We start from the raw sequence: 56,782 nt of genomic DNA on the forward strand, positions 1-56,782 counted from the left end.
GTACTTGAAGGGCTCACCCAGAGGCGCAGGCTTGTTCCTATCGTCGGTCTAGCCAGATGCATTCTTTATCGGCGCTTGGGTGAAAGGAGGAGGGGCGAAATCTCCCACGGTCTGTACTGCGTCAACAGTCAGAATCGAGCCTTGTCCCTCCTCCTCCCTTCAAGTCCTACCATACAAGCGAGCCTGCTCGCGAATGGCTGCGCAGCAGCCCCGAACCCGATGGCGTATATTCGGCAAATCTCCTTTGCCCGTGCAGCCCTCGACCATGAAGCAGACCCCCACCGATCTCGAACAGATCACCGCCACCACCCTCGGCCATTACAACTCAGTGGCCGAAGACTTCCGCGAAGGCACCCGCGATCACGATGTCAGCCAGAACATCGATGCGTTGCTACGGCATATTCAGGGCACGGCGCCATTCACGATTCTGGATTTTGGCTGCGGCCCAGGGCGGGATCTGCAAACGTTTACGCGCATGGGGCATGTCGCTGTAGGGCTCGACGGCTCTCAAGAGTTTGCGCGAATGGCCCGTGAAGACAGTGGCTGCGAGGTGCTGCAACAGGACTTTCTGAAGCTGGATCTGCCGGCCGAACGCTTCGACGGCATCTTCGCCAACGCGGTGTTGTTTCATGTGCCTTTGCAGGAATTGCCACGGGTGCTCAAGCAATTGCATGGCGCCCTGAAGCCCGGTGGTGTGCTCTTCAGCTCGAATCCACGCGGGGATAACCGTGAGGGCTGGAACGGGCCGCGCTATGGCTCGTATCACGATCTTGAGGCGTGGCAGGAGTTGCTGACGGCGGCAGGGTTTGTCGAGCTTGAGCATTACTATCGGCCGGCCGGGCTGCCGCGTGAGCAGCAGCCTTGGTTGGCCAGCGTTTGGCGTAAGGCTTGAGTCGAGTCAGAGACAAGTCCCTCACCCCCAGCCCTCTCCCAGAGCAGATTGGGGGAGATTGTAGAAGTACACCGACTTGATCGAACTTCGCTGAACCCATAATCGACCCGATCCTTCAGGTCGATGGATAGCGTCAGACACCTCGGTCAGTCCCCTCTCCCCCCGGGAGAGGGTTAGGGTGAGGGTCGTTGTTGACTTGATCCTTCTTCGGCTCGCGAATCTTGTACCAGGCCACATACAGCGCCGGCAGGAACAGCAACGTCAGCAACGTCGCCACCACGATCCCGCCAATCATTGCGTAAGCCATCGGTCCCCAGAACACTTCCCGGGCAATCGGGATCATGCCCATGCTCGCCGCTGCCGCGGTCAACAGGATCGGCCGGCGCCGGTGCTCGGTCGCTTCCACCACCGCATCCCACGGCGCATAGCCTTTCTGCTCGAACTCATCGATCTGCGTCACGAGGATCACCGAGTTACGGATGATGATGCCGATCAGCGCGAGAATCCCCAGGATCGCCACGAAGCCCATCGGCGTGCCGGTCGGCACCAGCGCCAGCACTACGCCGATCAGCCCCAGCGGCGCGACACTGGCGACGAGGAACATCTTCTGCACGCTGTGCAACTGGATCATCAGGAAGGTCGCCATCAAAAACAGCATCAACGGCAAAACCTTGGCAATCGGCCCTTGGGCCTTGCCGCTTTCCTCGACCGTACCGCCAGTGGCGACCTTGTAGCCCACTGGCAGTTTGTCAGCGAAGGCATCAATCGACGGCTTGAGCAGTTTCACCAGATCGGTCGGCTGGATCTCGTCGCGCACCGAAGCCTTGATGGTGATGGTCGGCAAGCGGTCACGACGCCACACCAGCGGCTGCTCCAGTTCATAACGCACGGTGGCGAACGCCAGCAGCGGAATCGACGTGCCGTTGGGCGTAACGATCTGCAGATTCTGCAGGGTTTCCGGCGTACCGCGCTCCGAATTCACCGCCCGGCCGACCACATTGATCAGGTAGATGTCGTCGTTGACCTGGGTCAGCGGCGCGCCGCTGACGATGCTGTTCATCAGGTTCGCCACGTCTTCGGAGGACAACCCGAGCTGCCGCGCCTTGTCCTGGGCGATGTCGATGCGCAGGACTTTGCCCGGCTCGTTCCAGTCGTAAATGATCTCGCCGATGTGCGGGTTCTTGTCCAGTTCGGTGGCCAGGTCGATGGCGTGCTTGCGCACCTGATCGATGTCCTTGCCACTGACCCGGTACTGGATCGGACGCCCCACCGGCGGGCCCATTTCCAGCGCCTGGACGTAACTGCCGATGCCGACGAAGTCTTTGTGCAAGCGCTCACGCAGGCGTTGGCTCAGGGCCTCGCGGGCTTCGAAGTCTTTGCTGACAATCACCAGTTGTGCGTAGTACGGGTTTTGCAATTGCTGGTCGAGCGGCAGGTAGAAACGGATCGCGCCCTGACCGATGTAGGTGCTCCAACGCACAATGTCCGCGTCGCCTTTGAGGGTTTCTTCCAACTTGTCGACGGCTTTGCGGGTTTCGTCGATCGAGGCGTTTTGCGGCAGGTTCAGGTCGACGAGAATTTCCGGCCGGTCCGAGGAAGGGAAGAACTGGTTCTGCACAAAGCGCATGCAAAACACTGCCAGCACGAACAGCAGCACGGTAATGCCGATGGCCCACCAGCGATTGCGCATCGCCCACAGCAGACCGCCATTGAACGCACGCCCGACGCGGCCCGGCTCGGCTTCATGGGGTTTCACGTTGGCGCTGAGAATGTGCACGCCGATCACCGGAGCGAAGAACACCGCCACCACCCACGAAACCAGCATCGCCACAGCAATCACCGCAAACAGCGTGTAGGTGTACTCACCGGCGGAACTGGCGTTGAGGCCGATGGGCACGAAACCGGCGACCGTCACCAGCGTCCCGGTGAGCATCGGGAACGCCGTCGAGGTGTAGGCGAACGTCGCGGCCTGCTCGCGGGTCTCGCCCATTTCCAGGCGCGTGACCATCATCTCCACGGTAATCATCGCATCGTCGACCAACAGACCGAGGGCGATGATCAAGGCACCGAGCGAAATCCGCTGCATGGTGATGCCACTGTATTCCATGAATACGAACACCATCGCCAGCACCAGCGGAATCGAGCACGCCACCACCAGGCCGGCGCGTACGCCGAGGCTGATGAAGCTGACCACCAGCACGATGATCACCGCCTCGAACAGGGCACTGGTAAAGCCACCGACCGCTTCTTCTACCACCACCGCCTGATCGGACACGGTGTGTACACCCACGCCAACCGGCAAGTCTGCGGTCAGTTCATCGATGCGTTGGTGCAACGCCTTGCCGAACTCCTGAACGTTGCCGCCCTTCTGCATGGCAATCGCCAGACCGATGGCCGGTTTGCCGTCGAAGCGGAATTCCGGGGTAGCCGGATCGGTGTAACCGCGAGTGATGTCGGCGATGTCAGCCAAGCGATAGAAACGGTCGTTGAGCTTGAGATTGACCTCGGCCAGATCTTTCTCCGAGGCGAACTGCCCCGAAGTGCGCACGGAAATCCGCTCAGGGCCGGCCTCGATCACACCGGCCGGGGTCACGGCGTTCTGCGATTGCAGGCTCTGCACAACCTGACGCTGATCGATACCCAACGCCGCCAGTTTGCGGGTGGAGAAGTTCAGATAAATCACTTCGTCCTGCTGGCCGATCATTTCGATCTTGCCCAGCCCCGGTACATTGCGGATCTCGGCCCGCGCCTGTTCTACGTAATCGCGCAACTGGCGCATGGTCAGGCCGTCGGCGGTGAAGGCGTAGACCGAGCCGAACACATCACCGAACTCGTCGTTGAACCCGGGCCCTTGAATACCTTTGGGGAACTGCCCGCGAATATCGTCGATCTTCTTGCGCACCTGGTACCAGATTTCCGGGATGTCCTTGGCGCTGGTGGTGTCGCGCAGGTACACGTACACCGTCGATTCGCCGGGGCGCGTGTAACTTTTCACGTAGTCGAGGGAGTCGAGTTCCTCGAGTTTTTTCTCGATGCGGTCGGTGACCTGTGCGAGGGTTTCTTCCTGGGTCGCGCCCGGCCATTTGGTCTGGATCACCATGGTCTTGATGGTGAACGACGGATCTTCTTCGCGGCCCAGATTGAAGTACGAGAACACGCCCATCAGCAACGCGACGAACATCAGGTACCAGACGAATGACTGATGCTTGAGGGCCCATTCGGAGAGGTTGAAAGAGCCTTTCATTGACTGTCCTCGTCAAGTTTTACCGATTGTCCGGGTTTGAGGCTGTTGACGCCGGCGCTGACCACGCGCTCGCCGTTCTTCACGCCGCCCGCGAGCACTACGCTGCTGTCGGTGCGGCTGATCACGCTGACGTCGCGGGGGCTGACGGTTTTGCTCTGGGTGTCGATGACCCAGATCCGTGGTTTGCCGTCGACCTCCTGCAAAGCGGTAGCCGGCAATTCGATGCGCGGTTTGATCGCCGAACTGAGGGTCACGCTGATCGCCGTGCCGAGGCGGAAACCGTCCGGTGTCTCGGCCAGTGTCAGGCGTGCCCGACGAGTACGCGTGGCGCTTTGCGCCTGCGGTTCGATCTCGCGAAGGGTTGCCGTGGTGTTGATGCTCGGGTCGAGTTGCCCGGCCACCAGAAACACCACGTCGGAAGGAATCTGATCGACCAGGGTGTCGGGCAGATCGATCACCGCTTCCTTGATGTCCGGTTGCGCCAGAGTCACGACCTGCTGGCCCGCCGTCACCACTTGCCCGGCTTCGGCGTTCCACGCGGTGACCACGGCTTTATGGTCGGAACGCAGTTCGGTATAGCCAAGCTGGTCCTTGCTTTGATTGACCGCCGCCCGTGCCTGGTCCAGCGAGGCCTGGGTGGTTTTCAAGTCCGTGGTGGCGATGTCCAGTTGTGCCTGCGCCCCTACGCCACGATCGAACAGCGCCTGCTGACGGCGGGCATTGGCCTGGGCATTGATCAGTTGCGCCTGAACCCTGGCCAGGTCGCCTTGGGCCGAACGCAATTGGTTCTGCTGATCAGACGGATCGAGGGTGGCGAGCAGCGTGCCCTTTTGCACTTCGGTTCCGACATCGACGTTGCGGCTGGCGATGCGGCCACCGACGCGGAAACCGGTGTTGCTTTCATAACGCGCCTGGATGCTGCCGGCGAAACGCCCGAGGCTTTCCTCGCTCAACGCTTGAACTTTGACCGATAGCACCGGACGTACCGGCTCCGGAGGTGGCTCGCTTTTCGAGCAGGCCGCCAGCAACACACCCACGGATAACAGCCCCAGACGCTTCATGGCTGTGCTCCCGGTTGCAGATCCTTGTAGGTGTTTTCAGCGATTTCGACTTTCATGCCGGGATGCAACAACTGTCCTCCGGCGACAATGACTTTCTCCCCGCCCTTGAGGCCTTCGCTGATGATGACCTTGCCGATCAGGTAGCGGCCGACGGTCACGTTGTGCAACTGCGCTTCACCTTTATCGTCGACCATCCACACCGCCGGATCACTGATGTTTTTGGTCAGCGCCGACCATGGCAATTCGACTGCCGACTTGCCGCTGCCCTTGGCGGTGGCGCTGACCACCGAGCCCAGCTGCATCCCTTGTGGCAGGCTGTCGAGGCTGACTTTGACTTGCACCGTACCGGACTGCGCCGACACCGCCGGGGTGATTTCACGCACCGTGCCGGTGGTTTTGATGGCAGGGTTATCGAGCAGGCTGACGACGATCGAGGGGTCCGCAGGACGCTCGGCCAGCAGTGATTCGTAGACATTGAACACCGCGTCACGGTCGCCATCGCGGGCCAACGAAAAAATCGGTGCCGTGGCCTGTACCACCTGGCCGACTTCGGCCTGACGCTCAGTGATCACGCCCGGGGCGTCGGAGATCAGTGCGGTGTAGCTGAGCTGATCTTTAGCGTTGGCCAATTGCGCCTGCGCCGCGCTCAAGGCGCTCTGGCTGCTGCGCAACGCGGCTTGGGCGGAATCGTATTCGCTCTGGCTGGTGTAACCCTTGGGCAGGAGTTTTTGCTGGCGCACGAAAGCGGCCGCGCTCTGTTTCACCCGGGCTTGTTCAGCGACGACTTGGGCCTGGGCCGAATCGACGTTGGTCTGCAAATCCTTGGGGTCGAGCTTGGCCAGCACTTGTTTGGCGGTGACCCGGTCGCCGACATCAACCATACGCTGGATGATCTTGCCGCCGACGCGGAACGACAGTTCGGTCTGCACGCGCGCCTGCACGTCACCGGTCAATGTCACCGCAGCGGCGTAATCCGTGGGTTTGACCTCTTGTACAAAAACCCGTGGCAGGTACTCAGCGGGAGCTTTTTTCTCGCCACAAGCGGTCACCAACGTGAGCAGACTCAGCATGACCGCTGTTTTCAAACCGGGACTCGCCATGCAGACTCCTTCCTGTGTACGAACGTGCAAGTGACGATACGACTGTGAGCTTAGAACAGGGTTCAACGTTCGCCCGTTCGTCCCCCATATTTCCTGAAGGAGCTGCCGTAGGCTGCGATCTTTTGATCTTTTAAAAACAACATCAAAAGATCGCAACCTTCGGCAGCTCCTGCAATGGGCGCCTCAAGAGAAGGAATTCCATGCTCAATACTCTCGCGGTGGCCAATTACCGCTCGATCAACAAACTGGTGATCCCGCTCGGCCGGCTGAACCTGATCACCGGTCCCAACGGCAGCGGCAAGTCCAATCTCTACCGGGCCTTGCGCCTGCTAGCGGAAACCGCTCAGGGCGGGGTGGTCAATGCGCTGGCCCGTGAGGGTGGGCTAGAGTCGACCTTCTGGGCCGGGCCGCAAACCATCAGCCGACGCATGCGCAATGGTGAGGTGCCGATCCAGTCGACGGTACGCCAAGGCGTGAAGCGACTGCGCCTGGGGTTCGCCGGGGAAGATTTCAGCTACTCGATCAGCCTCGGCCTGCCCGACTCCAACGGGCACTTCATGCTGCCCGAGCATTCGCACCCGATTCCCTCGCGCTTCAGCCTCGACCCGCAGATCAAGCGCGAGTGCATCTGGGCCGGCCCGCTCTACCGCCCCGCCAGCCTGCTGGTGGATCGTGACGGCCCGATGATCCGCACACGCAACGAGCACCAATGGGATGTGCTGGCGCAACACACGCCGAACTTCGACAGCCTGTTCGATCAGGTCGGCAGCCTGCGCAGCTCGCCGGAAGTGTTCCAGATGCGCGAGTTCATTCGCCGCTGGCGCTTTTACGATCACTTTCGCAGCGATGCCGATGCACCGGTGCGCCAGCCGCAATTGGGCACACGCACGCCGGTGCTGCATCACGACGGCCGGGATCTGGCGGCGGCGTTGCAGACCATCATCGAGATTGGTGATGGCGATGCGATGCGTGCGGCGATTACCGATGCGTTTCCTGGCGCGCGGGTGCATATCGAAGCGCAGGCCGGTGGACGTTTTGCCATCGAGTTTTATCAGGAAGGCTTGTTGCGGCCGTTATCGGCGGCGGAGCTGTCGGACGGCACGTTGCGTTATTTGCTGTTGGTTGCGGCGCTACTGACGCCGAGGCCGCCGTCGCTGATGGTGCTGAACGAACCGGAGACCAGCCTGCACCCGGATCTGTTGCCGGCACTGGCGCGGTTGATTATCCGTGCCTCGGAGCAGTGTCAGGTGTGGGTGGTGTCGCATGCGCGGCGGTTGATTTCGGCGTTGCAGGAAGACCCGGAGTGCAATTGTATTGTGTTGGAGAAAACCCTGGGACAGACCGGGATTGTCGGCCAGCGGGTGCTGGATGAGCCGGCGTGGAACTGGCCGGATTGAGCGTTCAAGCCAAAAGCCCCTCACCCTAACCCTCTCCCAGAGGGAGAGGGAACTGACCGAGTTGTTCTTTCGAGTTACGCCGGCGTGAAATTCCTGAGCTGAACTCAAGTTTTGAAAGGCATGAGGATCGGCTCCCTCTCCCTCGGGAGAGGGCTGGGGTGAGGGGCAGGCCTCACCCCCGACTCAACAGGCAATCACCCCTGCCACTTGCCACCCTCGACAATCACGCTCTCAGGCTTGGTGTCATCACTCAGCTCTTTACGCACATACTGGTCGTACAGCTTGAGCAGATACTTCTCTTCACCCAGCTTGGTCAGCTCAGTATTCACCCAGTCACGCAACTCGAGATTGCCCTTCTTCACCGCCGGCGCGATCGGCGCTTCAGCCCCCAGTTTTTCATCCAGCACGCGATAGCCCGGGTTCTGCTTGGCCCAGCTGAACAACACCAGGTTGTCCTGTGCGTACGCATCGCCACGACCATTGGCCAGGGCTTGCAGCGATTCGGAGTTTTTCTCGAACTTGAGCAATTTCCAGTCCGGATGATTCTTGGTCAGCCAGATATCAGCGGTGGTGCCAGTGGTGACGATGGTGGTGCGGGTTGCCAAGTCATCAAGGCTTTTCACCGAGCTGCTTTGCGGTACCAGCGCCTGCACCGCGACCTTGAGATTCGGGTTAGTAAACTCCACCGCTTCCTTGCGCTCAGGCGTGACGGTCATGTTGGCGAGGATCAGGTCGACCTTGTCGCTTTGCAGAAATGGAATGCGACTCGCCGGTTCCACGGCGACGAACTCGACCTTGTTTTCATCGCCAAGCAGATCCTTGGCGAAACGGCGGCCGATGTCGGTATCGAAACCGACGTAGCGCCCCGCTTCGTCGACAAAACCGAATGGTGGTTTATCGGTGAAGACACCGACAATCAACTTGTCGCGGCCCTTGATCTTGTCCAGATAACCGGCCGGCGCAGTGCTTTCGCTGGCGACTTTCGGCTTCGGTGGTTCTTCGGTTTTGCTGCAACCGGCAAGCAAGACGAGGCTGAGCAGAGGCAGTAAAAAAGCGGCAGTTTTCATAACAGTTCCAGTTCCTTTGTCGGATTCGTTTTTGGCAGTGTTGCCACGAAGGAGAACTTCTCCAGAAACTGCTGCGCGCGTGCGGTTTGCGGGTTCGTAAAGAAAATCTCGGGCGGGTTCTGTTCAAGGATGCGCCCGGCATCCATGAACACGATGCGATCGGCCACCGCGCGAGCGAAGGCCATTTCATGGGTGACGATCAACAGGGTCATGCCTTCGCGGGCCAGGCCCTGAATGACCTGCAAAACTTCCTTGACCATTTCCGGGTCGAGGGCGGCGGTGACTTCGTCGAAGAGCATCACCCGTGGGTTCATGCACAGCGAGCGGACGATGGCGATGCGTTGCTGCTGGCCGCCAGAGAGCTGACGCGGGAAGGCATCGCGCTTGTCCGCCAGGCCAACGCGTTCGAGCAGCGCTTCGGCTTGCTGCTGCGCTTCGCGGCGCTGACGTTTTTGCACCTTCAGCGGACCGAGCAGCAAATTGTCGAGCACACTCATGTGCGGGAACAGGTGATAACTCTGGAACACCATGCCGATCTGCTGGCGGATCTCGCGCCAGTCGGTGGACTTGTCCAGCAGCTCGCGGCCGACAAATTTCAGGCTGCCGCTGTGGGCTTCTTCCAGACCATTGAGGCAACGCAGCAAGGTGCTTTTGCCGCAACCGCTGGGGCCGAGGATGACGATCACTTCGCCACTCTGCACTTGCAGGTCGATGCCGTTGAGCACCTGCTGCTCGCCGTAGAATTTGTTGAAACCGTAAAACTCGATCAATGCGCTCATGCTTGCGTCCAGCGCCGCTCCAGCACGCGCGAAGCGGCCGAGAGCGGGTAGCAGATGAAAAAGAAAAACAGGAACAGCGCGCCGTAGATCAGCACCGACTCGTAGGTGCGCTCGATGATCTGCTGGCCGACCTTGATCACATCGACCACACCGATCAGCACCGCCAATGAGCTGGTCTTGATGATCCGCGTGTAGACGTTGATGGTCGGCGGCGTCATGCGCTTCAACGCTTGCGGCAGCAGTACGTAGCCATAAAGTTGTGCGGCGTTTAGGCCGATCGACAGCCCCGCTTCACGCTGCCCGCGCGGCAACGAATGCAGCGCACCGCGCGCCACTTCGCCCACCTCGCTGGCGCCCCACAGCGACAGCACCAGCACCGCGCACCAGAAACTCGGCAGGCTCAGGCCTAAAAAGATCGGTAAGCCGAAGAACAGCAGGTACAACCAGACCAGCACCGGAATCGCCCGGAACAACTCCAGATAGCCCCGCAGGATCGCGTTCAGCCACCTCACGTTGAGCGTTCGCAGCACACCGTAGAGCACGCCGCCGACAGTGCTGATGGCGATGCTCAGGAACGAGATCGACAAAGTTTGCCCGGCGCCTTTGGCCAGTTGCGGCAACGACACCCAGAGCAGTTCAAGACCCGAACTGGCCATGCTGGAGCCTCCTTTCCAGACGGCTGAGCAGCAGCGACAGCGGCAAGAACAGCAGCACGCAGATCAGCGTCAGCACGGCGAGCATTTCGTAGGTTTTGTAGTAGAGCGCGATGTAGCTCTTGGTGGTGTAGAGGATTTCCGGCACGGCCACCGCCGAAACCACGGTGGTTTCCTTGAGCAGGAAAATGAAATTGGCGAACAACGACGGCAGGCTGAGAATCCCCGCTTGCGGCAGGATCACGTAGCGTAGCAACTGGCCATGGGACAGGCCGATTGAGCGCCCTGATTCCAGTTGCGCTTGGGGCACCGCATCGACGCCGGCGCGCAGCACTTCGGTAAGGTAAGCGCCGCCGAGAAAGGTCATGGTGATGATCGCGGCAGTGAAACCAGAGACTTTGATCCCCAACGCCGGCAAGGCGAAGTAGACGAAGAACAACTGAATCAGCAACGGCGTGTTGCGTGCCAGTTCCACATACAGGCCCACCAGTCTTTGCAGGTACGGCGTGCGGAACACCAGAATCGTCGCGTTGAGCAGCGCCACCAGCAGCGAGGTGCCAATGGCGATAAAACCGACCTGCAGCGTTACGCCCACGGCTTTGAGAAACGCCGGCAGGGTGCTGAGGATAAATGCGTAATCGAAGGTCATGAAACGTCCTGAACGCCGCTCGGTAAGCGACGGTGGTGCAGTCCATGGGCAGCGGATGGCTGTCCGGCAGACACCGACTTTATAGGTATAAAAACAAGAATTTAAATACCGTTAAAGCATATTGATATCACCCAAAAAACTATCTTGTGGGTTTGCCGGGAAGGAATAAGAAGGCTATTTTTCTTTGCGCTGTAGGAAGGATCTTTTTTTCATGAAAGCCCTCCAAGGACGAACAGCTTTTGGCCAGACTCCCCCGGCCAACCTCATAACAAGGAAGAGAACATGGACGTAAAAGTGCCGCAGCGACTGGATCCGCAGGAAATTTTGAAATTGTTGGTGGCGTTGAGGCGGGCATTGAAGGCCCAAGTGGCCTGAGCTCAAGATCAAAAGCACCCTCACCCCAGCCCTCTCCCAGGGGGAGAGGGAGCCGACCGAGGTGTCTGGCGAATTACGTCGACCTGAATCATCGAGTCGATTATGGATTCAGCAGAGATCTTTCAGGTCGGCGACTTCTACAGCATCCCCCAATCAGTCCCCTCTCCCTCTGGGCGGTCCGACGTTTCGGGAGGGCTAGGGTGAGGGGCTTTTCAACGCACACACAAAAACGCCGATGCCCATCACTGGCCATCGGCGTTTTCACACCTTGAAGGGGGTGGTTCAAGCGTCAGATCAGAACGCCGGCAGTACCGCGCCGTTGTACTTCTTCTCGATGAACGCTTTGACTTCCGGGCTGGTCAGGGCTTTGGCCAGTTTCTGGATCGCGTCGCTGTTCTTGTTGTCCTCACGGGCCACCAGGAAGTTCACGTACGGCGAATCAGCACCTTCAATCACCAGCGCATCTTTTTGCGGGTTCAACTTGGCTTCCAGTGCGTAGTTGGTGTTGATCATGTCCAGATCAACTTCTTTCAGAACGCGTGGCAGCAGGGCCGACTCCAGTTCCTTGAACTTGAAGTTGTGCGGGTTCTTCGCGATGTCTTTTGGCGTTGCCAGCGCGTTCTTCGGGTCTTTCAGCTCGATCAGGCCAGCCTTCTGCAGCAGGATCAGTGCGCGGCCACTGTTGCTGCCTTCGTTCGGGATGGCGATGGTGGCGCCGTCCGGCAGTTCAGCCAGGGTCTTGTACTTGCTCGAGTAACCACCGAACGGTTCAACGTGCACGCCCTGCACGGTCACCAGGTACTTGGACTTGTCGTCCTTGTATTTGCCCTGGTTGAAGCTGTTCAGGTACGGCAGGGTCTGGAAGTAGTTGGCGTCCAGACGCTTCTCGCCCACCTGTACGTTCGGCTGAACGTAGTCGGTGAACACTTTGATTTCCAGATCCACGCCTTCTTTGGCCAGGGTCGGTTTGATCAGCTCAAGGATTTCAGCGTGCGGAACCGGGGTCGCGGCAACCACCAGTTTTTCGCCAGCATTGGCCAGGGAAGCAGTCAGAGCAGCCGCCAATGCGGTAAACAACAGAACCTTTTTCATGCAGTGTCCTTATCGAAAATCACGGTCGTCATCGACGACGGCATTAATACGTGTGCCAGTGAAGTGATATCGCTGGCGTGGGGCGGACAATACCGGGATTTTTTATTCCCGGACAATAACGTTTATTCAGCTTCATATTCCATTTTGTTCATGTTGAACGAAACGGTTACAAACCCTCACTCAAACGAATCAGCAAATCTTTCAATGCCTTACGCTCGGCGACGCTGCCGCCGATGTTGATTTGTGTCACTAGCCGTTCGATCTGAAGCTGCGGCCCAGACGCCTCGGGCAGGTTCAGGTGCTCCGGCAGAATCTCGTCACCGGTACTCACCAGCAAGGCAAAGTGAATGACGTTTTCCAGCTCGCGGGTGTTGCCCGGCCAACTGTGTTGTTCGAGCACGTGCTGCGCCGCTTCGCTGATCAGCGGCACAGGAAGGTCGAGACGCTGGCTGTAGATGCCGAGGAAATACTCGGCCAGCGACAGGATATCGCCGGTACGCGCACGTAACGCCGGCAATTCGAGGTGGCCCTCGCTGAGGTAGTGATAAAGGCGCTCGTGGAATTTCCCGGCGTCCACCGCTTGCGCCAGATCGATGCTGGTGGCCGCGACCAGGCGCACATCCACGGGACTTGGCTGATGCGCACCGACACGAGTGACTTCGTGATTCTCCAGGGCAGCGAGCAATTTGATTTGAATCGGCAGCGGCAGATCGCCGATTTCATCCAGATACAAGGTGCCGCCGTTGGCCGAACCGAACCAGCCTGCACGGCTGCTGGCTGAACCGCTGTAACTGCCGGCAGCGTAGCCGAACAGCTCGGCATCAGCGTAGGTCGGGCTGATCGCCCCGCAATTGACCGAAACGAACAGACCGCTGCGGTCACTGGCGCGATGGATGTGCCGGGCGAGCAATTCTTTACCCGTACCGGTCTCGCCACGGATCAATACCGAAGTCGAGCGCGGCGCCAGTTGCTCAAGCTCCTCACGCAGTTGACGCGAGCGCGGATCGACGAACACCAGCGCCTTGGCGCGAATGCTCAGGGGGCTTTTTTCCGCATCGGGAAAGGTCAGCAACGGCTGACCGAAGGTTTCGAAACTCATGGCAGGCTCCCGCCCAAAACCGCCGGCAGACGGGGGCGTTGAAAGAAAAAAGGTCAGGCGCGGCGGCGGGCGTGGTGTTCCATACGGTTTTGCAGGCGATAGAGATAAGCAAAACCCTGCTCCCAACGCTGATGCCCGGACTTGACGTTGATGTGTCCGGCACCGGCGAGAATTCCCGCCTCGGCGCCCCAGTTGCGCGCCAGCTCCAGTGCGCGCGGCGCACTCACGGCGGCGTCGTTGTCGGAGCTGACGACCTGGCTCGAAAACGGCAGCAGATCAGTCGGAATCGGCGCGAAATTGCGCAGCGCCGATGCACACGCCGGACGCTCGACATCTGCCGGCGCGACCAACAAGGCACCACGCACCTGACGCAGGTATTGCAGCGGCGCAGTGGCTGCCCAATGGGCAACGGTGATGCAGCCGAGGCTGTGGGCGATAAGGATGACAGGCGTGCTATCGGCGGCAATCGCCTCGGCCAGTGCCGCCACCCAGTCTTCACGACGCGGCGTCAGCCAATCGGCCTGCTCGACCCGCGCACTGTTTGGCAGGCTGTTCTGCCAGTGGCTTTGCCAATGATCATCTGGCGATCCTTGCCAGCCCGGCACAATCAGGTAGCGGATTGATTCGTTGCGCATGGGGAGATCTCCTGCGTCGTGTCTGTTCCTGGACGAGTATAGGGAGCGGATTTATATTCGTTAAGGAATAAGAAGCTATTTATTAAGACCTGAATTGAATATGAGATGTGTGCCTGGCTGGAAATCTTTTCCCCCTCACCCCAGCCCTCTCCCCCATGGGGGCGAGGGGGAAAGGGAGCCGATCTTCATGCCGTTCAAATCCTGAGTTCGACTGGGTATTTCAGGTCGGTGTAACTCGTGAGAACAACCGAGATCAGTTCCCTCTCCCTATGGGCGGTCCGACGTTTCGGGAGGGCTAGGGTGAGGGTTCTGCTTCTAATGCCAGAAATAAAAAAAGGGCCGCACCCTGCCAAGGAGACGGCCCCGGAAAAACGTAAAATCTGTCACCGCGCGGTAATCACCGATAACTTGGTATTCCCCGCCCGTTCAATCGAAGCCATCGCCCGCGCCACTTCGCCGTAGTTCACTCCGTCATCGGCCTGCAATTGCACGCGCACTTCCGGGTCTTTGGCCTTGGCCGACTTGAGGTTGAATTCCAGCAAGTCCGGCTGAATCTCGTCCTTGTTGATAAACAGCTTGCCGGCACCATCGATGCTCACCACCAGCGGGTCCTTCTGCTCGACCGGCGCCACCGCTTCGGTTTTCGGCAGGTTGATCGGGATCGCGTTGGTCAGCAACGGCGCGGTGACGATAAACACCACCAGCAGCACCAGCATCACGTCCACCAGCGGGGTCACGTTGATCTCGCTGAGTACCTCATCACTGTCTTGCGTGGAGAAGGCCATATCAGGACGCCTCCTTCACTTTTGCTGCGTTGCCCGGCGTTGCGACCTTGTGCGCCGTCGGGTGGATCAACACGCGGAACGCACTCTTCTGCGCCAGGCTGTAGAAGTCGTGGGCGAAGTCATCCAGATCCGCCGCCGTCAGTTTCAACCGACGCAAAAAGTAGTTGTAAACCAGCACTGCCGGCACCGCGACGGCGATTCCCACACCCGTGGCGACCAGTGCCGCCCCGATTGGCCCGGCGACCGTTTCCAGGCTCGCCGAACCTGCGGCGCTGATGCCTTTCAACGCTTCCATGATTCCCCACACCGTGCCGAACAAACCAATGAACGGCGAGGTGCTACCAATACTTGCGACCACTGCAAGGCCCGTTTCCAGCGAACGCCGTTCGCGGACGATCTGCTGACGCAATGCGCGCTCGAGGCGATCCTGATGGTTGATCGCCTGGCTCAAATCATTCGCCTGTGGCGTCTCGCCCACCTGAATCGCCGCATAACCGGCCTGTGCCACCCGCGCTGCGGCGCCGGGTTGGGTCTCGCTCAATTCAGCGGCTGAATCCAGACTCGACGCCGCCCAGAAACGCTTATGAAAACGCCGATCCTGCGCCTTCAGCCGCCCGAACTGCACAGCCTTGAGCAGTGCCAGGCCCCAGGTGGCGACGGAAAAAACCACCAGCAGCCAGATCACCGCGCTTTCGATGGATTCCAGTGGAGATGCCAGTAACGTCATGATGATTCCCTCGTGTAAACGTTTCGCGCGAATTTGGTTTCGGTTTAATGAATCTTGAAATCGATGGGCACGCTGACCCAGCCGTCCTGGGCGACATCACCCTGCTTGGCCGGGACGAAACTCCAACGTTTGACGGCGTTCAGCGCCGCGTCGTCGAGCTGTTGCCGGCCGCTGCTTTTGGCTATCTGGATCTCACCCGGTTTGCCGCTGGCCAACACATGCACGCGCAGCAACACCGTGCCTTCCCAACCGCGACGCTGAGCCAGCGACGGGTATTCCGGTGCCGGGTTTTTCAGGTACGCGGCGTTCGCTGAGGCCGGGGTTACCGGTGCCGGCGCGGGGGGAGCAGGTGGCGCTGGCGCTGCAACCGGAACTGCCGGTTGTGGCGGCGCGGGTGGTTGCTCGACGGCTTTCGGCGCTGGTTTGGGGGCCTGTTTAACCACCGGTTTGGGTTTCGGAACGGGTTTTGGCGGCGGTGGTTTTACTGCCAGTTCGTCTTCTACCGGCGGCGGTGGCTCAACCACAGGCGCAGGTGGTGGCGGCTCGACAACCGGTGGTGCTGGTGGTGCCGGGCGCGAGAATTCGATAGTCATCGGCGGAATTTCCGGCGGCACGATCGGCAGCACCGGCGTCGGCTTCTGGCTGATCCAGTAGATCACCGCGCCATGCACCACCAATGCGAGCACGCCGAGCAGAAGGGTTTCGCGCCGACTCAAAATTCCTTTGGGCGCACGCTGCAAACGCAGCTGTCCCAACGGCACACGATGCGGCCGGCCGAGATCGACCAACTCGCCACCCGGCGTCTGACGCCACAGCAATTCCTCTGCGCTGGCGGCGGTCTGGACATTGCCCATTGATTCACTCCCTGCGGTCTTTTTGCGTTCTCTACAAAAACTGCCGATCAACCGTTTGTTGAATCCCCCACGGCGAATCGATGGATGAATCATTGGGCTTGGCGCTTATCTCCGAAAGTAATCTTTAACGTTATGCATAGGCTTTTATGGAATATATGAATTGATCAATTCCGCCAAAGCCACGTGCCACGTGGGCTGTAGCGATACGGGAAAATTCGCATGCTTTTCAGGCATTGAAAGTATTCACGCAACGCATCAAATTCGCCTGACCCGGTTTTGCGGGACAACTAATACCAAGTAGATAGTTGATTATTATTTTGCTGGAACAATAAAAAAGGCCGACGTACTTTCGTGCGTCGGCCTTTATCAATTGCGCGCGGATTATTGTTTGACGAATTCCCCTGCCAGGGTCACTACTTCACCGTCAAAATTAGTACGGGAACCGGCCGCACGGACTTTCGCGTAATTGTGATCAGGAGAAAACAATGACCACGCTTGAAATCCGCTATTACCATTCAGACCGACAAATGTGATGGTGGTAGGTTGTCCGGTGCTGTTCTGGAAATGGTAATGCCCGTAGCTGACGTCATAGTTAACGCCGCCCTGGCTGAACGTGCCACTGAATGTACCGTTGGAATCGTTGCCATCGGTAATCGTCAGTTTGGCGCCAGCGTTAGCGTTCACATAAGTGCCATTAATGCTCGACATGATTCGATTTCCTTTATCGTTGGGATAAGTATCTTCCGATGAGAGCAAGTTTCCTCCTGGAAACTCACGACAGTCAGGATGGTTGCACATTCAATTATTGTCCACGCGACTTACTAACGAATTTGCAATAAGCACCCTTCAACCCGCTCATAACTTATCGCCGTTCGTTCGAACACTAATTCCAATTCAACTAACGACTGGCATTGGTTTGTTGCGCGCCGACAACCGGGGCATTAACCGCCGTCTCGGAGCGTGGCGTACCGGTTGGCACCCAGTCATAACTCACAGGCAACGCCCGATAGACCCAATTGCTGATCGCGTCGCTGCCCGGCGCCTTACCGAGATACGGGCTGACGTATTCCCAGACATTTTCACCACTGGCCGTCACCTGGAAAAACCGTCCGTTCATGCCTTCGTCGATCAGCGTGTTGCCGTTGGGCAAGCGCCGCACGCTGCTGATAAACGAGCTGTAGAACGCCCACCCCGGTTGCTTCGAATTGGCCGCGCTGTACTGCCAGACGATCTCACTTTTCACCGGATCGATTTCCAGTACCCGCGAGCCGGAAATCAGCCCGAGGGTAACGTTCGGATAACCCGCCGATCCCTGGTTATCGAACACCAGCAAATTGCCGGCACCTGGCAATCCGGCCGGAATGATGTGTGCATCATGCTGACCGACGAACTGATCCACCGGGCGCGGCAATTTTTGCGCAGTTTTCGGGTTGATCAGCGGCAGGTTCGGGCCGAGACGCCAGACCACTTTGCCGCTGTTCTTGTCGATGATCGCGATGAAGTTGGCGTTGCGTGAATCGATCAGCAGGTTGTCCGGATTGAAGCGCTTGTCACCGGCATCGAACCACTTGTTCGGCCCCACCAGACTGAGGTTGTTGATGTGCAGGTAGTCCGGATTTTCACTGGCGCGCACCAGCTTCAACTGCTCGGCGGTGAAGCCGAATTCATTCAGATGCTCCGAGGCCAGCCACTGCCATTTCAGCGCGCCGTCGGGGCTGACTTCATAGATCGCATCGTCAATCACCTCGGGCACTTTAAAGCCTTTGACCTTGTGCACCTTGTTCGCCAGCACCACGGTGTTGCCGTTGCTCAAACGGCGCTGATCATGGTGTTGTTGCGCTGCGCCACCGGGCGCCTTGTCGCCCCACTGCCAGACGACTTTGCCATTCCAGTCCAGCTCGCCGACGCTCTGATTGCCCAACCCGTTGCCGGCCGAACCGAGTTTACCGGGATCCTTTTCACTCAGTTGCAACAGCACATGGCCGCGCTCGCCGCCGACCAGTTTCGGGTCGATGATCGCTGACGGGAAACCTGCCTGTGGCCAGGTTTTCACCTCGTTGCCGTTCATGTCGATCAGGTGCGTCTGCTTGTCGGCGCCGCTGAAAATCACGTACTGATTGAAAGCCTGGTTCGGGTCATAACGGGTCACTCCGGTCGGGTAAACACTCGGTGCGGCGAAGGCGCCGGCACTGAGCACTGCGCCGGACAGCAACACCGGCAAAGCGGTTTTGATACGCAACATGATGCAGTTCCTTGAGTGACGAATCAGAAGTCGTAGCGACCGGTGACGCCGAGGGTGCGAGGTGTGCCGAGCAAGCCTTCATAGCCGCCGTTGCCGCCCGTCCACAGGGTCGTGTAGTAGGTTTTGTCGAAAGCGTTTTTCAGCCACAGCGACACGTCCCACTGGCCCTGATTGAAATCGCCGCGCAGGCCGGTGGAAAAGTTGACCACGGCGTAACTCGGGATCTGTCCGAAGTCGGAATCCTCGACGGTACCGACGGCTTTCGAGCGAAACGCATAGCTCGCGGTGACGTAAGGTTCGAAGCCGTTACCCAGATTCCATTTGTATTCACCGTTGGCGTTGCCGATCCATTTCGAGGCGCCGACCACTTGATGGCCGCTGAGGTCGCAGGACGCTGGAGCACCTGGCGCCTGACTGACTTCCGGCGGGCACGGGGCATCTTTGTACGAGAGGTAACTGACGTCGTTGTAGGAGCCGTTGATGTTCAGGGTCAGGCCGCGCAGCGGGATCACCGTGCTTTCGAACTCGACCCCGCGTGAACGTACGGAACCGGCGTTGGTCAGGTACTGCACACGGTTTTCCGCGTCGTAGGCGTTGGTCTGGTAAGCGTTGACCTGAGTCCAGAAGACGTTGGCGTTGAGTTGCAGACGGTGATCCCACAGCGTGCTTTTGAAACCGAGTTCGGCGTTGTTCGCGCGCTCGGTGCCGATCAGCAGCGAATCGGCACCCGCTACCGGTGCGGAACCGACGGCGAGGTTGACCCCGCCGGACTTCTCGCCGTGGGATAACGTGGCGTAACCGAGCACATCATCAGTGATGCGATAGCTGAGGTTGAGCAGCCCGGAAGGACTCGAGCTGTACTGATTCAGATCGCCGGAATCGTAAGCGCCGGCACGACCGCGCCGCGCCGTGGCCGCAGCGCCCGTAACGGCGGCGCCACCGAGCGGCGCATCGCGAGTGACCCAGGCTGATTTCTCTTCATACGTGCCACGCACCCCGGCGGTGAAGTCCAGTCGCTCGGTGAGGTGCCAGGTGCCTTGGGCGAACAATGCAAAACTGTCGGTCTTGATATGACCGTTGCCGACACTGGTGACGTTGGCCAGCGCACCGGGCGCCGTACCATTCCAGATATCCGCTTGCGGGCCGTAATAAGCGAAGGATTTATTGTCCAGATCCGAGCCGAAGTAGTACGCGCCTACGACGTAATCGAAGAACTCGCCCTTGGGCGAGGCCAGGCGAAATTCCTGCGAGTACTGTTTGTCTTCCACCGACACCCCGGCGTTGTAGCTCGCCGGCACGTTGAGGCCGTCGTCGTTGCGCGGGGTGAAATTCCAGAAGCGATAGGAGCTGATCGAGGTCAGCGTGAAGTCGCTCGGAAGCGCCCAGTTAGCCTCCACCGAGGTGCCGCCCTGATGCACGGTGACATGCTGATCGTTGTCCAGATTGACCTTGCGGTGCGAGCCATTGACCAGCGTTGCGCCGGCGGCATTGGCGCGCGACTGGTACAGGTTGACGCCGTTGATGGTCGGCCCGGTGTTGTACAACACGCGGGTGCCGGCGCTGGAATCTTCTTCGTTGTAGTCGCCGATCCAGCGCAGGTTGAAATCTTCGTTGGGCTTGAACAGCAGCTGCGCGCGGAAGCCCTCGCGCGAGCCGCCGTTGAGATCATGGCCGTCGTATTCGTTTTTGATGTCACCGTCGCTACGGGTTCGATAAGCCGAAAAACGCCCGGCCAGTTGATCGTTGAGCGGGCCGGAAATGGTGCCCTTGGTCTGGAAGTAACCGTCCTCACCCACCGAGGTTTCGATGCTGCGCTCAGGGGTGAAGGTTGGCGCGCGGGTGCTGATGTTGATCACCCCGGCAGTGGTGTTTTTGCCGAACAACGTCCCCTGCGGCCCACGCAAGACTTCGAGCTGTTCGATATCCATCAGGTCAAACACCGCCATCCCCGGGCGGCCCAGATAGACGTTGTCGATGTACAGGCCAACGCTGCCTTCCAGGCCATCGCTGGCCGGGTTATTACCGAGACCGCGGATCGATACGCTGGACTGCCGCGCGTGCATGTAGGCGACGTTGACGCTGGGCACCAGTTGCTGCAAATCCTGAATCCGGTAAACCCGTTGCGTCTCCAGATTCTGCCCGCTGACCACGCTCATTGGCGTCGGTACGTCCTGCGAACTTTCTTCGCGGCGGCGGGTAGTGACGGTCACGGTTTCCAGTTGCGAACTGTTGGCGGCAGGCTTGCCGGCCGGCACCGGCGCCGGGGTTTCGGAGTCGGCAGCGTAACCGTGAGTCCAGCTCGCGCTCCCTGCCAGCAACAGGGCCAGAGGCAGGCGTTTGAGCCGTCGTGGCGTTAGGGGTGACGCAAGGTTCAACGGACTCATGGCGCGGCTCCTGGTCAAAAAACACACAGACATCATCAGCGCTGCATATTCTTTTAAGTTATTTATTTATGGATTTACAAATATTTACTGCATAAGAGATTGCCTTTATAAGGAGTCGACCTAATGCATATCCAATGCATTTCCCGGATATTTTTTATGTGAAAAATGCATATCGACTTGCGCCAACTTCGTCACTTCATCGCCCTGGCTGAACAACGCAGCTTCGTCGCCGGCGCGCAGGCGGTGAACCTGTCGCAGTCGGCGTTCAGCCGCAGCATTCAGGCGCTCGAGCACAGCGTCGGCTGCCAGTTGGTTGATCGCGGGCGCAAGGAATTACCGCCGACCAAACAGGGCCAGGTCCTGCTTGAGCACGCGCGGCGACTGGTCAGTGGCGCGCAGCAGATGGCCAACGAGATCAGTCAGTTCAATGGGCTGGAAGCGGGGGAATTACGCTTCGGTTGTGGGCCGGCGCCGGCGGCGGGTTTGATCCCTCGGGCGATTGGCAGCTTCATCGGCCGCTATCCGAAAGCGCGGGTGCAGTTTCAGGTCGATGACTGGCAGAGTCTGAGCAAGCGGTTACTCAGCGAAGAGTTTGAATTTTTCGTCGCGGACACTCGGCACTTCGAGGCAGATCCGGATTACCTGACCTACCGGTTGCGACCGCGCAAATGGCATTTCTGCTGCCGTGCCGGCCACCCTTTGGCCGGGTTTGAGCGGGTCACCGCCGAGCAATTGATGAGCTATCCCTTGGCGGTAAGTATTCGTCCGCCGAACCTGCGCAAAGTCATAGTCGACCTCAGTGGGCGGCCGGATTTCACACCCAATGTGGAGTGTGAAAACAGCTCGAGCCTGCTCAGCGTGGTGCTGCGTTCGGATGCGATCGGGATTGTCGGGGCGTATTCCGACGCGCTGCATCAGGCCAAAGGTGAGTTGGTGTGCTTGCGCATCGAAGGACTGGCGGATGATCTTGAGGAGCTGTACACCCGCTACGGGATTGTCAGCCGCGCAGGGTATCGGTTGTCGCCGTTGGCGGAGGCGATGATTGAGCAGATCAAGGCGATTGATGCGGTGGTTGAAGAAGTCTGTTCACTGGAGAATTTTGCTGTCTGAATTGACGCTTTCGCGAGCAGGCTCGCTCCCACAATGGATTGTGGTGAATACAGAATGTGTGATCGCCACCAACCCTGTGGGAGCGAGCCTGCTCGCGAAGAGGCCGGCACAGGCACCGATGCATTTCCTGCATAAAACCCATTCCCCAAATGCACTTGCCGAACACCCCCACTGAAAGCGAAAAACCCCACCTGTCTCTCTGACCGGTGAAACCATGTCCAACTCGCCAAACCCCGTGCGCAACGTGCTGTACATCATGTGCGATCAACTGCGCCGCGATTACCTGTCCTGCTACGGCCATCCGCATCTGCACACGCCGAATATCGATCGCCTGGCTGCAGCCGGCGTGCGTTTCAGCCGCGCCTACACCCAAGGCACGATTTGTGGCCCGTCGCGGATGTCGGCCTACACCGGACGCTATGTCAGCAGCCATCAAGTGGCGTGGAACGCCGTGCCGTTGCCGCTGGAAGAACTGACCATCGGCGATTACCTGCGCCCGCACGGCATTCGTACTGCGCTGGTCGGCAAGACCCACGCGACGGCGAATGTCGATGCCTTGCAACGCCTGGCAATCAATCCCGAAAGCGAACAGGCCGAAATCCTCAACGAAGTCGGTTTCGAACCTTACATGCGCCACGACGGCATCTACCCCGACGACCCGCTGTTCGACGACAAACGCGAATCCGCGCCCTACACCCATTATCTGCGCGAGCAGGGGTTCGACGGCAAAATCCCTTGGCACGACTGGGCCAACGCCGCCGAAGGCGAGCACGGTGAAATCCTCAGCGGCTGGCAAATGCGTCATGCGAATTTGCCAGCACGAATTCCCGAGCAACACTCAGAGACTGTCTACACTACAAATCGAGCCATCGACTTCATCACCGAGCAAGGCGAGAAATCGTGGTGTTTACACCTTTCCTATATCAAACCGCACTGGCCGTACATCGTGCCATCGCCGTACCACGCATTGTACAGTACGAAATCGATTCTCGAAGCGGTCCGCCCGACGCCCTCCAAAGCCAGCAAACACCCCGTATACACTGCCTTTCGCCAGCATGAGGAAAGCCTCAACTTTTCCCGCGATTCAGTACGATTGACTGTAATCCCTACGTACATGGGTCTGATCAAGCAGGTGGATGATCAACTCGGACGGCTGTTCGACTTTTTGCAGAGCAACGGTCGCTGGGATGACACGCTGATCGTGTTCACCAGCGATCACGGCGACTTTTTGGGCGATCACTGGCTCGGTGAGAAGGAGTTTTTGCTGGAGCAGGCGGTGGGCGTGCCGTTGATCGTGCGTGATCCTCGGGCGGCGGCGGATGTCACGCGCGGCACGGTGGATGATCGACTCGCGGAAACCATCGATGCGTTGCCGACCTTTCTTGAAGCACTGGGATTGCCGGGGGCAGAGCATCGGCTTGAAGGGCGTTCGTTGATCCCGCTTCTGCACGGCGAAAATCCGGATTGGCGCCACTATGCAATCAGCGAATACGACTACGCCTTCCAGGCGCCGGCGCGTGAGCGTCTGGGCCAGCCGATTGATCGTTGCCGGATGACCATGGTGCGTAGCGAGCGCTGGAAATACCTGGCGTACGACGGTTTTCGGCCGCAGCTGTTTGATTTGCTGAATGATCCGCAGGAGTTGCGGGATTTGGGTGATGACCCGGAATTCGCGGCGGTGCGCGAGGAGCATGCGGGGTATTTGCTTGAGTGGGTGCGGGGGTTGAAGCGGCGTACGACGATCAGTCATCAGGAGATTGATTTGCGGGGGCAGCGGTTTCGCTACGGAGAGCCGGAGATCGAGAAGGTTGTGCAGATTGGTGTTTGGTAGCGGGAAGAGCCCCTCACCCTAACCCTCTCCCAGAGGGAGAGGGGACTGATTGGGGGATATTGCAGAGATACACCGACCTGATCCAGCTTCACCGAATCCATAATCAATAAGGTGGTTCAGGTCGATGCATCCCGAAAGACAACTCGGTCAGCTCCCTCTCCCTCTCCCTCTCCCTCGGGGAGAGGGCTGGGGTGAGGGGCTTTTGATCTTCAATCACGCCCCTTAATTGTCTGACTGCGCTGCCCTGAAGCCCCAACCGGCACTTCCCCCTTGAGCGTCACCCGACGCACCACCCGATCCTGCGTACCGTAATCATCAATCGCATAATGCTGCGTCGAACGGTTATCCCAGATCGCCACATCACCGGCCTTCCAGCGCCAGCGCACGGTATTTTCCTGACGGATCACATGACTCTGCAACAGCCCGAACAGATGCGCTGAATCCGCTTGCGAGTAACCCTTGATGCGTTTGACGAAATGCCCCAGCAGCAAGCTCTTCTCGCCGCTGATCGGGTGCACGCGCACCACCGGATGCTCAGTCTCGTAAACGGTCGACGTGAAGACCTTGCGATAACGCTCAAGCTTCTCCGCCGAGACGTCCGGCTTGGCGCTGGCGTAGTCGTATTCGTTGCTGTGCACGGCGACCAGTTTGTCGGCCAGTTCACGCAGCTCGGTCGGCAAGCCGTTGTACGCCGTCGCGGTGTTGGCCCACAGGGTGTCGCCGCCGAATGCCGGCGCGACGACCGAGCGCAGGATCGAGGCTTTCGGGTAGGCGTCGACGAAAGTCACGTCGGTGTGCCAGGAGTTGGCGCGCTGACCTTCAGCACCGTCCAGCTCCAGCAGATAACGCGTGCCTTCACGCGACGGCACGGTCGGGTGCGCCACCGGCTCGCCGAGCAAATGGGCGAAGGCTTCCTGACGCTGATCGTCGAGTTGGGTCTGCTCACGGAAGAACACGACTTTGTACTGAACCAGCGCCTGTTGAATGGCTTCGACGGTGGCGGCGTCCAGCTCACCGGACAGGTGCACGCCACGGATCTCGGCGCCGATACGACCGGCGACCGGATGAATCTCCAGCGCGTGGACAGCGGGTTTTACTGCGAGTGCGGCATTGCTCATGGGTAGACCCTCATCGACTGCTTACGGTTGGACGGCAGCGAAACAACGCTCTATCTATATTCCTTTTACATCTAATAGATATTCACATGCTTCGTTGACGGAATAAGAGCTTGCATTTAAAACCTCTAGCAACCCTCGTCGCAAATGCCTTCGAGCTATTTTTAGGATGCCGGAAAAGCATATGGATCTTCGCCAGTTGCGTTACTTCATCGCCCTCAACGAACACCGCAGTTTTGTCCGCGCGGCCGACGCGATGGGCATCACTCAACCGGCGTTCAGCCGCAGCATTCAAGGGCTCGAGCAGGAGTTCGGCTGCGTGCTGGTGGATCGCGGCAACAAGGATCTGCGCCCCACGCCCGAAGGCCAAGTGGTGCTGCAACACGCCCTGAGCCTGGTGCAGGGTGCCGCGCTGCTCAGTGCCGAGGTGACGCAGATGACCAAGCTCGATGCCGGCGAAGTGCACTTCGGTTGCGGCCCGGCGCCAGCAGTGAAACTGGTGCCGGACGCCGTGGCGCAATTCATCAACGCGCACCCGAAAGTGCGCACCTGTTTTCAGGTGGATAACTGGGAAAAACTCAGCCGCGCGTTGAGCCGTGAAGAGATCGAATTCTTCATCGCCGACATCCGCCATTTCGAGTCCGATCCGAACTTCCAGACCCAGGCACTGACACCCAAACGCGGGGTATTTTTCTGCCGCCCGGGACACCCGTTGCTGGCCAAGGAAAGCCTGTCGACCAACGACATGTTCGACTATCCGCTGGCGACCACGCTGATCCCGCCGGGGATTCGCAAATTATTGGCGAACCTCAGCGGCCGCATCGATTTTTCCCCGACCATCGAGACCGAGCATTTTCCGGCGCTGGTGAAGGTGGTGCTGCAATCGAATGCGATTGGCGTCGGTACGGAAGAGGCGTTTGTCGAGGACATTGCCAAGGGTTCGCTGGTGTTGCTGCACTGGCGCAATCTGCCGCAGAACCTGGAGAGCATGAATGCGCGTTGCGGGATTGTCAGTCGTACCGGGTTTCGCCTGTCGCCGGCGGCACGGGCGATGATCGAGACGTTGGTGGCGGTGGATCGGCAGGAGATCAGCGTCGCTGTTTGAAGAGATCGTTCCCCCGCTCTGCGTGGGAATGCAGCCCGGGACGCTCCGCGTCCCAAAGCGGACGCAGAGCGTCCATTGATGCGTTCCCACGCAGAGCGTGGGAACGATCGGCGTACTTTAGAGCTTGGCCGCTGCCAACTCAGGCGCCACCCAATCATTCACCTTGAACGGCTTGCGAATCAGCTTCTGCTGCGCCGCCAGATCAACTTTGTCCTGCAAGCTGCCAAGGAACACCGGATCCAGCGTCGACGGGAACACTTCGCTCAACTTCTGATCCTGCAGATCCTGGGTCAGGATCACCGGCGGATAGCTGGCCAAACCCGAGACCAGTTGCACGTATGCGGCCTTGTTGCCGTCCTGCGTCAACCACTCCACGGCCTGTTGTTGCGCCTTGAGCAACTTGGCCACCGCCTCCGGGTGCGCGTCGACAAACTTGCCCGTGCCGACCAATACCGACTGAACGCTGCCTGCGCCACCGAGATCTTTGGTGTTCAGCGGCAACTCGGCCAGCCCCTTGGCCTGCAATGCGCTCAACCCGGAGCTGCCCCATGACGCATCGATCTGCTTGGCTGCCAACGCCGCGACCGCTGCATTGAAATCCAGATTGATCACTTTCAGATCCTTCTCGCTCAGGCCCTGACTTGCCAGCGCCGCATCAAACGACAACTGCGTCGCGGTGCCACGGAAGATCGCCACGCGCTTGCCCTTGAGATCCTGCAACGTCTTGATCCCCGAACCCGGTACCACCCCCAGATACTGCTTCACCCCACGCGCACTGGCGCTGAGCAAGCGAGTATCCAGGCCATTGGACTTACCGATGATTGCCGCCAGATCGCCGAGATACGCCAGATCAACCTGACCGTTGGCAAACGCTTCATTGATCACCGGTCCCGCACCCTTGAAGAAACTCCACTGAATCTTGATGCCCTGATCGGCAAAGGCCTTTTCGAAGATCTGCTGATCGCGCAGCACGTCGACCACACCGCCGCCGCTGTGTTGAGTCCCCGCGCTCAGGTCGGGCACGGCGATTCTGATTTCCTTGAGTTCGTCGGCATGCGCGGTAAACGCCAGCAGGCCCACCAGAGCAGGAACGGCAAACAGACTGAAAACATGTTTGAAGGGGAGGTTCATGGGTGCTGCTCCTTGATCACGACGGGCGTTGAGGAGCCGAAAGTAGGCCGAATGACTACCTACGCTTAAATACTATAAATGCACATTTTTATAGCTTTTAACGCTAAGCGAGCAGCGCCGGGGCTCGTAGCGGCGTATGCATTAACAGCATCGAAAATATTCTTCGAATGCATTGGATGCGTTTGGGTTGGAAGCCTTAAATGGCCTCGCTTATCCCTTAAAAGAATCTATATCGATGTTTTTATAACTTTTTGTTTTTAGCTAATACCGCTAAAGATCTTGAGCCAACCCGACAACGGAGGTCACCCATGGCCCGCCAATCCTTGCTCAGTTTTCCACTCTCCGCGCCGCCGCTGAAAAGCCGCCGTACCTGGCCCAGCCTGAACCAGCGCCTGTTGTCGTGGCTGCTGCCGCTCAGCCTGTTCGCCCTATGGTGGCTGGCCGCACGCAATGAATGGATGAGCGAGCAGATCTTGCCGGCGCCGTCGCTGGTCTGGAACAGCGCTGTCGAGCTGTCTCAAGGCGAGTTATGGAGCCATTTGTGGATCAGCCTGCAGCGTTTGTTCTGGGGCCTGCTTGCCGGGGTTTCGGCCGGTGCATTGCTCGGCGCAGCACTGGGCTTCAGCCGGCGTCTTGAACGTTTGATCTTCCCGACCTTCGCCGGCCTGTCGCAAATACCGACGCTGGCGTGGATTCCATTGTTCATGGTGTTTTTCGGCATCGGCGAAGTGCTGAAACTGGTGGTGCTGATCAAAGCCATCGTGGTGCCGGTGACCCTGCACACCTTGGTCGGCGTAAGAGATGCCCAGCCGAAACTGCGTGAAGCCGCCGCTGTTCTGCGCCTGCCGCCGCGCCTGCTGATTCGGCGCTTGGTATTGCCCGCCGCCCTCCCCGCGTTCATGGCTGGCGTGCGTCTGGCGCTGGCCGCCGGATGGACGTCGTTGCTGGCCGTCGAACTACTCGCCTCGAGCGAAGGCATCGGTTACCTGATGGTCTGGGCGCGGCAACTGTTCATGCTCGACATCGTGTTCGTCTGCATCGTCGTCATCGGTTTGATCGGCATGGCGATGGATCGCGGCATCGGTCTGCTGGACAAAAAACTGGTGCACTGGCCGCACCCCGCCACCGCCGAAATTCGTCGCGGCCCGCGTTATGACGGCTGGCAGCGGCTGCAACCGTGGCTGCTACCGCTGGGCTTGTTGGCGCTGTGGCAATTGGCGAGTGACCAGCAGTGGGTCGACGCCAATATTCTGGTCAGCCCGTTGGCCGTTTTGAGCACGGCATGGGCTGGCGTGCTCGACGGCACGTTGATCAGCGCCATGGCCCTCAGTCTTGGTCGCACACTCGGTGGCCTGTTGCTCGGCGGCGGTCTCGGATTTGCCTTGGGCCTGCTGCTGGGCCTGTCGAACATCAGCGAACGCCTGCTCGGCCCGACCCTCGCGGCCATCCGCCAGATCGCCATTTTCGCCTGGGTGCCGCTGCTCACCGCATGGTTCGGTCTCGGCGAATTGGCCAAGTGGGTGTTCGTCGCCCTTGCCGCTTTCTTCCCGCTGTTTATCGCCACGCAACGCAGCGTCGCCAATCTCTCACCGCAACTCAACGAAGCCGCACAAGTGCTGCGCCTGAGCCTCGGCCAGCGTCTGCGTCGACTGGTACTGCCGGGCGCCGCGCCGGGGATTTTCGCCGGGCTCAGACTGAGCCTGATCTACGCCTGGCTCGGCACCATCGGCGCCGAATACTTCATGCCGTCGAACGGCGGCATCGGCAGCCAGATGATCGGCGCGCAACAGCTGCTGCGCATGGACCTGATCATGGCCGGCATGCTTTTCGTCGGCATCACCGGCGCCCTGCTCAACCTCATTGGCCAACGCCTGGAAATTCGCGCGACCCGCTGGAGACACGCATGAACGCACCGATTGTCAGCTTCAATCACGTAGGCAAATCCTTCGACGTCGACGGTTTCGAACTGGAGGCGATTCGCGAATTCAACCTGGACATCGCCGAGGGCGAGTTCGTCGCCATTGTCGGTTCCAGCGGCTGTGGTAAATCGACGTTGCTGCGCTTGTTGGTGGGCCTTGATACGCAGTTTCGCGGGCAGATTACCGTGGATGGCAAAGCCGTCAGCGGCATCGGTGGCGAGCGTGGCATTGTCTTTCAGGAACACCGTTTGTTCCCGTGGCTGACCGTTGCCGACAACATCGGTCTGGGCTTGGTCAACGAACCGCTGACTGCTGCGCAGAAACAAAAGCGAATCAACGATTTCATTGACCTGGTCGGCCTGCGCGATTTCACCCGTGCCTACCCGCACCAGCTGTCCGGCGGCATGGCCCAGCGTGTGGCGATCGCTCGCGGTCTGGTCGCCAGTCCACGCATTCTGCTGCTTGATGAACCCTTCGGTGCCCTTGATGCACTCACCCGCCAGCAGATGCAGGATGAGCTGTTGGCGATCCGCGAGCGCGCAAAAATCACCACGATCCTCGTCACCCATGACGTCGAAGAAGCGATCTTCCTCGCCGACCGCGTGGTGGTGATGGAGCCGCGTCCGGGACGGATCAAGCAGGTGGTCGACATCGCCCTGCCCCATCCGCGCCAGCGCAGCAGTTTCGACTTCCATCAGTTGCGTGAAGAGCTGCTGCACGAGCTGACCAGTGACGACCATTACCAACCGAGCGTGCCGGTGCAGATCCGCGATCTGCCGCTGACGTTCATTGCCTGCTGAACAGGAGTTTTGCGATGCCGCAACGTCCCAACTTTCTGGTGATTCTGGCCGACGATTTAGGCTTCTCCGACATCGGCGCGTTCGGCGGCGAAATCGCCACGCCGCACCTTGATGCCCTGGCCAACAATGGCCTGCGCCTGACCGATTTTCATACCGCACCGACCTGCTCGCCGACCCGCTCGATGCTGCTGACCGGCACCGACCACCACATCGCAGGGATCGGCACCATGGCCGAAACGCTGACGCCGGAACTGATCGGTAAACCGGGTTACGAGGGTTATCTCAATGACCGCGTCGTCTCACTGCCCGAGCTGTTACGCGAGGCCGGTTATCAAACCTTGATGAGTGGCAAATGGCACTTGGGTTTGAAGGCTGAACTGGCGCCCCATGCACGAGGTTTCGAGCGCTCGTTTTCGCTGCTGCCCGGCGCGGCGAACCATTACGGTTTCGAACCGACCTACGATGAGCAAACGCCAGACCTGCTGAAATCCACGCCGGCGCTGTACATTGAAGACGATACGTTTCTCGACGAATTGCCGAAGGATTTCTATTCCTCCGATGCCTTCGGCGACAAGTTGCTGCAGTACCTCAAGGAACGTGACCAGACCCGGCCGTTCTTCGCTTACCTGCCGTTCTCCGCACCGCACTGGCCGTTGCAGGCACCGGCCGAGATCGTCGAGAAATACCGTGGCCGCTATGACGCTGGCCCCGAAGTGCTGCGTCTGGAGCGTCTGGAAAAGCTCAAAGAACTCGGCCTGATCGAGCCGGACGTCGAGCCGCATCCACTGATTCAGTTGACCCAGCAGTGGGACGCGTTGAGCGAGGAGCAAAAACAGATTTCCGCGCGGGCCATGGAGGTTTACGCGGCGATGGTCGAGCGCATGGACTGGAACATCGGTCGGGTTGTCGATTATCTGCGCCAGCAGGGGCAGCTCGACAACACGTTCATCCTGTTCATGTCCGACAACGGTGCCGAAGGCGCGCTGCTTGAAGCATTTCCGAAATTCGGCCCGGAACTGGTGACGTACCTCAGCCAGCATTACGACAACAGCCTCGACAACATTGGCCGGGCTAACTCCTATGTCTGGTACGGGCCGAACTGGGCACAGGTGGCGACCGCACCATCACGGTTGTTCAAGGCGTTTACCACTGAAGGCGGGATCCGGGTGCCGGCGCTGTTGCACTATCCGCAATTGGCGATCAAAGGGCAGATCAGCCATGGTTTCGGCACGGTGATGGACGTCACACCGACGATTCTCGATCTGGCGGGTGTGCGGCATCCGGGCAAGTTGTGGCACGGAAAACCGGTCGCACCGTTACGTGGCAAATCGTGGCTGGGGTTCTTGTCGGGTGAGACTGCGCAGGTGCATGACGAGCACACGGTGACAGGGTGGGAATTGTTCGGGCGTCGGGCGATTCGCCAGGGGTCGTGGAAAGCGGTGTGGATCCCCGGGCCGGTCGGGCCGGCGACCTGGCAGCTGTATGATTTGAGCAGTGATCCGGGGGAGATTCATGATCTGGCGGTGAGCCGGCCGGAGAAGCTCAGCGCGTTGATCGGGCATTGGCAGCAGTATGTCGAGGAGACTGGGGTGATCTTGAGTGAGTCGCCGTTTCAGCCGGACTGAGGGCAAGATCAAAAACACCCTCACCCCAGCCCTCTCCCGGAGGGAGAGGGGGCCGACCGAGGTGTCTTTCGTCAAACATCGACCTGAAAAATCGGGTCGATTATGGATTCGACAAAGCTCTTTCACTTCGGTGTAACTCCTCAATATCCCCGGGTCGGTCCCCTCTCCCTCCGGGAGAGGGTTAGGGTGAGGGCAGCTTGTCACGCCTCCACCGCCTCCCCAGACACCGCAACTTCATCCCGACGAACAAACCGGTTCGCCCGCCCAAACGTCCCAAAATCATTAAACCGAACCCCCATCTCACGCATCACCTTATGCGCCACCGGCACCGTCATTTGGCGAATATAAAACGGCTCCTTCACGACAAAATGATGAATCCCGTGGCTGCTGCCAAAGTTGAAGCAAAACGCCTGCAACGGCCACAACCACCAAGGGTTCAGCACCTGGCATTGCTGCAGCACATTGCCCAGCTCGACATCGCCGTAGTAATGCATGTTCGAGCTGATGAAGTGCAGGCAAAAGGTGCGCAACACGTTCGGGCCGATGATCACCACGGCGGCGATATCGATCACCTGCATCACCGACAACGTGGTTGCTGACCAGTCGATCGGCGCACCCAGCAGGTAAGCAATGCCATTGGCCGCATGAAAGCCGAGAAACACATACCACGCCCCCCAATGCACCAGCGCCAGCGGCGCGTAGACCTTCAGCGTGCGCTTGATGATGCTGAACTTGTGCGCCCAGGTCTTGGCTCGCAGCATGCGGATGAACGCCGACATGACGTTGTCGCCAACCATCAGCAAACGTGCAAAACCCCACGGCTCGCCGTTGGTGATCGCGCGCTCTTCCATATCGGTTTCAGTGCCGGAGACCTTGTGGTGATTGAGGTGCAGGTGCCGACGGATCCACGGGTTGATCGTGCTCGGCCGCGCCAGCCACACCAGGCCCATCATCAGGTTGTGCGGCACGCGCTGCTTGCGGAAATACATGCTGTGGATCAGGTCGTGCTCAAGCTCATGGGTCAACGAAGCAAAAAACGCGTTGAGCAACAGACAAACCCACCACGCCATATGGCCGGTGATGTACAGCGTCGCCGAGCCGATCATCCCGATCAGGGCAAAGGCCAGAATCCCCGCGCCCAGCGCATCCTGATGCTGGAGAATCGGGTAGCGCTCGCGCAATTCGACGCCTTTGGCCAGCACCACTTGGCGAATATGCGCTGATCGCTGGGCCGCATTGTGTCGCTGGGGACTTGCAGAAGTACCGTCCATGCTTCCATCCTCGGGTTTATGATGTTCGCATCGTGCCTCGCCAAGGCTTCAATTGCGGTAGCCGAGAACGCCAACCTGTTGACCGGAAGCGCCAATCAGCATGAAGGAACCGACCTCCCTCGCCAGCTGGACCCGTGCCTTGCGCAAGCAACTCGATGCGCTGGGACTGGACAGCATTGCCCTGTGTCAACAGGCCGGGCTCGATCCGAGCTTGATGGATGATCCCAACGCGCGCTATCCACTGTCCGGCACCACGCGCCTGTGGGAAATTGCCGTGCAGGTCAGTGGCGACCCGGCGATTGGTCTGCGCGTGTCGCGCTTCGTCAGCCCGACCACGTTCCATGCCCTCGGTTATGCGCTGGTCGCCAGCGGCAGTTTGCGCGAGGTGTTCGAGCGCATCGTGCGCTATCACCCGGTGGTCAGCGATGCGCTGGAACTGGAGCTGAGTCGTGGCGACGACCGCTATCAATTTCGTCTGAAAATTCCGTCAGGCAATCCCGCACCAGCCTTCGAAGCCATCGACGCGTTCACCGCGATCTACGTGCGTACCTGCCGCAATCGTCTCGGCCGTGATTACGCACCGCTGGCGGTTTATCTGCGCCGCCCGGAGCCGAGCGATGCGCACCAGTGGCACAAAGTCTTCCGCGCTCCGGTGCATTTCGGTTGTGTCGAGGATCGTCTGGAATTCGCCCTCGCCGACTTCGACAGCCACCTCGACGACGCCAATCCGGAACTCGCCGAACACAATGAAGCGGTGCTCAAACGCACCATGGCCCAGCTCCAGCCGCTGACCTGGGAACGCAAAGTGCGCGATGCGATTGAAGAACAATTACCGGAAGGTGAACCAAGTGCAGAGCGCATTGCCCAGGCCTTGCACCTGAGTTTGCGCAGCCTGCAAAGGCACTTGGCGGATGAGGGTTGTCGCTTCGACACATTGCTCAATGAGAGCCGTGAGAATCTGGCGCTGCTGCACCTGCGCGATCCGCAGTGCTCGTTGAGTGAGGTGAGTTATTTGCTGGGCTTTGCCGACACCAGCAGCTTCAGCCGCGCGTTCAAGCGCTGGACGGGGATGACGCCGGGGCAGTTTCGTGATGGGTTGCGCTGATCCAGAATCAGTTTGTCTGATCTGGCGCCATCGCGAGCAGGCTCACTCCTACAGGGGGAACGCATTCCAATTGTAGGAGTGAGCCTGCTCGCGATAGCGCCCTTTAATTCAACGCAAAGCCCAGCTCAAAAATGGTGCCGCCAACATCACTGTTCACCCGCACCTGCCCACCATGCAACTGCATGATCGACTGCACGATCGCCAACCCCAGCCCACCCGAATCCCCCGGCTCCGCGCGCGAAGGATCGACGCGGTAGAAACGGTCGAACAGTTTGCCCAGATGCTCCGCCGCAATGGCCGGGCCATGGTTGTGCACTTGTAACCAGCACCAGCCCGACTCGTCGCGGCGGCGCAAACTGATCACGGTTCCGGAGTCAGCGTGGCGCACGGCATTGGCCAGCAAGTTGCCCAGCGAACGTTGCAGCAACTGCTGATCGGCGAGCAATTCGCCATGCAGTTGATTGTCCAGCCGCAGGTCGCGGTCATCGGCCAAGGCTTCAAAGTAATCACACAGTTCACTGCCAACGCTTTGCAAATCCAGGGTTTGCAGATTGAGCGCGCGCTCGGCCTGCTCGGCGCGGGCAAGGAACATCAGGTTTTCCGCCATGCGCTTGAGCCGTTCGAACTCTTCCATGTTCGAGGCGAGAACTTCCTGATACTCCTCGGTGCTGCGCGGATGATTCAGCGCCTGCCCGTTGCTCGCCAACAAGGTGTGCAGCGGCGTACGTATCTCGTGGGCGAGATCGGCGGAAAACTGCGAGAGGCGCTGCACGCTGTCGTCCAGCCGCGCCAGCATGCCGTTGAGCGCCTGCACCGGCTCAAGCAGTTCGGCGGGCGTGCCGGTGGCGGGCAAGCGTTGATCGAGGCTACGCAGATCGATACCGCGTACCGCTTCGCTCAACTGCCGCAACGGTTGCAGACCCCGGCGCAGCAACAGCAAGCCCAAGGCAAAGGCCAGCAAAGCACCCAGTCCAACAGATAAGTACAGGCGCAAGCGATAGCTGCCGAGCATCTGTTCGCGCTCGCTAAGCACTTTGCCGGCGATCACGGTCAGCGGTTCGCCGTTCGGCCCCTGCGCTTCGCCGGACAACAGCGCGAGTTCGGCACCGTCCGGCGCTTGCCACGTCAACACATCACGGCGCTGCGGCGTTTGCTCGCGGGGGATCGCGTTCAGCGCGGGCAACTCGCGTTGCCGTGGGTTGATAGCGATCACACTGGAGCCATCGGCGCGGCGCACCAGCAACAGGCTGTCGAGATTACCGAGCATGTTCTGATACAGCCGTGGCCGCGCCTGCAAGGCATCGAGGCTGTCGCTGTCAGCGAGCAACGCGCGCACTTGCTCCAGTCGTCCGAGCAACGCGAGGTCGTCGCGGTAGGCGATTTCCGACGCCAGCGAACGGTAGAGGAACACACCAATCGCGCTCAGCACCAAAGCGCAGACCAATGCGAACGCCAGCGCCAGACGCCAGGCGATCGACCTAGAGCGCATCGTCCGGAGCTTCCAGTTGATAGCCGACGCCGCGCACGGTGTGGATCAGTTTCGGCATGTACGGGTCATCGACTTTCGCACGCAAACGCCGCACCGCGACTTCGACCATGTTGGTGTCGCTATCAAAATTCAGGTTCCACACCTGCGAGGCAATCAGCGTGCGCGACAGCACTTCGCCCTGGCGACTGGCGAGCAATTGCAGCAGGGCGAATTCCTTGTTGGTCAGGGCAATGCGCTGGCCACCACGGCTGACGCGGCGGCGCAGGACGTCGATTTCCAGATCGGCGATGGTGTACGACTCGGCTTCGCGCATCGGCCCGCGCCGCAACAACGTGCGCACCCGCGCGAGCAGTTCGGCGAAGGCGAAGGGCTTGAGCAGGTAATCATCGGCGCCCAGCTCGAGGCCGCGCACGCGATCTTCAATGGCGTCCTTGGCGGTCAGGAACAGCACCGGCGTGGCGCCGCGCTGGCGGATCAGCTGCAGCAATTGCCAGCCGTTGAGGCCGGGGAGCATCACGTCGAGGATGATCAGGTCGTATTCCTGCTGCTCGATAAAGTAGCGACCATCGAGGCCATTGAGCGCCACGTCCACGGCGAAACCCGACTCGCCCAGGCCTTTGGCGAGGAAATTCGCGGTTTTGGCTTCATCTTCTACGACCAGCAAACGCATGGCACACCTCGATTGATAGGCACACAGGCTAGGCGTCTTCGGCGGCGTTGCCCATTACAAACTTGTAATCAGACTGACGAGGTTCTGACGAAGACCGGCGATTAAGGTGTCGACCTTCGCTTTTGGAGCCTGTCCATGACCGTCAAATACTTCGTTGCAAGCCTGATCATCGGCCTCAGTGGTGCCGCTGTCGCCAGCCCTGAACTGCCGCGTCACGCTGATCTCGACCTGAAAACTGCACGGCTGCTCGCCGACACGGCAATGGCCAACTGCACCGGCACGGTGTCGGTGCTCGATCGGGGCGGCAATCTTCTAGTGACCCTGCGCGGCGATGGCGTAGGCCCGCACAACACTGTTGCCAGCCAGCGCAAGGCTTACACCGCGCTGTCGACCAAGACCGCGACCCGGTTGTTCGCCGAACGCGCTCGCAGCAACCCGGAAACCGCCAACCTCAACACCCTCGACGAGTTGCTGTTGCTCGGCGGCGGCATCCCTTTGTTCGCTGCTAATGAGTTGGTCGGCGCGATGGGTGTAGCCGGTTCCGGCGGCGGCGAGCAAGACGAAAACTGTGCGATCAAGGCTGCCGGGAAAACCGGTCTGGCCACTACCCGTTCCCAATAAGGAGATGCATCCATGAGCACTTTGCGCATGACCTTCGCCGCGCTCGGCCTGAGCGCTTTTTCCAGTCTGGCTCTGGCTGCCGGCAATCCCCTGAGCGTGCACGTGCTCAATCTGGAAAACGGCCTGCCTTCGCCAGGTATCAACGTGACGCTGGAGAAACACGTCGGCCAGAACTGGCAGCCACTGGCTCAAGGCACGACCAATGAACAGGGGCGAATTGCCGAGTTGTTCCCGGCCAGACAGCCTTTTGAAGCGGGTGAATACCGCGTGGTGTTCAAGACCGGCGAGTACTACAAGAAGATCAAGCACGACACGTTCTTCCCGGAGATTCCGGTGATCTTCGAAGTGAAGCAGACCGATCAGCATTACCACATCCCGCTGCTGCTCAGCCCGTACGGCTTCTCGACCTATCGCGGTTCCTGAATCAATACTGCCCCATGTGGGAGCGAGCTTGCTCGCGAAGGCGGTGTGTCAGTCAGCAATCATGTTGAATGTTAAATCGCATTCGCGAGCAAGCTCGCTCCCACAGGGGCTTGGGCGAATTGTCAGATCGTGGCGAGAGCGCGCAATCGCATGGCATCAAGGATTTCGATCTCTCCATACCCGAGTCCGATAATCCCCTGCCCCTGCAAATCCTTGAGGATCTGGTTGGTGGTCTGCCGCGACAGCGACAGCATCGATGCCAACTGCTCCTGCGGCAGTTGCAGAACGCGGCGTGGCGCATCGAGCTCGCCGTAGCCTTCGGCGATCATCAGCAAGCGATGAGCCAGACGCGCCGGCGCTGGCAGCAGGCTCAGTTGTTCGAGGTTGATAAAGGTCAGGCGCAGTTTATGGCTCATCAGCAGCGCCAGATGCCGCCAGTACACTGGATTTTCATCAAGCAACTTCAACAGCGTCGCCTGAGGAATGTTGAGCAAGGTGCACGGCCCGACAGCGTAGGCGTCATGCGTACGCGGCTGACCATCGAACAGGCAGATTTCACCAAACCAGTGCGGCGCCTCGACCAGACTCAACAACGCCTCTTTGCCTTGCTCGCTGACCGCACCGATGCGCACCGCGCCATCGAGCACCGCATACAAGCCGCACGGCGCATCACCGCGCTGGAACAAACGCTGTCCCGCCGTCAGCCGCCGCTCGCGGGCCGCCGCCAGCAGACTATCCTGAAAGGACGCAGGCAGATGACTGAACCACTGGCCGCTCATCAACCGTGAACGTATTTGCATAAACACTCCTGGACTGTCGCCTGCCTGACAGAGCGAACCCTGATCCCGAGGGATGATGCGATCAACCCTACCGGAGGAACAACAATGAAAAGCCTCGTCGACCATCTCAGTCAATACGCCGCCTACCACCGCGATCCGCGCAACATCGCCAGCCACTTTATCGGCATTCCGCTGATAGTGGTGGCCGTGGCGGTGTTGTTGTCGCGGCCGGAATGGTCGCTGGGCGGGTTGTGGATATCTCCAGCGGTTATCGTGGCTTTGGCCTCGGCGTGGTTTTATCTGCGCCTGGAAATGAAGCTCGGGGTGTTGATGACGGTGCTGATGGGTCTGTCGGTCTGGGCCGGGCATGTATTGGCGCAGCAAAGCACGATGGTCTGGCTGAGCAGCGGGCTGGCGATGTTTGTCGTTGGCTGGGTGATCCAGTTTGTCGGGCATCACTATGAAGGGCGCAAACCGGCGTTTGTCGATGATGTGTCGGGGCTGATTGTCGGGCCGTTGTTTGTCGTGGCCGAGTTGGCGTTCATGCTCGGGATGCGGCGTGAATTGAAGGAGCAGATCGAGGCGCGGGCGGGGGTGGTGCGGGTTAATCCGAAGCGTGCTGCAATCTAGACTTTATGCCCGCTCGTTCCCACGCCTTGCGTGGGAACGCCGCCATGGACGCTCCGCGTCCACTGTGACGCGGAGCGTCACGGGATGCATTCCCACGCAGAGCGTGGGAACGATCAGTCTTAGAGGCTGGCGACTTTCTGCCAGACCTTCGGCTTGAAGAACAGGGTTTCACCCTTGGCCAAGCCGATCAGGCTGTCGTGGTCTTTCACCACTTCGGCCTCGATCAGATCCGTCTGCCCCTCAACCTTCAACGTCACTCGCGTAGTCGCGCCCAACGGCCGGATATCACGCACCTCTGCCGCGTGGTGATCCTCCAGCTCATGCTTGGACAGCGACACCTCATGCGGGCGGAACAGCACGTGGTTGTCGTCGCTCAACAGCAAGCGGTTCGAGTCGCCGAGGAAGTGATAAACGAAATCGCTGGCCGGGTTTTCGTAGACGTCGCCCGGTGAGCCGATCTGCTCGATCACGCCTTTGTTCATCACCACGATACGGTCGGCCACTTCCATCGCTTCTTCCTGATCGTGGGTCACGAACACCGAGGTCAGGTTGATATCTTCGTGCAGACGCGCCAGCCAGCGGCGCAGTTCTTTACGCACCTTGGCATCCAGGGCCCCAAACGGTTCGTCGAGCAGCAGTACTTTCGGCTCGACCGCCAAGGCGCGTGCCAGAGCAATCCGCTGACGCTGACCGCCGGACAACTGCTCCGGATAACGATCCGACAACCAATCCAGCTGCACCATGTTCAGCAACTCATGAACCTTGACCGCAATCTGGCTTTCGCTCGGGCGCTGGTTTTTCGGTTTCATGCGCAGGCCGAACGCGACGTTGTCGAACACGGTCATGTGGCGGAACAACGCGTAGTGCTGGAACACGAAACCGACATTGCGATCACGCACGTCGTGGCCGGAGACGTCTTCACCGTGGAAGACGATGTTGCCGTTATCCGGGGTTTCCAGGCCGGCGATAATCCGCAGCAGGGTGGTCTTGCCGCAGCCCGAGGGGCCGAGCAGCGCGACCAGTTCGCCGCTGTGGATATCCAGGCTGATGTTGTCCAGCGCCTTGAACGCATTGAAATTCTTGCTGACGTTACGCACTTCGATCGACATGAATTATTCCTCCGCGGCGCTGGCGCGCAGGCGGTTGATACGGTTTTCGCTCCACTGCTTGAGCAGCAGGATGAAGAGCGCCAGGATCAGCAACAGGCTCGCCACGGCGAACGCGGCCACGTGGTTGTATTCGTTGTAGAGGATCTCGACGTGCAGCGGCAAGGTGTTGGTCACCCCGCGAATGTGCCCGGAGACCACCGACACCGCACCGAATTCACCCATGGCCCGCGCGGTACACAGCACCACGCCATAGATCAGGCCCCACTTGATGTTCGGCACGGTGACATGCCAGAACATCTGCCAGCCGTTGGCGCCGAGCAGGCGCGCGGCCTCCTCTTCCTGCGTGCCTTGTTCCTGCATCAACGGAATCAGCTCACGGGCCACGAACGGCACGGTGACGAAGATCGTCGCCAGCACGATGCCCGGCAGGGCGAAGACGATCTGGATGTCGTGATCCTGCAGCCACGGCCCGAACAAGCCTTGTGCGCCGAACATCAGCACGTAGACCAGACCGGCGATCACCGGCGACACCGAGAACGGAAGGTCGATCAGCGTCACCAGCATGCTCTTGCCGCGGAACGAGTATTTACTCACGCACCACGCGGCGCTGACGCCGAACACCAGGTTCAACGGCACCGAAATCAGCACGGCGAACACGGTGAGTTTCAATGCCGACAGAGCATCCGGTTCAAAGATCGCGGTGAAGAATGCACCGAGGCCATTCTTCAAACCCTGCGATACGACGATAAACAACGGCAGCAGCAGAAACAGGAAAAAAACCAGCCAGCCAAGGCCGATCAGGACCCTGCGCGAAGTGGCGCTGCCACGGCGTGCCGCATTGGCCGAAGAGGCGGCCGCAATAGACGATTGGGACATGGTTCGCGCCTCCTTATGGGGTTTCGATGCGCCGCTGCAGCAAGTTGATCAGCAGCAACAGGACGAAGGAAACCACCAGCATCAAAACGCCGATGGCGGTAGCGCCGGTGTAATCGTATTGGTCGAGTTTGACCATGATCAGCAGCGGCAGGATCTCCGTTTTCATCGGCATGTTGCCGGCGATGAAAATCACCGAACCGTACTCGCCGACGCCACGGGCGAAGGCCAGGGCAAAACCGGTCAGCCAAGCGGGCAACAATGCGGGAACGAGGATGTGGCGGAACACCTGCAAGGGTTTAGCACCTAGGCACGCGGCGGCTTCCTCGACTTCACGGGGAATGTCGGCCAGCACCGGCTGCACGGTACGCACCACAAACGGCAGAGTGACGAAGGTCAGCGCCAACGTGATACCCAGCGGGGTATAGGCAATCTTGAAACCGAGGTCAGCGGCGAATTGCCCGACCAGACCGGCCGGCGCATACAGCGCGGTCAGCGCGATACCGGCCACCGCTGTCGGTAGGGCGAACGGCAGATCGATCATCGCGTCGATCACCTTGCGCCCCGGGAAGGTGTAGCGCACCAGCACCCAAGCGAGCAGCGTGCCAATGATGCCGTTGATGATCGCGGCACACAGCGCGGTGCCGAAGCTCAGCTTCAGGGCGGCCAGCACGCGCGGTGCGGAGATGATCGTCCAGAACTGATCCCAGGTGAGTTGCGCGGCGTGGACGAACATCGCCGCCAGCGGGATAAGCACAATCAGACTGAGGTACACCAAGGTGTAGCCCAGCGTCAGCCCGAAGCCGGGTATGACGGGGGAGATACGACGCGACATAAAAGTCCTTGGTTAAAAAGCGATCCGCTGAACGCACCCATGTGGGAGCGAGCTTGCTCGCGAAGAAGGAGTATCAGCCAACTCCACGTCGTCTGACACTGCGCTTTCGCGAGCAAGCTCGCTCCCACATTTTCTGCGCCTGGCTAAAGGCTTGATGTGTGGCTGAAGTCAGATTACTGCGCCTGATAAATCTGGTCGAACACGCCACCGTCGTTGAAGAATTTCGGCTGCGCGGTTTTCCAGCCGCCGAAGTCCTTGTCGATGGTCACCAGTTCCAGTTTCGGGAACTGCTGAGCGTACTTGGCAGCCACGTCCTTATCACGCGGACGGTAGAAGTTCTTCGCGGCAATTTCCTGACCGGCCGGGCTGTACAGGTGCTTCAGGTAGGCTTCGGCGATCTGCTCGTTGCCTTTTTTCTCGGCGTTCTTGTCGACCACGGCAACCGGCGGCTCGGCGAGGATCGACAGCGAAGGCACGACGATGTCGAACTTGTCGGCGCCGCCATCTTCTTTCAGTGCCAGGAACGCTTCGTTTTCCCAGGCCAGCAACACGTCACCCTGACCGTTGTTGACGAAGGTAATGGTCGAACCGCGTGCACCGGTGTCGAGAATCGGCACGTGCTTGAACAGGGTCTGCACATATTCTTTGGCTTTGGCTTCGTCACCGCCGTTGGCTTTCAGGCCGTAGGCCCATGCGGCGAGGAAGTTCCAGCGCGCACCGCCGGAGGTTTTCGGGTTCGGGGTGATCACCGAGACGTCGTTCTTGACCAGATCGCCCCAGTCCTTGATGCCTTTCGGGTTGCCCTTGCGCACCAGGAAGACGATGGTCGAGGTGTACGGCGTGCTCGCTTCCGGCAGACGCTTCTGCCAGTCGGCGGGCAGGGTCTTGCCGAGTTTGGCGATTTCGTCGATGTCGCCGGCCAGCGCCAGGGTCACTACGTCGGCACGCAGACCGTCGATCACCGCACGGCCCTGCTTGCCCGAACCGCCGTGGGATTGCTGGATTTTCACGGTGTCGCCGGCGTGATCTTTCTGCCAGAACTTGATGAATTCAGCGTTGTAGTCCTGATACAGCTCGCGCGTCGGGTCATACGACACGTTGAGCAGCTCGTAATCCTTGGCAACGGCGGAACCGGCAAACACAGCACTGGCCAGGGCGGCCAAAGCGTAACGGCGAATCGACGACATGGTGAAAGCTCCTGGAATTCTGGGTGGTGGCTTTTTCTTATGTATTTCGGGAATCGTGTTGTCGGTTCAAAGATCGCAGCCTTCGACAGCTCCTACGCACAGCCCCCTGCAGGAGCTGCCGCAGGCTGCGATCTTTTAGCCCGGTTGTTTGCCCGGTTGCTGCAAACGGAATTTCTCTTTGCGTTCGATCTGCACGACCTGGGCGTTGTGCACAGTGATCTCCACCGCGCCGAAACGCAGATCGCGCAGAGCGCTCTGGATTTCACGCAAGATGGTGGTTTCGTCCTGACCGTCAACGCTGCGAAGGGATGCGCTCATGGTGCTGCTCCTTTGAATGGGATTTGCCTGGCAGTGGGCGGCACTGCGTTCGGCGTGGGAGCAATATAAGAGAGGCGCAGATATTCTTAAAAAGACTATTTAAGAATGTTTATATAACTGAAAAAACTGATCGTTCCCACGCGCAGCAAAGGAATGCAGCCAGCGGCGCTCTGCGCCGCGATTTTGGGCCGACGCAGAGCGCCCCTTTGCTGAGCGCAGGAACAAGTTTGCCCCTGTCTTAGCTAACCACCGGAGTTCTCGCCCAATCAATCTCCTGCGCCGGAGTCGGTCGCCCAAACCAGTAGCCCTGCCCCAGATCACATTCCTGCTCAAGCAGAAACGCCGCCTGCTCAACCTGCTCGATGCCCTCGGCATGCACCTGCATGCCCATGCTTCGGGCCAGCGCGATGATCACCCGGACAATCGCCACGTCATCCTCATCCCACGGCAACCCGGCAACGAAACCCTGATCGATCTTCAGCTTCTGCACCGGCAAGCGCTTGAGCCGCAGCAGTGACGAGTAACCCGTGCCGAAATCATCGATGGCCAGGCGAATACCCAATTCGCGCAAACGGTGCATCTGCTCCAGCGCCACTTCCGGATCATCCATCACTGCACTTTCAGTGACTTCCAGCTCCAGATATGCCGGATCCAGTCCGGTGTCGTGCAGCACCTGCGCCACCTGCTGGTACAACTCGCGCCGGGCAAACAGGCGCGACGAGACATTCACTGCGACAAACGACAACACCACTCCGGCCTGCCGCCATTGGCACATTTGCCGACACGCCTGCTGCATGACCCAGGCGTCGATTTCAGCGATCAAACCGGTGCGTTCGGCAATCGGAATGAACTCCGCAGGCGAGACCAGACCGCGTTGCGGATGCTGCCAGCGCACCAACGCTTCAACGCCAATCAAGCGACTGGTTTTCAAGTCATGCACCGGTTGGTAATAAACCCGCAGTTCCTGCTGCTCCAGCGCCCGGCGCAACTCGAATGCGATCTCCACACGTTGCTGGGCGTGGGCGGTGAGTTCTTCGGTATACAAGGCATAACCGTTGCGGCCGCTGCTCTTGGCCTTGAACAGCGCCGCATCGGCATTGCGCAACAGTTGCTCGGCGCTTAGCGCGTCGCTGGGGAACAGGCTGATGCCGAGGCTGGCGTTGATGAACAACTGATTGCCATCAATGCTGAACGGCTCCTTCAGCGCATCGAGAATCCGTTGCGCCAGCGCCGCTGCCTGCACCGGCTGTGGACAACTCTCTGCCAACACCGCGAACTCGTCGCCACCCAGGCGTGCCAGGGTAATACCGGGGCCAAACAGTTCTTGCAGGCGCGCCGCGACTGCCTTGAGCAAGCGATCGCCGACGTTATGGCCAAGGCTGTCGTTGATCATTTTGAAATGATCGAGATCGAGCATCAGTAACGCGCAGCCGCGCTTGTGGATCTGCGCCGAAGCCAGCGCCTGTTCGGCGCGGTCGCTGAACAGCAGGCGATTGGGCAGATCGGTCAGCGGATCGTGGTGCGCCAGGTGTTTGAGTTCATGCTCGGAATCCTTGATGGCGCTGATATCGGAAAACACCGCAACGTAATGGCTGAGCCGGCCCTGATCATCGTGAATGACCCGGATGGTTTGCCACTGTGGATAAATCTCGCCGCTTTTACGCCGGTTCCAGATCTCGCCACTCCACTCGCCCTGCGACTCCAGGGTGGCGAACATCGCTTGGTAGAAACCCGGCGGATGATGGCCGGACTTGAACAGGCTCGGCTGCTGCCCGAGGACTTCTTCACGCTGATAACCGGTGATCTCGATAAACGCCCGATTGACGTGCACGATCAGCCCTTGGTGGTTGGTGACCAACACCCCTTCGCGGGTGCAATCGAAAACGGCCGCCGCTTGACGCAGGCGTTCGCGATCAGCGTGGCGCTCGCGCAACCGCGCACCGATGCCGAGAAACTCGCACAAGCGCGCCCGCGCCAGAAAGATCAGCCCGGCGCTGAGCGCCGCAAACACGTAACCGTTGATCAGTTGCCATCGGGCAAGATCGACGGAGTTATCGAAGAAATTGTTTAATAAATGATCAGTTCCCTGCAGCCAGACAACCGCAAGTACGAGATAGAGCAGCGCTGCACGCAAAGCATCGCGGTAAGTGGCACGCATTCGGCTGTCCATGTCCCTACAAAAAGGTTGGAATTATAGGTCAAGAAACATCCAGCGACTCTTATCTGAAAGGGCGACTGGTTTTATCTGTGTGCTTGGTGATAATGCAACGGCTGTTTTTATCTTTATCGAGGGCCCTATAGCCTATGTGGTACGAAGGTTTTCTTGGCTTGTCGGCCTGGTCTCTGGTCGCAGTCACCCTGCTGATGACCCACGTGACAATTGTCGCCGTCACGGTCTATCTGCACCGCTACTCGGCCCATCGCTCGCTGGAGCTGAATGCCGGCCTGAAGCACTTTTTCCGTTTCTGGCTGTGGCTGACCACGGCGCAGAACACCCGCGAGTGGACCGCCATCCACCGTAAGCATCACGCCAAGTGCGAAACCGAAGATGACCCGCACAGTCCGGTCATCAAAGGCCTTTCCACCGTGCTGCGCACCGGCGCAGAGCTGTATCGTGCCGAAGCGCAGAACCCGGAAACCCTGCGCATCTACGGCAAGAACTGCCCCGAAGACTGGATCGAACGCAACGTCTACAGCCGCTACCCGCTGCTGGGCGTGGCGATCATGGGCGTTATCGACCTCCTGCTGTTCGGCACCATCGGTATCACCATCTGGGCGATCCAGATGATGTGGATCCCGGTGTGGGCCGCTGGCGTGATCAATGGCCTGGGCCATGCCGTCGGCTATCGCAACTTCGAATGCCGCGACGCGGCGACCAATCTGGTGCCTTGGGGCATCCTGATCGGCGGTGAAGAACTGCACAACAACCACCACACCTACCCTAACTCGGCCAAGCTGTCGGTGAAAAAGTGGGAGTTCGACCTCGGCTGGGCATGGATCAAAGTCTTCTGCTTCCTGCGTCTGGCCAAGGTCCAGCGTGTCGCGCCAATTGCCCACCGTGTCGAAGGCAAGGGCAATCTGGACATGGACACCGCGATGGCCATCCTCAACAACCGCTTCCAGATCATGGCCCAGTACCGCAAGCTGGTAATCGGCCCGCTGGTCAAGCAAGAGCTGGCCAAGGTCGATCATTCGGTGCGTCACCAGTTCCACCGTGCCAAACGCCTGCTGTCGCGGGAAACCAGCCTGCTGGAAGATCGTCATCACTTGCGCATCCAGACCATGCTCGAGCACAGCCAGGCACTGAAGGTAATTTACGAAAAACGCCTGGCCCTGCAGCAGATCTGGGTCAAGACCAGTGCAAATGGCCACGACATGCTCGCGGCCATCAAAGAGTGGATTCACGAGGCAGAAGCCAGCGGCATCCAGTCCCTGCGCGAATTTGCTGATCAGTTGAAAACCTACTCGTTGCGTCCTGCAGCGGTCTGAGACCGTTGATCGGTGCACCCGGCTCCCGGGTGCACCCTTCGGAACTTCGCCAAAAATCGCCTATCTCAAAGACACTTCGCCATCCCGGCGGGCTGTACTGTGGCCGTTGTCGAATTGCGGCACGTCCTTTGAGATCTGTGCCGATGGTCAACAACAATCAAAAAGACTCATCCTTCCCGCAGTGGCCCGAAGCCGCGCAAACCCTCATGGCGTTGATGCACGCCCAAGGTGAAGTCGCTCGACTGAGCGAACGCGAGCAGCTGTTCAGCTCCTTGCTGGTCAGCGTCAACGCCGTGCTCTGGGCCTTCAACTGGGAAACCCGGCAGGTGCTGTACGTCAGCCCCGCCTATGAACGGATTTTCGGCCGTTCCGCCGGCCTGCTGCTCGCCGACTACAACCAGTGGCGCGACAGCATCTACCCCGACGATCTCGACTACGCCGAACGCAGCCTCGCCGAAGTCCTGCACAAAGGCGCGGTGGAAGATCGCGAATACCGGATCATCGCCGCCGACGGCCAGGTGCGCTGGCTCAGCGACAAATGCTTCATCAACCGTCAGGACGAACCCGGTCAGCCGGTGATCATCGTCGGCATCGCCGAAGACATTACTGACAAGAAGCAGATGGAAACCGAGCTGCACCGTTTGGCGACTACCGATGTGCTGACGCAAAGCAGCAATCGCCGGCACTTCTTCGAGTGCGCCAATCGCGAGTTCGAAGTAGCGCGGGTGCAGGGCGCGCAAATGGCCTTTCTGCTGCTGGATATCGATGACTTCAAAATGATCAATGACACCTACGGTCATCCCGAAGGCGACAACGTGTTGCAGCGGATTGCCGAGTGCGGGCGCGGGTCATTACGTCGAGGAGATCTGTTCGGGCGGATTGGCGGCGAAGAGTTTGCAGCGGTATTTCCCGGTTGTGCGCCGGACATGGCCATGCAAGTGGCGGAACGGCTGCAGCAGGAGATTCAACGGTTGAGTTTCAGCCATGATGGCCAGACGTTCGGTATCACCGTCAGCCAGGGGTTGACCAGTCTGACCGAGACCGACGACAGCCTCGACAGCCTGTTCGCCCGCGCGGATGCGGCGATGTATGAGGCCAAGCGACAGGGCAAGAACCGCATCATTTCTGCCTGACCCGTATCTCAGCTACACAGAGATCCATTGTAGGAGTGAGCCTGCTCGCGATAGCGGAGTGTCAAACGAACCGTTGGTGTCTGACACTCAGCATCGCGAGCAGGCTCACTCCTACAGGGGTTTGCGTAAGTCAGGTTATTTGCGCATCCGCATCAATTCCGGCAAGCCAATCTTCAGCAACCGCGCCGTGCGACTCTTCGCCAGTTCCTCAACGCCTTCATGCTCGGTCAGATGCGCCATCTGCGCTGCCATGTTCATCACCAACGCCTCACGGGAATACACCCCGCCACCGAGTTGGTAGACCGACGCAATCAGCTCCCGCAATTCCAGCGGCAGGCGCCATCGGGTACGCAACGCCGAACCATAAGCCGCACCAAACTCGGCCAGCGCGTCGCCCACCTCCTCCCACTCATCCAGCTCTCCACCGGCCTGTTTCCACTCCTGCAGACAACGCAACAACGCCAGATCACCCAGGCGATGCAGCATGCCCGCGCAGTAACAGCGTTCCTGATCGAGATCGAGCAGCCGCGCGAGGGTGCGCGCATATTCAGCGGTGTGCAGCGACAACCCCCAGTAACGTTCAGCATAGTCCGCCAAACATGGATCGCTGAGCCTGGCGCTACGCTTGAGTGCCAGCCCCAGAATCAGGTTCATGCTCTGCCCGGTGCCCAGCCGATGCAGGGCCTGCGCCAGTGTCTGCACCGGCGCGCCATGGTGCTGCGCCGCGCTGTTGGCCGCAGCGATCAGCACCGCCGTGATTTGTGGGTCGGTCTTGATCTCATCTTCCAACAGCTTCAGATCGAGGCCATTGGGATTGAGGCTGCGCTTCACCGCCACCTGCACATCGGTCATCAACGGCGCACCGTCAGCCTGCTCACGACGTCGCTCGAGAAACACCGACAAGGTCATGCCCGGCGCCAATGCCGGTACTTCACAGAAAACCTCTTCACCGGCATTCAGCAGCAAGCCCTGCAAACGCTCGGTCAGGCTTTCCATGTTCAGTGGTTTGGTCAGATAGGCCGTTGGTGCCAACGGAAGCGCTTCGCGCACACTGGCGCTGTCGTTGCGGCTGCTCATCAGGATGAACGGCAGCGGCGGATTGCGTTTGCGCTGGCGCACGCTGCGCAGCACGCTCAAACCATCGATGCCGGGCAACTCCCAATCAACGATCGCCAGGTCATACGGCACTTCACTGAGCAATGACAGGGCTTGCTGCCCGTCGGCGCACAAGTCTATCCGCGCATCGCAACGCACGTTCAGGAGCACTTGTTTGAGCAGGTCCCGGGACCACGGATCAGCCTCGGCAATCAGCACTCGGGGTACGGCGGGTAAATCAACGGCAGTCATGCGCGCTCTCCCTTGCAATGCCTGAACCTTAGCCAATGCTGGCCATTCGATACAGCGCTAAAGCAATTGATATGTTCACAGGGCGAAAAAAAACCCGCCGAAGCGGGTTTTTTTGTCTATCCGATCACACAGTGCGCGGCTTACAGCTCCGAGAAGCACTCTTCGATGATCGCCAGACCTTTGTCCAGTTGCTCGTCCGGCGAGGTCAGCGGTACGAGGACGCGCAGAACGTTGCCGTAGGTGCCGCAGGACAGCAGGATCAGGCCCTTGTCGCGCGCCTTGGCCACAACGGACGCTACAGCGGCGGCGTTCGGCTTGTGGCTGTCGCCGTTTTCGAACAGCTCGACCGCAATCATCGCGCCCAGCGCACGGACTTCGCCGATCACCGGATACTTGGCCTGGATAGCTTTCAGGCCAGTAACCAGACGCTCGCCGACAGCCTTGCAGCGGTCCAACAGTTGTTCTTCTTCGAACACTTCCATCACCGCCAGCGCAGCGGCGCAAGCGATCGGGCTACCGGCGTAAGTGCCGCCCAGGCCACCCGGGGCGATGGCGTCCATGTATTCGGCCTTGCCGCACACACCGGCCAGCGGGAAGCCGCCTGCGATGGATTTGGCGAAAGTGGTCAGGTCGGCAGCAACGCCCATCTGCTCCATGGCGAAGAAGGTGCCGGTACGGCCAGCGCCAGTCTGTACTTCGTCAGCAATCAGCAGGATGCCGTGCTGGTCGCACAGGGCACGCAGACGCTTCATGAACTCTTTCGGCGCAACGTAGAAACCACCTTCACCCTGCACAGGTTCGATGATGATCGCGGCGATGTCTTTCGGCTCAGCGTCGTTCTTGAAGATGCGTTCGATGGAAGCGATCGAATCATCGATGCTCACGCCGTGCAGTTCGTTCGGGTACAGCGCGCGGAAGATGCCGCCTGGCATCAGGCCCATGCCGGCCGAGTACGGCACGACTTTACCGGTCAGGCCCAGGGTCATCATGGTGCGACCGTGGTAAGCGCCGGTGAAGGCGATCACGCCAGCGCGGCCAGTGGCGGCACGGGCGATTTTCACGGCGTTTTCAACGGCTTCGGAACCGGTGGTGACCAGCAGGGTTTTCTTGGCGAAATCACCTGGCACCTTGGCGTTGATTTTCTCGCACAGCTCAACGTACGGCTCGTAAGCCAGTACCTGGAAGCAAGTGTGAGTCAGCTTGTTCAGCTGTTCGGTCACGGCGGCGATGATTTTTGGGTGCACGTGGCCGGTGTTCAGTACCGCGATACCGCCGGCGAAGTCGATGAATTCACGACCTTCAACGTCAGTCACGGTGGCGTTCTTCGCCGATTCAGCGAAGATCGGGTGAATCTGGCCGACACCACGTGGAACAGCTGCGGTACGACGGGCCATCAGTTCAGCGTTAGTCTTGCTCATTACAGTCCTCATTCGCCGCTCATCGGGCGGCGTGGTTCAAGGATTAGCGGGAGAAATCGACGGTGGCAGCATGCGATGATCGACTGCCACGGCGTTCCTGGCCGCAGAGAAAATTCCGGTTTGAAACGACGCAAAGGGACAGCGCTCTCGTGCCCTTTGCGTTTGCAGCGGTCTCTTACAGGGCTTAGATGCCCAGGCAGAGGTATTTGATTTCCAGGTAATCTTCGATGCCGTACTTGGAGCCTTCACGGCCCAGGCCCGAGGCCTTGATGCCGCCGAACGGCGCGACTTCGTTGGAGATCAGCCCGGTGTTGACGCCAACCATGCCGTATTCCAGCGCTTCCGCGACGCGGAACACACGACCGAGGTCGCGAGCGTAGAAGTAGGAGGCCAGGCCGAACTCGGTGTCGTTGGACATCGCGATCACTTCGGCTTCATCTTTGAAGCGGAACAGCGGCGCCAGTGGACCGAAGGTTTCTTCCTTGGCCACAGCGGCGTTTTTCGGCACGTTGGTGAGGATGGTCGGCTCGAAGAAGTTACCTTCCATCGCCTTGCCGCCAGCCAGCACGGTGGCGCCTTTGGCTACGGCGTCAGCAATGTGTTCTTGCACCTTGGCCACGGCTTTTTCGTCAATCAGCGGACCCGTGGTGGTGCCGTCTTCCAGACCATTGCCGATCTTCAGTTTCGCCACCGCCACTTTCAGCTTCTCGGCGAACGCGTCGTAGACCGAATCCTGAATGTACAGACGGTTGGCGCAGACGCAGGTCTGGCCGTTGTTGCGGTACTTGGAAATGATCGCGCCTTCGACGGCCTTATCCAGGTCCGCGTCGTCGAACACGATGAACGGCGCGTTGCCGCCCAGTTCCAGCGAGACTTTCTTGATGTCCTTGGCGCATTCCGACATCAGCTGACGACCGATTTCGGTCGAACCGGTGAAGGACAATTTACGCACGATCGGGTTGCTGGTCAGCTCGCTGCCGATGTCGCCAGCGCTGCCGGAGACCACGCTGAACACGCCCGCAGGAATACCCGCGCGCTGGGCCAGTTCGGCCAACGCGAAAGCGGAAAATGGAGTTTGCGAAGCAGGCTTGAGCACCATGGTGCAACCGGCAGCCAGTGCTGGACCGGCCTTACGGGTGATCATCGCCGCCGGGAAGTTCCACGGGGTGATCGCGGCGGTCACGCCGATTGGCTGCTTGATCACGATCAGGCGTTTGTCTGGCTGGTGGCCCGGAATCACGTCACCGTAGATGCGCTTGGCTTCTTCGGCGAACCACTCGATGAACGAAGCGGCGTAAACGATTTCGCCCTTGGCTTCGGCCAGCGGCTTGCCCTGTTCGAGGGTCATCAGGCGTGCGAGGTCGTCCTGGTTCTCGATCATCAGTTCGAACCAGCGACGCAGCTTGCCGGCACGCTCTTTGGCGGTCAGGGCACGCCAGGCCGGCAGCGCCTTGTCAGCAGCTTCGATGGCACGGCGGGTTTCGGCAGCGCCCATTTTTGGCACGGTACCGAGGATTTCGCCGGTGGCCGGGTTGTTGACCTTGATCGTCTGACCGTTGTCCGCATCGACCCAAGCGCCATCAATGAAGGCTTGCTGGCGGAACAACAGGGTATCTTTAAGCTGCATGTCGGCTTTCCTTAACAGCACCGCGGCCTGCGCGGAGCAAATTATGATTGTAGAAAGGCGCCTCGCAAGGCTGCCGTCAGGGAAATCAGTGACCGGGCGTGGCGCATCAACCGTGCACGATTCGAAACACCGGCGCTTCAACGCCCGGTCAACGAGCGTTTGAAATCTCAAACGGATCGTAGGATCAAAGGGGGTAAAGGACAATAGGTCGTTCGAAAAAAAGAACAAAAACGCCGCGTTTGTGGAATTTTTCAGATCAACGAGCCAAAAGCCTCAGCCGCAGCAAAACCATAGAACAGTCCCACGAAAGCGCCAAGCGAGGGTTTTGCAGGACGTTACCGTTTTATGGAATGCAGCGATTTGCGCCGACACGTGCACTGACAATACCCGCTCAAACCCAGCATGGACGCCCCGAGCCGACCTAGGTATGATGTCGCCCGCTGCACCAGTAGCTCAGCTGGATAGAGTACTGCCCTCCGAAGGCAGGGGTCGTGGGTTCGAATCCCGCCTGGTGCACCATTGATTTAAACGAGAAAGCCCCGGACTGTGATGGTCCGGGGCTTTTTTGTGGGTGAAGTAAATGGACCGGAACGACGTTACTCCGTCGTCCAGTCGAACTCGTCGTAATCATCGTCATCGTCATCCTCTTCCTCCTCAACCTCTTCAAAAGCGTCGTCTTCATCAACGACATCCTCTTCCGGCTGATTCAGCAGAAATTCCTTACGCGTCTCGGTAATCGCTCGCCGCATCTCTTCGCCCTTCTCCGGGCAGTTGAGCAGTTGGGCGATGCGGTCAATTTTTGCTGCCACGTTGTCCTCCAGCGTATCGGCAATGCCCCGATAGTGCGCGTTTTTGCGGGGCAATGCCAAATGGCTGAGGGGGCAGGCGGTCATTTTTTCTGCAGCTGTTGGAGTCGGGCGTCGAGATCGGCGTTCGGGTAGCGTTTGTGCAGGTTGTTGAACAGGCTGTCGGCGGCTTGCGATTGGCCGGATTCGCGTAGGCGCAGGACTTCACGCAGTTGTGCGTCGAGGCCGTTGGCCGGGGCGGTGGCGCGTTTGCTGAATTTGGCTTCATCGGCGCTGATGGCTTGATCTTGCATCGGCGCGGCCATTTCCATCATCGGCGCAGGTGCCGGCATGGCGCCGGCCGGAGCGGACAATCGGTGCAGTTGCGCTGAATCCGTGTCGGTCATCGGTACGGCAAGTTTGGGGGCTGGGGCGTAGTCGTAATGACGCAGCGGCTCAGGAGCGCGCTGTACCAGTGACAACATCAATGCCACGCCGACGAGGCTGGCGAATGCAACCTGCCAGCGTGGTTTGCGACATAAATCCGCCCAGCGTTGCCACAGGCTTGGTTTCGGCGCAGGGGTTTGACGCTGCGCAGCGTTGAGGATGAACGCATCAAGGTGCGCTGGCGGTTCGGCGTTGTGCTGTTCGCGCACATGTTTGATCAGCGGATCTTCCGGTGTCTGGCGGGCGTCAGTCATGTCAGTACCTCCTCGGCCAGCAGCCGACGCAGTTTTTGCTGGGCGTAGCGCAAGCGGCTTTTGACGGTTTCCAGCGGTGTTTCGGTGAGGCTGGCGATTTGTGCCAGGTCGAGGTCGCCGTGGGCGCGCAGCAAAAACACCTCGCGCTGGTCGGCAGGCAGGGTTTGCAGGGCGCTTTCCAGGCGCTGGCTGTCGCGACTGAGGCTGAGCAGCTGTTCGGGATCATTTGCCTCATCGCTGACCGCGTGATTTTGCTCGTCGTAGCTGTCGTGCAACGGTTGCCGGGCGCCGTGTTTGCGCCAGTGGTCGATCAGGCGATTACGGGCAATCTGGAACAACCACGTCCGAAATGTCGCCCGGCCTTGTGGCTGACTGCTACTGCGGATCAGGCTCAACCAGGTTTCCTGAAACACCTCATCGGCCAGTTCCGGTTTGCCGCTCAAACCGAGCAGAAACCGGTACAGGCCTTGGCGATGGCGCGCGTACAAGATCTCGAACGCGGCTCCGTCGCCCTCGCGATAACGCGCCAGCAGCGATTCATCGCTGCTGGTGGTTGAGCTGTCTGCCGAGGCAAACAGCTGACTGATGAAGCCTTTCAGACGACTCACTTATTCGATCCGTTGTTCAGTGGCCAACGCGTTCGATGCGGTTGAGCTGCGCAAGCTCTGCGCCAGTTCGACCAGTTGCACGAACTCGTTGCGCAGACCGAAGCGATCATCGCCGCGAGCGCCACGGGCCAATGCCTCGGTGTCCTTCAAGCTGAAGTCGCCGGTATAACGGCCGTCTTTGAGCTGCTGGGAGAACGCGGCCACGGCGGCGGCAAAACGCAGATCCTCGCTGGCAGTTGCAACCTGATTGGCGATGGGCCGTTCGATCAGCAGACTTTTCCCACCTTCGGCACGCTGATAACGCACACGCAGCATTGCTAATTCTCCGCTCTTTGCCGAAACAACAGCGTCGGATTTGCCGTAACGCAGCGGCTCCAGCCAGCCCTGCTCGCCCGCCGGAACAATTTCGTACAACGCGGTCACCGTGTGTCCTGCGCCGATTTCGCCGGCATCGACTTTGTCATTGCTGAAATCCTCACGCTTCAACGCACGGTTCTCGTAGCCGAGCAGGCGATATTCGCTGACCTGCGCCGGGTTGAATTCCACCTGCAATTTGACGTTTTGCGCCACCACGGCGAGGGTCGAGCTCAACTGATCCACCAATACTTTGCGTGCCTCGCGCAGATTGTCGATGTAGGCGTAGTTACCGTCGCCTGCGTCGGCCAGTTGTTCCATCAAGTGCTCATTGTAGTTATCCACACCGAAACCCAGGGTCGTCAGCGAAATCCCGGTTCTGCGTTTATCCACAGCCATTTGTTTGAGGCTGTCGAAGTCGCTGACGCCGACATTGAAGTCACCATCAGTGGCCAGGAGGATGCGGTTGATGCCTTTGGGGATGAAGGCCTGCTGCGCCATTTGGTAGGCCAGTTCGATACCCGAGGCGCCAGCGGTCGAGCCACCGGCGGTCAATTGCACGATGGCTGTACGAATTTTCGCTTTCTCGCGTCCGGAGGTCGGCTCCAGTACCACTCTCGATTCGCCGGCATACACCACTAACGAAACGCGATCCTGATCGCGTAACTGATCGACCAGCAATTTCAGCGTGCTTTTGACCATCGGCAGGCCTTCGCGGCGATCCATCGAGCCGGACACGTCGACCAGAAATACCAGATTGGCCGGGGCCAGTTCCGCCACGGCGCGGTCGGAGGCCTTGATGCCGATACGCAGCAAGCGCGTGTGCGGGTTCCACGGTGAAGCGGCCAGCTCGGTGGTCACGCCGAAGGGCGAGCCATCACTGGGCAGCGCGTAGTCGTAGGGGAAGTAATTGACCAGTTCCTCCAGCCGCACCGCACCTTCCGGTGGCAGTCGACCTTGATTGAGCAAGCGGCGGACGTTGGCATAAGCGCCCGTATCGACGTCGGCACTGAAAGTCGAAACCGGCGTCTCGGCGACGCTGTGGATCGGGTTATCGGCCAACGTCTGATACTGCTCGCGCTGCTCGTCGCGATAGCTCTGTGGATAACTTTCACTCAACGGCATCGGCGCGCTGCCCGCATTGGGCATCCTGTACAGCGCGCGTTTGGCCATTGAGCTGTCAGCCATCACGGCTTCCTGATGAACCAGCACCTCAGGCTGCGCCGGCGCTGGCACAGCAGCAGAATCGGGTGTGGACGAAGCACCGCAACCGGCGAGCGCCAGCAGCACACCAACCGCAACAGGACGCAAAAGAGAATGAGACATGGGGGCTGACCTCGGGATGAATTTGATCATTCATCTCCTGAGACGGGCAGCCCTTTCAGTTCGGGTTAAACGCCGCTAAAAATATTTTCAGCGGTGATAACGGCGCACCGCACTGCTGTTGCGCAGCACATGGCCTTTGATTTTTTCCATCAGCTCGGCGCGGGTCAGACCGGCCGGCAAGGCGTCCGGGGCCAGATCCAGCGCGTAGATCTGGATGATGTAGTGGTGCGCACTGTCGCCAACTGGCGGGCACGGTCCCATGTAATGGGTGTTGCCCTTGCTGTTGGTGCCGCCGAGACCTTCGAGCGCGGATTTGGCACCGACGCCCGCTGCAATCTGGTGCGTGGTGGCTTTGATGCCGTAATGAATCCAGTGATCGACGCCCAGGCCTTTCTGGCCATCCGGGTCGTGCATGACAATCGCGTAGCTCTGGGTGCCGACAGGTCCAGCGTTCCAGCTCAGCGCTGGCGACTGGTTCTTGCCGCCGCAACCGGGTGCATCGCTGGCCGCGGCCGAGGTAAACAGGCGGTTATCGGAAACACCCGGGATGTTCAGGGTGAAACGCTCCTGGGCCTGCGCCGGAAACTGCACGCAAAGGGTGACGGCGAGAGCCGCCAGCCATGGGTTGAGAGAGGTCAATCGGGTCATTCCGGGAGCACCTTGTGCAGTTGGGCCGTCGTCGGCTTGCAAACTATAGCTGTACCGTTCGCGCCGTGGCAGTAGCAAATGGCTGAACCTCGCACTACCGCGCAAACTCACAAGAGAAATGCCCGTGAGGAAGCCGATCATGCCAGTGCACCGTGTCGCCCGTATCGCCGATGTCCCAGAAGACCGTGGCCTGCAAGTTGAAATCGGCGCGTGCAAGATCGTGCTGCTGCGCGCCGGTGGGCAATTACGTGCCTATCAGGGCGAATGCCCACATGCCGGCGCACCGCTGGCTGACGGTGCGTTGTGTCACGGACGGCTGATTTGCCCTTGGCACAAGGCTGCGTTTCGCGCCGAGGATGGTGCGT

The 56,782-nt window shown here is 59.7% G+C and carries 51 protein-coding genes and 1 tRNA gene (1 of these 52 cut by a window edge); 16 read left to right on the plus strand and 36 right to left on the minus strand.

The genetic code is table 11. From position 1 onward, the window contains the following. Positions 1-265: 265 nt before the first annotated feature. On the plus strand, positions 266-892 hold the full coding sequence (locus tag AC1DVF_RS08670; RefSeq protein WP_099757702.1) for a class I SAM-dependent methyltransferase: 627 nt from the start codon (positions 266-268) through the stop codon (positions 890-892). A gap of 133 nt (positions 893-1,025) precedes the next feature. Here AC1DVF_RS08670 and AC1DVF_RS08675 read toward each other — a convergent pair whose 3' ends face one another. The 3 genes from AC1DVF_RS08675 to AC1DVF_RS08685 are packed head-to-tail and all read right to left on the minus strand — an operon-like array spanning position 1,026 to position 6,297. Continuing rightward, positions 1,026-4,136, minus strand: coding sequence for an efflux RND transporter permease subunit (locus AC1DVF_RS08675; RefSeq protein ID WP_477782323.1), 3,111 nt, complete (start codon positions 4,134-4,136; stop codon positions 1,026-1,028). Continuing rightward, positions 4,133-5,197 carry an efflux RND transporter periplasmic adaptor subunit gene (locus AC1DVF_RS08680; protein ID WP_093440529.1) on the minus strand — a complete coding sequence of 355 codons (1,065 nt, stop codon included), beginning with the start codon at positions 5,195-5,197 and terminating at the stop codon, positions 4,133-4,135. The genes AC1DVF_RS08675 and AC1DVF_RS08680 overlap by 4 nt, the downstream gene beginning before the upstream one ends. Next, entirely contained in the window at positions 5,194-6,297 is a 1,104-nt protein-coding gene (locus AC1DVF_RS08685; RefSeq protein ID WP_477782324.1) for an efflux RND transporter periplasmic adaptor subunit, read from the minus strand. Before AC1DVF_RS08685 ends, AC1DVF_RS08680 begins: the two co-directional genes overlap by 4 nt. 200 nt (positions 6,298-6,497) lie before the next feature. On the opposite strand from AC1DVF_RS08685, the gene AC1DVF_RS08690 reads away from it, so the two are divergent. Continuing rightward, positions 6,498-7,694 (plus strand): AAA family ATPase, encoded by a 1,197-nt coding sequence (locus AC1DVF_RS08690; RefSeq protein ID WP_477782325.1) that lies wholly within the window; start codon positions 6,498-6,500, stop codon positions 7,692-7,694. 194 nt (positions 7,695-7,888) lie between these two features. Here the strand turns inward: AC1DVF_RS08690 and AC1DVF_RS08695 are convergent, their stop codons facing one another. The 13 genes from AC1DVF_RS08695 to AC1DVF_RS08755 form a co-directional block, all read right to left on the minus strand. Further along, positions 7,889-8,761, minus strand: coding sequence for a transporter substrate-binding domain-containing protein (locus tag AC1DVF_RS08695; protein ID WP_460130514.1), 873 nt, complete (start codon positions 8,759-8,761; stop codon positions 7,889-7,891). Continuing rightward, the gene (locus AC1DVF_RS08700) at positions 8,758-9,540 is read right to left on the minus strand and encodes an amino acid ABC transporter ATP-binding protein (RefSeq protein WP_477782326.1); all 783 of its coding nucleotides are present in this window, start codon (positions 9,538-9,540) and stop codon (positions 8,758-8,760) included. The genes AC1DVF_RS08695 and AC1DVF_RS08700 overlap by 4 nt, the downstream gene beginning before the upstream one ends. Next, the gene (locus AC1DVF_RS08705; RefSeq protein ID WP_116256391.1) at positions 9,537-10,196 is read right to left on the minus strand and encodes an amino acid ABC transporter permease; all 660 of its coding nucleotides are present in this window, start codon (positions 10,194-10,196) and stop codon (positions 9,537-9,539) included. The genes AC1DVF_RS08700 and AC1DVF_RS08705 overlap by 4 nt, the downstream gene beginning before the upstream one ends. Then, on the minus strand, positions 10,177-10,842 hold the full coding sequence (locus AC1DVF_RS08710) for an amino acid ABC transporter permease (RefSeq protein ID WP_038359751.1): 666 nt from the start codon (positions 10,840-10,842) through the stop codon (positions 10,177-10,179). The genes AC1DVF_RS08705 and AC1DVF_RS08710 overlap by 20 nt, the downstream gene beginning before the upstream one ends. A gap of 669 nt (positions 10,843-11,511) precedes the next feature. Further along, positions 11,512-12,309, minus strand: a complete 798-nt coding sequence (locus tag AC1DVF_RS08715; RefSeq protein WP_007918708.1) for a MetQ/NlpA family ABC transporter substrate-binding protein — start codon at positions 12,307-12,309, stop codon at positions 11,512-11,514. Between the two features lie 166 nt (positions 12,310-12,475). Next, positions 12,476-13,408 (minus strand): sigma 54-interacting transcriptional regulator, encoded by a 933-nt coding sequence (locus tag AC1DVF_RS08720; RefSeq protein ID WP_186620788.1) that lies wholly within the window; start codon positions 13,406-13,408, stop codon positions 12,476-12,478. A 53-nt stretch (positions 13,409-13,461) separates the two neighbouring features. Further along, positions 13,462-14,043, minus strand: a complete 582-nt coding sequence (locus AC1DVF_RS08725) for an alpha/beta hydrolase (protein ID WP_477782327.1) — start codon at positions 14,041-14,043, stop codon at positions 13,462-13,464. A gap of 383 nt (positions 14,044-14,426) precedes the next feature. Continuing rightward, complete coding sequence (locus tag AC1DVF_RS08730; protein WP_477782328.1) at positions 14,427-14,828, minus strand: ExbD/TolR family protein; 402 nt, start codon at positions 14,826-14,828, stop codon at positions 14,427-14,429. Between the two features lies 1 nt (position 14,829). Then, positions 14,830-15,555 carry a MotA/TolQ/ExbB proton channel family protein gene (locus AC1DVF_RS08735; protein ID WP_093440486.1) on the minus strand — a complete coding sequence of 242 codons (726 nt, stop codon included), beginning with the start codon at positions 15,553-15,555 and terminating at the stop codon, positions 14,830-14,832. A gap of 44 nt (positions 15,556-15,599) precedes the next feature. Next, positions 15,600-16,409 carry an energy transducer TonB gene (locus AC1DVF_RS08740; protein ID WP_460089468.1) on the minus strand — a complete coding sequence of 270 codons (810 nt, stop codon included), beginning with the start codon at positions 16,407-16,409 and terminating at the stop codon, positions 15,600-15,602. Between the two features lie 381 nt (positions 16,410-16,790). Further along, complete coding sequence (locus AC1DVF_RS08745; protein ID WP_038359731.1) at positions 16,791-17,117, minus strand: hypothetical protein; 327 nt, start codon at positions 17,115-17,117, stop codon at positions 16,791-16,793. A 190-nt stretch (positions 17,118-17,307) separates the two neighbouring features. Continuing rightward, on the minus strand, positions 17,308-18,651 hold the full coding sequence (locus AC1DVF_RS08750; protein ID WP_477782329.1) for an aryl-sulfate sulfotransferase: 1,344 nt from the start codon (positions 18,649-18,651) through the stop codon (positions 17,308-17,310). Between the two features lie 23 nt (positions 18,652-18,674). After that, entirely contained in the window at positions 18,675-21,035 is a 2,361-nt protein-coding gene (locus AC1DVF_RS08755; RefSeq protein WP_477782330.1) for a TonB-dependent receptor, read from the minus strand. Between the two features lie 165 nt (positions 21,036-21,200). Between AC1DVF_RS08755 and AC1DVF_RS08760 the strand changes: the two genes are divergently transcribed. Together AC1DVF_RS08760 and AC1DVF_RS08765 are read left to right on the plus strand one after the other, a co-directional pair. Continuing rightward, the gene (locus AC1DVF_RS08760) at positions 21,201-22,145 is read left to right on the plus strand and encodes a LysR family transcriptional regulator (RefSeq protein ID WP_186620794.1); all 945 of its coding nucleotides are present in this window, start codon (positions 21,201-21,203) and stop codon (positions 22,143-22,145) included. Positions 22,146-22,359: 214 nt separating this feature from the next. Then, positions 22,360-23,976, plus strand: a complete 1,617-nt coding sequence (locus tag AC1DVF_RS08765; protein ID WP_477782331.1) for an alkaline phosphatase family protein — start codon at positions 22,360-22,362, stop codon at positions 23,974-23,976. Between the two features lie 209 nt (positions 23,977-24,185). Here the strand turns inward: AC1DVF_RS08765 and AC1DVF_RS08770 are convergent, their stop codons facing one another. Then, on the minus strand, positions 24,186-25,094 hold the full coding sequence (locus AC1DVF_RS08770; RefSeq protein ID WP_099757694.1) for a TauD/TfdA dioxygenase family protein: 909 nt from the start codon (positions 25,092-25,094) through the stop codon (positions 24,186-24,188). Positions 25,095-25,275: 181 nt separating this feature from the next. On the opposite strand from AC1DVF_RS08770, the gene AC1DVF_RS08775 reads away from it, so the two are divergent. Further along, positions 25,276-26,196, plus strand: a complete 921-nt coding sequence (locus AC1DVF_RS08775; RefSeq protein ID WP_093440454.1) for a LysR family transcriptional regulator — start codon at positions 25,276-25,278, stop codon at positions 26,194-26,196. A 117-nt stretch (positions 26,197-26,313) separates the two neighbouring features. On the opposite strand, the gene AC1DVF_RS08780 is transcribed toward AC1DVF_RS08775, so the two are convergent. Beyond that, the gene (locus tag AC1DVF_RS08780) at positions 26,314-27,327 is read right to left on the minus strand and encodes an ABC transporter substrate-binding protein (protein ID WP_477782332.1); all 1,014 of its coding nucleotides are present in this window, start codon (positions 27,325-27,327) and stop codon (positions 26,314-26,316) included. 308 nt (positions 27,328-27,635) lie between these two features. On the opposite strand from AC1DVF_RS08780, the gene AC1DVF_RS08785 reads away from it, so the two are divergent. From AC1DVF_RS08785 to AC1DVF_RS08795, 3 genes are read left to right on the plus strand one after another with little or no spacing between them, the layout of a single operon-like run. Beyond that, positions 27,636-29,234: an ABC transporter permease gene (locus AC1DVF_RS08785; protein ID WP_477782333.1), complete on the plus strand. Its 1,599-nt coding sequence runs from the start codon at positions 27,636-27,638 to the stop codon at positions 29,232-29,234. After that, positions 29,231-30,046: an ABC transporter ATP-binding protein gene (locus tag AC1DVF_RS08790; protein WP_093440440.1), complete on the plus strand. Its 816-nt coding sequence runs from the start codon at positions 29,231-29,233 to the stop codon at positions 30,044-30,046. The genes AC1DVF_RS08785 and AC1DVF_RS08790 overlap by 4 nt, the downstream gene beginning before the upstream one ends. A 14-nt stretch (positions 30,047-30,060) precedes the next feature. Continuing rightward, the gene (locus tag AC1DVF_RS08795) at positions 30,061-31,671 is read left to right on the plus strand and encodes an arylsulfatase (protein WP_477782334.1); all 1,611 of its coding nucleotides are present in this window, start codon (positions 30,061-30,063) and stop codon (positions 31,669-31,671) included. Between the two features lie 200 nt (positions 31,672-31,871). Here AC1DVF_RS08795 and AC1DVF_RS08800 read toward each other — a convergent pair whose 3' ends face one another. Beyond that, a complete protein-coding gene (locus tag AC1DVF_RS08800; protein ID WP_257356749.1) occupies positions 31,872-32,942 on the minus strand; it encodes a fatty acid desaturase in 1,071 nt (356 codons plus the stop codon). 100 nt (positions 32,943-33,042) lie between these two features. Between AC1DVF_RS08800 and AC1DVF_RS08805 the strand changes: the two genes are divergently transcribed. Beyond that, complete coding sequence (locus AC1DVF_RS08805; RefSeq protein ID WP_099757689.1) at positions 33,043-34,047, plus strand: AraC family transcriptional regulator; 1,005 nt, start codon at positions 33,043-33,045, stop codon at positions 34,045-34,047. A gap of 103 nt (positions 34,048-34,150) precedes the next feature. Here AC1DVF_RS08805 and AC1DVF_RS08810 read toward each other — a convergent pair whose 3' ends face one another. After that, positions 34,151-35,536 (minus strand): heavy metal sensor histidine kinase, encoded by a 1,386-nt coding sequence (locus tag AC1DVF_RS08810; protein WP_477782335.1) that lies wholly within the window; start codon positions 35,534-35,536, stop codon positions 34,151-34,153. Continuing rightward, positions 35,526-36,206, minus strand: coding sequence for a heavy metal response regulator transcription factor (locus tag AC1DVF_RS08815; protein ID WP_016987597.1), 681 nt, complete (start codon positions 36,204-36,206; stop codon positions 35,526-35,528). Before AC1DVF_RS08815 ends, AC1DVF_RS08810 begins: the two co-directional genes overlap by 11 nt. Positions 36,207-36,341: 135 nt before the next feature. Between AC1DVF_RS08815 and AC1DVF_RS08820 the strand changes: the two genes are divergently transcribed. Then, a complete protein-coding gene (locus tag AC1DVF_RS08820) occupies positions 36,342-36,827 on the plus strand; it encodes a GlcG/HbpS family heme-binding protein (protein WP_460089453.1) in 486 nt (161 codons plus the stop codon). A 12-nt stretch (positions 36,828-36,839) separates the two neighbouring features. Further along, positions 36,840-37,250, plus strand: coding sequence for a hydroxyisourate hydrolase (gene uraH / locus AC1DVF_RS08825; RefSeq protein WP_477782336.1), 411 nt, complete (start codon positions 36,840-36,842; stop codon positions 37,248-37,250). 122 nt (positions 37,251-37,372) lie between these two features. Here the strand turns inward: uraH and AC1DVF_RS08830 are convergent, their stop codons facing one another. Beyond that, entirely contained in the window at positions 37,373-38,050 is a 678-nt protein-coding gene (locus tag AC1DVF_RS08830) for a Crp/Fnr family transcriptional regulator (protein WP_477782337.1), read from the minus strand. An 84-nt stretch (positions 38,051-38,134) separates the two neighbouring features. Here AC1DVF_RS08830 and AC1DVF_RS08835 point away from each other — a divergent pair, with 84 nt between their 5' ends. Beyond that, positions 38,135-38,659: an Mpo1 family 2-hydroxy fatty acid dioxygenase gene (locus AC1DVF_RS08835; RefSeq protein ID WP_460130504.1), complete on the plus strand. Its 525-nt coding sequence runs from the start codon at positions 38,135-38,137 to the stop codon at positions 38,657-38,659. 119 nt (positions 38,660-38,778) lie between these two features. Here the strand turns inward: AC1DVF_RS08835 and AC1DVF_RS08840 are convergent, their stop codons facing one another. The 6 genes from AC1DVF_RS08840 to dibA form a co-directional block, all read right to left on the minus strand. Continuing rightward, the gene (locus AC1DVF_RS08840) at positions 38,779-39,768 is read right to left on the minus strand and encodes a sulfate/molybdate ABC transporter ATP-binding protein (RefSeq protein WP_016987602.1); all 990 of its coding nucleotides are present in this window, start codon (positions 39,766-39,768) and stop codon (positions 38,779-38,781) included. Between the two features lie 3 nt (positions 39,769-39,771). Continuing rightward, positions 39,772-40,644 carry a sulfate ABC transporter permease subunit CysW gene (gene cysW / locus AC1DVF_RS08845; RefSeq protein ID WP_108224225.1) on the minus strand — a complete coding sequence of 291 codons (873 nt, stop codon included), beginning with the start codon at positions 40,642-40,644 and terminating at the stop codon, positions 39,772-39,774. Positions 40,645-40,657: 13 nt separating this feature from the next. Next, positions 40,658-41,476, minus strand: coding sequence for a sulfate ABC transporter permease subunit CysT (cysT, locus tag AC1DVF_RS08850; protein ID WP_038367238.1), 819 nt, complete (start codon positions 41,474-41,476; stop codon positions 40,658-40,660). A gap of 173 nt (positions 41,477-41,649) precedes the next feature. Continuing rightward, positions 41,650-42,663, minus strand: coding sequence for a sulfate ABC transporter substrate-binding protein (locus AC1DVF_RS08855; protein WP_034151823.1), 1,014 nt, complete (start codon positions 42,661-42,663; stop codon positions 41,650-41,652). Positions 42,664-42,798: 135 nt separating this feature from the next. Beyond that, positions 42,799-42,981, minus strand: a complete 183-nt coding sequence (gene oscA / locus AC1DVF_RS08860) for a sulfur starvation response protein OscA (protein WP_034151822.1) — start codon at positions 42,979-42,981, stop codon at positions 42,799-42,801. 238 nt (positions 42,982-43,219) lie between these two features. Then, positions 43,220-45,139, minus strand: a complete 1,920-nt coding sequence (gene dibA, locus AC1DVF_RS08865) for a phosphodiesterase DibA (RefSeq protein ID WP_477782338.1) — start codon at positions 45,137-45,139, stop codon at positions 43,220-43,222. Between the two features lie 146 nt (positions 45,140-45,285). Between dibA and desA the strand changes: the two genes are divergently transcribed. Further along, a complete protein-coding gene (gene desA / locus AC1DVF_RS08870; RefSeq protein WP_034151820.1) occupies positions 45,286-46,470 on the plus strand; it encodes a delta-9 fatty acid desaturase DesA in 1,185 nt (394 codons plus the stop codon). 143 nt (positions 46,471-46,613) lie between these two features. Then, positions 46,614-47,603 (plus strand): GGDEF domain-containing protein, encoded by a 990-nt coding sequence (locus AC1DVF_RS08875; RefSeq protein ID WP_093440388.1) that lies wholly within the window; start codon positions 46,614-46,616, stop codon positions 47,601-47,603. A 135-nt stretch (positions 47,604-47,738) separates the two neighbouring features. On the opposite strand, the gene AC1DVF_RS08880 is transcribed toward AC1DVF_RS08875, so the two are convergent. From AC1DVF_RS08880 to gabD, 3 genes are all read right to left on the minus strand, one after another. Next, complete coding sequence (locus AC1DVF_RS08880) at positions 47,739-48,950, minus strand: response regulator (protein ID WP_093440384.1); 1,212 nt, start codon at positions 48,948-48,950, stop codon at positions 47,739-47,741. Between the two features lie 140 nt (positions 48,951-49,090). Continuing rightward, the gene (gene gabT / locus AC1DVF_RS08885) at positions 49,091-50,368 is read right to left on the minus strand and encodes a 4-aminobutyrate--2-oxoglutarate transaminase (RefSeq protein WP_007917687.1); all 1,278 of its coding nucleotides are present in this window, start codon (positions 50,366-50,368) and stop codon (positions 49,091-49,093) included. Between the two features lie 184 nt (positions 50,369-50,552). Next, complete coding sequence (gene gabD, locus AC1DVF_RS08890; protein WP_007917688.1) at positions 50,553-51,995, minus strand: NADP-dependent succinate-semialdehyde dehydrogenase; 1,443 nt, start codon at positions 51,993-51,995, stop codon at positions 50,553-50,555. A 442-nt stretch (positions 51,996-52,437) separates the two neighbouring features. Between gabD and AC1DVF_RS08895 the strand changes: the two genes are divergently transcribed. After that, a tRNA-Arg gene (locus AC1DVF_RS08895) sits at positions 52,438-52,514 on the plus strand. Positions 52,515-52,591: 77 nt separating this feature from the next. Here the strand turns inward: AC1DVF_RS08895 and AC1DVF_RS08900 are convergent. The 5 genes from AC1DVF_RS08900 to AC1DVF_RS08920 all read right to left on the minus strand — a co-directional run bounded on the left by AC1DVF_RS08900 (position 52,592) and on the right by AC1DVF_RS08920 (position 56,417). Next, the gene (locus AC1DVF_RS08900) at positions 52,592-52,864 is read right to left on the minus strand and encodes a hypothetical protein (RefSeq protein ID WP_477782352.1); all 273 of its coding nucleotides are present in this window, start codon (positions 52,862-52,864) and stop codon (positions 52,592-52,594) included. Between the two features lie 20 nt (positions 52,865-52,884). Next, entirely contained in the window at positions 52,885-53,481 is a 597-nt protein-coding gene (locus AC1DVF_RS08905) for a hypothetical protein (protein ID WP_320336030.1), read from the minus strand. After that, on the minus strand, positions 53,478-54,059 hold the full coding sequence (locus AC1DVF_RS08910; RefSeq protein WP_477782353.1) for an RNA polymerase sigma factor: 582 nt from the start codon (positions 54,057-54,059) through the stop codon (positions 53,478-53,480). Before AC1DVF_RS08910 ends, AC1DVF_RS08905 begins: the two co-directional genes overlap by 4 nt. 30 nt (positions 54,060-54,089) lie before the next feature. Beyond that, the gene (locus tag AC1DVF_RS08915) at positions 54,090-55,769 is read right to left on the minus strand and encodes a vWA domain-containing protein (RefSeq protein WP_477782339.1); all 1,680 of its coding nucleotides are present in this window, start codon (positions 55,767-55,769) and stop codon (positions 54,090-54,092) included. An 87-nt stretch (positions 55,770-55,856) separates the two neighbouring features. Further along, a complete protein-coding gene (locus AC1DVF_RS08920) occupies positions 55,857-56,417 on the minus strand; it encodes a YbhB/YbcL family Raf kinase inhibitor-like protein (RefSeq protein WP_093440364.1) in 561 nt (186 codons plus the stop codon). A 139-nt stretch (positions 56,418-56,556) separates the two neighbouring features. Here AC1DVF_RS08920 and AC1DVF_RS08925 point away from each other — a divergent pair, with 139 nt between their 5' ends. Next, positions 56,557-56,782 carry the 5' end (the start) of an FAD-dependent oxidoreductase gene (locus tag AC1DVF_RS08925; RefSeq protein WP_116256404.1) on the plus strand. It continues 1,304 nt past the right edge of the window, so the window shows 226 of its 1,530 coding nt (coding positions 1-226); it begins with the start codon at positions 56,557-56,559; its stop codon lies off the right edge, out of view.

It is taken from the genome of Pseudomonas sp. P4_D7 (assembly GCF_056401755.1).

Coding starts and splice junctions, on each gene's coding strand:
- AC1DVF_RS08790 (WP_093440440.1), top strand. CDS start 29,231: ATGAACGCACCGATTGTCAGCTTCAATCACGTAGGCAAATCCTTCGAC.
- cysW (WP_108224225.1), bottom strand. CDS start 40,644: ATGTCCCAATCGTCTATTGCGGCCGCCTCTTCGGCCAATGCGGCACGC.
- AC1DVF_RS08710 (WP_038359751.1), bottom strand. CDS start 10,842: ATGACCTTCGATTACGCATTTATCCTCAGCACCCTGCCGGCGTTTCTC.
- AC1DVF_RS08700 (WP_477782326.1), bottom strand. CDS start 9,540: ATGAGCGCATTGATCGAGTTTTACGGTTTCAACAAATTCTACGGCGAG.
- AC1DVF_RS08855 (WP_034151823.1), bottom strand. CDS start 42,663: ATGTCGTCGATTCGCCGTTACGCTTTGGCCGCCCTGGCCAGTGCTGTG.
- AC1DVF_RS08765 (WP_477782331.1), top strand. CDS start 22,360: ATGTCCAACTCGCCAAACCCCGTGCGCAACGTGCTGTACATCATGTGC.
- AC1DVF_RS08810 (WP_477782335.1), bottom strand. CDS start 35,536: ATGCGCTCTAGGTCGATCGCCTGGCGTCTGGCGCTGGCGTTCGCATTG.
- AC1DVF_RS08875 (WP_093440388.1), top strand. CDS start 46,614: ATGGTCAACAACAATCAAAAAGACTCATCCTTCCCGCAGTGGCCCGAA.
- gabD (WP_007917688.1), bottom strand. CDS start 51,995: ATGCAGCTTAAAGATACCCTGTTGTTCCGCCAGCAAGCCTTCATTGAT.
- AC1DVF_RS08780 (WP_477782332.1), bottom strand. CDS start 27,327: ATGAACCTCCCCTTCAAACATGTTTTCAGTCTGTTTGCCGTTCCTGCT.
- desA (WP_034151820.1), top strand. CDS start 45,286: ATGTGGTACGAAGGTTTTCTTGGCTTGTCGGCCTGGTCTCTGGTCGCA.
- AC1DVF_RS08670 (WP_099757702.1), top strand. CDS start 266: ATGAAGCAGACCCCCACCGATCTCGAACAGATCACCGCCACCACCCTC.
- AC1DVF_RS08730 (WP_477782328.1), bottom strand. CDS start 14,828: ATGGCCTTCTCCACGCAAGACAGTGATGAGGTACTCAGCGAGATCAAC.
- AC1DVF_RS08735 (WP_093440486.1), bottom strand. CDS start 15,555: ATGACGTTACTGGCATCTCCACTGGAATCCATCGAAAGCGCGGTGATC.
- gabT (WP_007917687.1), bottom strand. CDS start 50,368: ATGAGCAAGACTAACGCTGAACTGATGGCCCGTCGTACCGCAGCTGTT.
- AC1DVF_RS08715 (WP_007918708.1), bottom strand. CDS start 12,309: ATGAAAAAGGTTCTGTTGTTTACCGCATTGGCGGCTGCTCTGACTGCT.
- cysT (WP_038367238.1), bottom strand. CDS start 41,476: ATGTCGCGTCGTATCTCCCCCGTCATACCCGGCTTCGGGCTGACGCTG.
- AC1DVF_RS08920 (WP_093440364.1), bottom strand. CDS start 56,417: ATGACCCGATTGACCTCTCTCAACCCATGGCTGGCGGCTCTCGCCGTC.
- dibA (WP_477782338.1), bottom strand. CDS start 45,139: ATGCGTGCCACTTACCGCGATGCTTTGCGTGCAGCGCTGCTCTATCTC.
- AC1DVF_RS08830 (WP_477782337.1), bottom strand. CDS start 38,050: ATGCAAATACGTTCACGGTTGATGAGCGGCCAGTGGTTCAGTCATCTG.
- AC1DVF_RS08880 (WP_093440384.1), bottom strand. CDS start 48,950: ATGACTGCCGTTGATTTACCCGCCGTACCCCGAGTGCTGATTGCCGAG.
- uraH (WP_477782336.1), top strand. CDS start 36,840: ATGAGCACTTTGCGCATGACCTTCGCCGCGCTCGGCCTGAGCGCTTTT.
- AC1DVF_RS08675 (WP_477782323.1), bottom strand. CDS start 4,136: ATGAAAGGCTCTTTCAACCTCTCCGAATGGGCCCTCAAGCATCAGTCA.
- AC1DVF_RS08785 (WP_477782333.1), top strand. CDS start 27,636: ATGGCCCGCCAATCCTTGCTCAGTTTTCCACTCTCCGCGCCGCCGCTG.
- AC1DVF_RS08915 (WP_477782339.1), bottom strand. CDS start 55,769: ATGTCTCATTCTCTTTTGCGTCCTGTTGCGGTTGGTGTGCTGCTGGCG.
- AC1DVF_RS08725 (WP_477782327.1), bottom strand. CDS start 14,043: ATGCGCAACGAATCAATCCGCTACCTGATTGTGCCGGGCTGGCAAGGA.
- AC1DVF_RS08740 (WP_460089468.1), bottom strand. CDS start 16,409: ATGGGCAATGTCCAGACCGCCGCCAGCGCAGAGGAATTGCTGTGGCGT.
- AC1DVF_RS08840 (WP_016987602.1), bottom strand. CDS start 39,768: ATGTCGATCGAAGTGCGTAACGTCAGCAAGAATTTCAATGCGTTCAAG.
- AC1DVF_RS08905 (WP_320336030.1), bottom strand. CDS start 53,481: ATGACTGACGCCCGCCAGACACCGGAAGATCCGCTGATCAAACATGTG.
- AC1DVF_RS08755 (WP_477782330.1), bottom strand. CDS start 21,035: ATGAGTCCGTTGAACCTTGCGTCACCCCTAACGCCACGACGGCTCAAA.
- AC1DVF_RS08720 (WP_186620788.1), bottom strand. CDS start 13,408: ATGAGTTTCGAAACCTTCGGTCAGCCGTTGCTGACCTTTCCCGATGCG.
- AC1DVF_RS08680 (WP_093440529.1), bottom strand. CDS start 5,197: ATGAAGCGTCTGGGGCTGTTATCCGTGGGTGTGTTGCTGGCGGCCTGC.
- AC1DVF_RS08820 (WP_460089453.1), top strand. CDS start 36,342: ATGACCGTCAAATACTTCGTTGCAAGCCTGATCATCGGCCTCAGTGGT.
- oscA (WP_034151822.1), bottom strand. CDS start 42,981: ATGAGCGCATCCCTTCGCAGCGTTGACGGTCAGGACGAAACCACCATC.
- AC1DVF_RS08705 (WP_116256391.1), bottom strand. CDS start 10,196: ATGGCCAGTTCGGGTCTTGAACTGCTCTGGGTGTCGTTGCCGCAACTG.
- AC1DVF_RS08800 (WP_257356749.1), bottom strand. CDS start 32,942: ATGGACGGTACTTCTGCAAGTCCCCAGCGACACAATGCGGCCCAGCGA.
- AC1DVF_RS08775 (WP_093440454.1), top strand. CDS start 25,276: ATGGATCTTCGCCAGTTGCGTTACTTCATCGCCCTCAACGAACACCGC.
- AC1DVF_RS08770 (WP_099757694.1), bottom strand. CDS start 25,094: ATGAGCAATGCCGCACTCGCAGTAAAACCCGCTGTCCACGCGCTGGAG.
- AC1DVF_RS08760 (WP_186620794.1), top strand. CDS start 21,201: ATGCATATCGACTTGCGCCAACTTCGTCACTTCATCGCCCTGGCTGAA.
- AC1DVF_RS08750 (WP_477782329.1), bottom strand. CDS start 18,651: ATGTTGCGTATCAAAACCGCTTTGCCGGTGTTGCTGTCCGGCGCAGTG.
- AC1DVF_RS08835 (WP_460130504.1), top strand. CDS start 38,135: ATGAAAAGCCTCGTCGACCATCTCAGTCAATACGCCGCCTACCACCGC.
- AC1DVF_RS08805 (WP_099757689.1), top strand. CDS start 33,043: ATGAAGGAACCGACCTCCCTCGCCAGCTGGACCCGTGCCTTGCGCAAG.
- AC1DVF_RS08815 (WP_016987597.1), bottom strand. CDS start 36,206: ATGCGTTTGCTGGTCGTAGAAGATGAAGCCAAAACCGCGAATTTCCTC.
- AC1DVF_RS08690 (WP_477782325.1), top strand. CDS start 6,498: ATGCTCAATACTCTCGCGGTGGCCAATTACCGCTCGATCAACAAACTG.
- AC1DVF_RS08695 (WP_460130514.1), bottom strand. CDS start 8,761: ATGAAAACTGCCGCTTTTTTACTGCCTCTGCTCAGCCTCGTCTTGCTT.
- AC1DVF_RS08795 (WP_477782334.1), top strand. CDS start 30,061: ATGCCGCAACGTCCCAACTTTCTGGTGATTCTGGCCGACGATTTAGGC.
- AC1DVF_RS08685 (WP_477782324.1), bottom strand. CDS start 6,297: ATGGCGAGTCCCGGTTTGAAAACAGCGGTCATGCTGAGTCTGCTCACG.
- AC1DVF_RS08745 (WP_038359731.1), bottom strand. CDS start 17,117: ATGTCGAGCATTAATGGCACTTATGTGAACGCTAACGCTGGCGCCAAA.